The following is a 57,671-nucleotide window of genomic DNA, read 5'->3' as shown; positions in this document are numbered from 1 at the left end:
CGGTTGTTGGCCCAGTGAGTCGCCAAAAGTCCGTGTTTGTTGAAGATGCCAAATTTTTACGCAAGCAAACTACGCAACCAATTAAATGGGCTCTGCCTGGCCCAATGACCATGATAGATACGCTTTATGATGACCATTATAAAAGTCGCGAAAAGCTTGCTTGGGAATTTGCCAAAATTCTAAATGAGGAAGCCAAAGAATTAGAGGCGGCGGGGGTTGATATTATCCAATTTGATGAGCCTGCCTTTAATGTGTTTTTTGATGAGGTAAACGAGTGGGGCATTGCCTGTTTAGAGCGAGCCATTGAAGGGCTTAAATGCGAAACCGCGGTACACATATGTTATGGTTATGGCATCAAAGCCAATACAGATTGGAAAAAAACCTTGGGCTCAGAGTGGCGCCAATATGAGGAAGCGTTTCCTAAACTGCAAAAGTCTAATATCGATATTATCTCGCTAGAATGTCACAACTCCCATGTGCCGATGGAGCTGCTTGAACTCATTCGCGGTAAAAAAGTCATGGTCGGCGCGATTGATGTTGCCACCGACACGATTGAAACCGCAGAGGAAGTGGCTGACACCCTACGAAAAGCCCTTAAATTTGTCGATGCCGACAAGCTCTATCCTTGTACCAACTGCGGCATGACGCCTTTATCCCATCAAGTCGCAAGAGGCAAACTCAACGCCTTAAGTGCAGGCGCAGAGATCGTCAGAAAAGAACTCTTGGCATTAAGATAAGACGCGATAAGTGCTGCTATCTTTTTTACAGCAGCATGTTTTATAGCAGTATGAGTCTAGCTTTGTTGAAAGGGTATCGACGTCGGTATTAAAAAAACGGGATTGGCAAATTGATGCCAATCCCGTTTTCATTTCTAAGCTCATGCATTTAGTGCTTACAGTTAATGCTTACAGTTAGTGCTTAGGTTTATGCATTGTCTTAGCGCTTATTCACCAAGCTTTGGTGTGCGTGGCGGGATCATGCGCCTTTCATCTGTTGACTCAAATGCACCTGCAAATTTAAGCAGGTTATTATCGTCATAGGCACGGCCCGCGAAGGTCAAACCGACTGGCATGCCAATATCGGCCATCACGCCCATAGGTACAGTCACAGTCGGTACCCCTAAGTGACGAATCGCGAGGTTTCCGTTTGCCACCCAAACTCCGTTGCTCCAAGCGATATCGGCTGAAGCCGGATTCACATGGGCATCGGCAGGGCCGACATCTGCCACGGTTGGAAACAGCACGGCATCAAGCTTTAGCCCGTCCATCCAGTCTTCGAGATCTAGCTTACGCGTCTTCTCTAAGCCACGCAGACCATCGGGAATACTGTCGATCTGGTCATAGGATTTAAGACCACGCTTAGCCATGTTGACGTACTCTTCCATGCCTGCCGCTAAGTCACCTTCACGGTTTGGCAAGGTGCCTAAGTCGTGGGGGAAAATCAAATGCCCAACAACATCAGCAAGTTTGTTGAGTTTAGGGTCATTGTTAGCACGCAGGAATTCATCGAACGCCCAACCTGAGAGTTCCCATAATTCATCATGGAGGAACTGAGGCGTGACTATGCCACGGTTAAACACGGTCGGCGCGCCTGGGCGGTCGCCTTCACAATTTGATACCAGCGGAAAATCAACTTCAATCACTTCGGCGCCGGCAGCTTCTAAGGCTTTACGAGCCGCTTCCCACAAATCGATAACCGATTGGCGAGTGTGGATACGTTGGCCCGTTGGGCCACCAATGCCCGGATTTTCGCTGGTTCCCGCCAATTCATCCTTATTGATGTACATGCGCGGCACACCAAAACGCTTACCTTTAAGCGTGTCGGCTTGAGCGGCAAGCTCCAGATAAGACGCTGGACGGACACTTGATGCTTTAGGAATTTCGACCCAAGGCTGAAGACGCCAGAGATCGCCACGGGTGATAGGATCGTCAGCTACAATCACATCCAACACTTCGAGCATATCTGCCATAGTGCGAGTGTAAGGCACCACTACATCCATGGTCGGCGTTAACGGCCAGTTACCGCGCACGGAAATCACGCCCCGTGACGGAGTGTAGGCACACAAACCGTTATTAGATGCTGGACCACGACCGCTTGACCAAGTTTCTTCAGCAAGACCAAAAGCAGAGTAACTTGCTGCCGTGCCCGTGCCCGCCCCATTGGAAGAGCCCGAAGCGAATGGTGCAGTAAGGTAGTTCGCGTTGTATGGGCTTTCGGCACGGCCATAGTGACCACGCTGCATGCCGCCATTGGCCATTGGCGGCATATTGGTTTTGCCTAAACAAATGGCCCCCGCAGCGCGTAGGCGCTCAACGGCGAAGGCATCGTATTGCGCCACTAAATCCTTAAAGGCTGGGCTGCCAGACGCCGCCGTCAGTCCCTTCACCAAATAGCTATCCTTGGCGGTATACGTAATACCCTCAAGTGGGCTTAAGGTTTCACCACGGGCGCGGCGCGCATCTGACGCCTCGGCTTCTTTGAGCGCATCGGGATTGTGCACCACTAACGCATTGAGCTTGGTCTGCGTAGCTGGGCCGTCATACGCCTCAACCCGTGCCAGATAAGACTTCACCAGCTCAACTGCTGTGGTGCGACCAGATTCGAGGGCGGCACGCAGTTCGGCGATGGAAACTTCAGTGACTTCAAACATTTGACTGCCTCCCGCTGAAAGCCAATTGTGTTGCAACAACAGTGACATCAATGGTCATAGTGTTCTCCTTAAGTTGACTTACTTTCCAGAGGGGATCTGTTGGGTAATACAATGGATATTGCCACCACCTAATAGGATTTCGCGGGCAGGCACGCCGAGAATCTCATACTCGGGGAAAATTTCCTGCAGCTTTTGGGCGGCGATATCGTCGGTTGCAGGATCGAGTAGCGGGAAAACGATACGATTATTGGTGATTAAAAAGTTCACATAAGAACCCGCTAAGCGCTCACCCGCCGTGCGTGGCACGCCAGTTCCTTCTGTCACGCCCAGTGATTCCTCTTCGGTGCAATACAGCGGACCCGGTTGTGGCAATAGATGGATTTTTAACTTACGGCCTTGTGCATCCACGGTTTTTTGCAGCACATCTAGCGCAGCTTTTGAGCGAGGATACTGGGGATCAGTCTCATCACCAGTCCAGTGCAAAATCACTTCGCCTGGGCGAGCAAAACAGCACATGTTGTCGATATGACCATCGGTCTCATCCATATACACGCCATCTTGTAACCAGATAAACTGCTTAACATTCAAATAGTCACGCAGTAAGTATTCAATCTGTTCTTTCGTCAGTTCAGGATTACGGTTGGCGTTGAGTAAACATTCGGCACTCGTCATACAGGTGCCTTCACCGTCAACATGGATAGAACCCCCTTCGAGGATCAGCGGCGCGCTGTAACGGGCAAATCCATGTTGCTTGAGCATTTGTGCGGCAACCTGTTCGTCCTTATCCCATGGGAAGTACAAACCACCGTTATGGCCGCCCCAAGCATTAAAGCCCCAGTCAACACCGCGGCATTCACCCTCGGCATTAACGACCACAGTTGGCCCAGTGTCACGCGCCCAGCAATCGTTACTGTCCATTTCGACCAAGGTGACGTGGGATGGCATTACCGTTTTAGCTTCAGCTAAAAAGGCTTTAGGAACACCCATATACACGGGCGTCGCTCCACCAATGGCATCGGCCACTTTAGCAAAGGTCGCTTGAGCATAAGCGCCCGCAGAGCGCCAGTTGTCAGGACGATATGGCCAAATCATCCACACCGCTTGCTGCGCTGCCCATTCGGCGGGCATGTGGAAACCATCTTGAGATGGCTTAGTCGTTAACGGCGTGGTATCCACAGTCGCGTTTGTCATGAATTTTGTCTCCAGTAATGCTCAAATCTATAAGGGTGTACGCCCAATTTGGGGCGACAGAATAGAAATACACCTAACATAATCAAATAAATCGAATGACCGTATTCATCACGCTGCGCTCATCACGAGCATTTATTACATGCATTCATCACATATATAGTTAGGCCGAAATTGTTAGGTCTTCACTCAGTGAGTTTTAGCTTCATTGAAATATTGCTGCGTATCTTATCATTTAAGATGGCTTGCGCTAAATACTTGTATGCAGGACATAGATGAGAATTTGTAGGGTCGTTAAGTCGTCAGTTTATTGCTCATGGGGTGAATATCATCACTACATGGCGCGAATGCACTTTTAGTTAACATAAGACCTATTAAATAAGAACCCTAAGATCTGATTTCAGCATCAAAATAGCGCTTTTATGTGACCTCGCTTATCATCGCGTTATTATAGCCTTTCATTAATAAGCACTGCTGAGGCGTATTCTTTTTGTTCATCCTCAGCATTAGTCCGTTTAAGTATTTATCTTTTAAGGATATCAGCATGACTTCCCACACTGCGCCATTAACTTCATTTTCGACCTCGGGACTTTCTGCAACGAGCCTTTCTGCTACAGATGTTGAGCCGTTGCTTAAGATAATGGAAAAACTGCGCGACCCACAAACAGGTTGCCCGTGGGATAAAGCGCAAACGTTTCAAACCATAGTGCCTTTTACCTTAGAAGAAGCCTATGAGGTCGCCGATACCATAGAGCGCTTAGCCTGGGATGAGTTGCCCGATGAACTTGGGGATTTATTATTTCAAATCGTATTTTATTGTCAGCTTGGTAAAGAGCAGGGCAAGTTTGATTTTGCTACTGTGATTGAGAAAATCAGCGACAAGTTAACCCGCCGTCATCCCCATGTTTTTGGTGAGCAAAATCCGCAAATAGGCGATAGCGCCCAAGGGATGAAAGCCAATTGGGAGGCGATTAAAGCGACTGAACGTGAACAAAAGGCGCAGCAAGTGGCGGGTGAAACCCAAGCTGAAACTGTGGTTTCAGCGTTAGATAATATTCCGCGTACCCAACCTGCGCTGTCGCGCTCAATCAAAATTCAGCAGAGGGTGGCGCGAGTCGGTTTCGATTGGGCTGAACTTGAACCTGTGGTCGCTAAAATCCACGAAGAAATCGATGAAGTCTTGCATGAAGTGAATCAACCCGAGCAAGACCAAGCGAAAGTGCAGTCCGAAATGGGCGATTTGCTATTTGCCGTAGTGAATCTAGCCCGTCATCTTAAGGTCGACCCAGAGCAAGCGCTGCGCCAAGCCAACCTTAAATTTGAACGGCGTTTTCGCGGCGTAGAACAGTTGGCGAGCGAGAGCGGTAAAAGTATGCAAGAGCACACATTAATGGAGCTGGATGCCTATTGGGACCAAGTAAAAGCGACAGAGACAAGATAAACGGCAAATTATCCCGATTGGTGTTTGTCGAATCGCGCCGCCTTTGGTATACTACTGCCCCGTCCTAGTGCTTTCTTACAAGCACGTATTTTCAAACTCATTTTCTCAGGTTCAGCATGACTACAAGGTATATCTTCGTTACTGGTGGCGTGGTTTCATCACTAGGTAAAGGCATTGCAGCAGCATCATTAGCTGCAATTTTAGAGGCCCGCGGTCTCAATGTAACCATCATGAAGCTGGACCCTTACATTAACGTTGATCCGGGTACCATGAGCCCAACCCAACATGGCGAAGTATTTGTTACTGAAGACGGTGCAGAAACAGATCTCGACTTGGGTCACTACGAGCGTTTCATCCGTACTAAGATGAATCGTCGTAACAACTTCACTACCGGTCGTATTTACGAAGAAGTATTACGTAAAGAACGTCGTGGCGATTATTTGGGCGCAACCATTCAGGTTATCCCACACATCACTAATGCGATTAAAGAAAAAGTATTAGCAGGTGGCGAAGGTCATGATGTGGCTATCGTCGAAATCGGCGGTACTGTGGGTGATATCGAATCCTTGCCGTTCCTAGAGTCTATCCGTCAGCTCGGTGTTGAGCTGGGCCGTGATCGTACTCTGTTCATGCATTTAACCTTAGTGCCTTTCTTAGGTGCAGCAGGCGAAGTGAAAACTAAGCCAACTCAACACTCAGTGAAAGAGCTGCGTTCTATCGGTATTGCACCAGATGTGCTGGTTTGCCGTGGTGATCGTGCGATTCCTGCTAATGAAAAAGCCAAAATTTCGCTGTTCTGTAACGTTGAAGAGCGTGCGGTTATTTCATTAAAAGATGTTGATAGTATTTATAAAATCCCAGCTTTGTTACGTTCACAAGGTTTGGATGACTTAGTGGTTAAGCGTTTCGGTTTAGAATGCCGTGAAGCGGATCTGTCTGAGTGGGAAAATGTGATTTATCAAGAAGCTAATCCAAACGGCGAAGTCGTTATTGGTATGGTGGGTAAATACATTGAACTGCCAGATGCCTATAAGTCAGTCAACGAAGCATTAAAACACGCAGGCCTTAAAAACCGCGTATCTGTGACTATCAAGTATATTGATTCACAAACCGTAGAAGCTAAAGGCGAAGAAGTCTTACAGGGTTTAGACGGTATCTTAGTACCAGGCGGCTTCGGGGAGCGTGGTGTTGAAGGTAAGATACTGGCGGCAAAATTTGCCCGTGAAAACAATTTACCGTATTTCGGTATTTGTTTAGGTATGCAAGTTGCCCTGATTGAATTTGCGCGTAATGTTGCTGGCATGGCTGATGCACATTCAACTGAATTCAATAAAGAAACACCATTCCCAGTCGTGGGTTTGATCACTGAATGGATTGACGAAGAAGGTAATGTTGAGCAGCGCCATGAAGCGTCTGACTTAGGTGGCACTATGCGTTTAGGCGCTCAATTGTGTCATTTACTCGATGGTTCGAAAGCGGCCCAAGCCTACAAAGGGACTAGCTGTGTAGAACGTCACCGTCATCGTTACGAAGTGAACAACAAATACAGAGAGCGTTTAGAACAAGCTGGCATGATCTTCAGCGGTTTGTCTTCTGATCGTAAGCTGGTGGAAATGATCGAATTAAAAGATCACCCATGGTTTGTTGCAGGTCAATTCCATCCTGAGTTCACCTCAACTCCGCGCGATGGTCACCCATTGTTCGAAGGGTTTATTGCTGCGGCAAGTGCGCATCAAAAACGTGATCTGAAGTAAGAATATTTGAGGCCGGACCCGCGACAGTGGGGCCGGCCTTTTGCTACACTCGTCGCTACTTGAAACATAAGAATTTAATACCTCTGGGTATAAACAGCATGCGTATCAGTTGCATCTGTATGGACGCAAACCGTAAATGGAATTTTGTTATTTTCTGCGGTATGTGACTTCCATTTATTCCCATAGGTATTGGTTTTTTCTTTTATCTTTAAACTTAAATCGAGGGTGTTATGGCTAAGATTATTAACGTGATTGGTCGCGAGATTATGGATTCTCGTGGTAACCCAACTGTTGAAGCCGAAGTGCATTTAGAAGGTGGTTTTGTGGGTATGGCTGCGGCGCCTTCTGGCGCATCTACCGGTAGCCGCGAAGCGTTAGAATTACGTGATGGCGATAAAAGCCGTTATTTAGGCAAAGGCGTATTAACGGCTGTTGCCAACGTAAACGATTTAATCCGCACTGCGTTATTAGGCAAAGATGCCACTGCACAAGCTGAGCTTGATCAAATCATGATCGACTTAGACGGCACAGAAAACAAAGACAAGTTAGGCGCAAACGCGATTCTGGCTGTGTCTTTAGCGGCTGCCAAAGCGGCTGCAGCATTTAAAGGTATTCCTTTATACGCGCATATCGCTGAATTGAACGGCACGCCAGGCCAATATTCTATGCCTGTGCCTATGATGAACATCTTAAACGGTGGCGAGCACGCGGATAACAACGTTGATATCCAAGAATTCATGGTGCAACCAGTTGGCGCGAAAACCTTCCGTGAAGCACTGCGCATGGGCGCTGAAATCTTCCATACGCTGAAAAAAGTATTGCACGACAAAGGTCTAAGCACTTCTGTGGGTGACGAAGGTGGTTTTGCACCTAACTTAGCCTCAAACGCTGATGCGTTAGCTGTTATTAAAGAAGCGGTTGAATTGGCTGGTTATAAGTTAGGTACGGATGTGACCTTAGCGCTAGATTGCGCTGCATCTGAATTCTACAAAGACGGCAAATACGATTTAGCGGGCGAAGGCAAAGTATTCGACTCGAACGGTTTCTCTGATTTCTTAAAATCATTGGCTGATCAATACCCAATCGTGTCTATCGAAGACGGCTTAGACGAATCAGATTGGGATGGTTGGGCTTATCAAACTCAAATCATGGGTGACAAGATCCAATTAGTGGGCGACGATTTATTCGTTACTAACACTAAAATCTTAACCCGTGGTATCGAAAACGGTATTGCAAACTCAATCCTTATCAAGTTCAACCAAATCGGTTCATTGACTGAGACTTTAGCGGCCATTCGCATGGCGAAAGAAGCGGGTTACACAGCGGTGATTTCACACCGTAGTGGTGAAACTGAAGATTCAACCATTGCTGACTTAGCCGTAGGTACTGCAGCTGGCCAAATCAAAACCGGTTCACTGTGTCGTTCTGACCGTGTTGCTAAGTACAACCAATTGCTGCGCATCGAAGAGCAATTAGGTGAAAAAGCCCCATACCGTGGTTTGAAAGAGATCAAAGGCCAAGCGTAATTTAAACTTTGATGTAAAAAGGCCACCACTTGGTGGCCTTTTTTGTTGTACTATCTGCTGTATATTTTTTTAATCCAAGATACTGACGCTAATTCCTCCATGAAATTTTTTGTCATTGCACTCATAGTGCTACTCGGTTTACTGCAATTTCGTCTTTGGTCGGGAGATAATAGTCTTCCTGAATATTTCGTCCTGCAAAAACAAATTGCCGCGCAGCAAGAAGGTAACGCCAAACTCAATGAGCGTAACCAAGTGCTGAAGGAAGAAATCATCGATTTGAAAAGTGGTACCGAAGCCATAGAAGAACGTGCGCGTAACGAACTTGGCATGGTCAAAGAAGGTGAAACCTTCTATCGCGTCGTGGGTGGTGATCGCTCAGTATCGAGTCCATCCCAGTAATATGGAGTTAGGATGTCAGAGCTAGGACATTTAGATCTTGGATTAAGCGAAGAATCCAATCCAGGCAGTCAATCTGAGCCGGTAATGCAAACTGAATTGCAGCGCCAATCTGAGCATAGCACTCAAGCTGTGGTGGCTATCGTTCCCGCTGCGGGCATTGGTAGCCGCATGGGCGCCGACAGACCTAAACAATATCTTGAAGTGTGCGGCCAGAGTATTCTCGGCCATACTTTAGATAAGCTGTTGTCTCACACGCACATTTCCCACGTCATCGTTGCCTTACATCCGAATGATACTATCTTCAATACCCTGTCACAGGCCGCACATCCTAAATTGACCACAGTATTAGGTGGCGGTGAGCGCGCAGATTCTGTGTTGGCGGCGCTGCAAATTGCGCCCGAGCACAGTTGGGCCTTAGTGCATGATGCGGCAAGACCTTGTTTAACCGCGACGGATATCGACAAGCTACTCGCATCCAGAGTGCAATTTCCCCAAGGTGCTATTTTGGCTATGCCTGTGCGCGATACCATGAAGCGCGCCAATAAACAGGGTGAAATCAGTGCCACTGTCTGCCGCGATAATTTATGGCATGCATTGACGCCACAGTTATTTCAGGCCGCGCAACTCAAAGATTACCTCAATGCCGCTCTGGCGGCAGGTGCGGTCGTGACAGATGAGGCTTCGGCGATGGAATGGGCAGGCATTTCACCTGGACTCGTTTCGGGCCGTGCTGACAATATAAAAGTGACGCACCCCGATGATTTGGGATTGGCCGAACTGTTTTTAATGCGTGCCGCAAAATAGTCATAATCCAAGTAAAATAATACGTTAGGAATATTAAATGAAAATCCGTATCGGCCATGGTTTCGATGTGCATAAATTTGGTGCTGCACGACCCCTCATTCTTTGCGGCGTCGAAGTGCCGTATGAAACTGGCCTAGTCGCACATTCAGATGGTGATGTGGTGCTGCATGCGATTTCCGATGCGATCCTCGGCGCACTGGCGCTGGGTGACATAGGTAAACATTTCCCCGACACAGATACCGCCTATAAAGGTGCTGATAGCCGCGTATTGCTGCGTCATTGCTATGCTTTAGCGAGGGCGAAAGGCTTTGTGCTGGGTAATCTTGACGTCACTATCATAGCGCAAGTCCCTAAAATGGCGCCGCACATTGAGGCAATGCGCCAAATATTGGCCGCCGATTTAACCTCGGAACTTGACGACATTAACGTCAAAGCGACCACGACTGAACAGCTAGGATTTACCGGGCGTAAAGAAGGTATTGCGGTAGAAGCCGTGGTATTGATGACCCGTAAACACGATTAACTTAAGAGTAAAAAAGTCCCATGAGCGAATTACATTATCTGTATGGCAAGCCTTTAGGTACAGCAGATCTAAGAACCCAAAATAGCGATTTTATCGTGAAAGAGATTTTGCCTTTTAGCCCTACGGGTGAAGGTGAACATCACATGCTGCATGTACGCAAAGAAGGGCTAAATACAGTACAAGTCGCTGAAATGATCGCTAAGTTTGCTAAGGTGCATCCAAAGGAAGTGACCTACGCTGGGCAAAAAGATAAAAATGCCATCACAGAACAATGGTTCGGTGTGCGTATTCCGGGCAAAGAAACGCCTACTTGGAAAGATCTCAATAGCGAGCGTTTGACTATATTGTCGAGCAGTCGTCACAGCAAAAAACTGCGAATTGGTGCTTTAGTCGGTAACCGTTTTATTCTTACCCTTAGAAATGTCACCCAAGTCGAAGACATTATCAGCCGCATCGAAAAGGTCGCTCAAGTGGGCGTGCCCAATTACTTTGGTGAGCAACGCTTTGGTCACGATGGTAAAAACTTAGTATTTGGTCGCCAAATGATGGCGGGTAAAAAAGTCAAAGACAGAAATAAGCGCAGCATGTATCTGTCTGCGGTGCGCTCAAATCTGTTTAACACTGTGGTGTCATACCGTTTAGCCAACCATGGCACTAAGCCGCTAGCAGGTGATTGTGTGATGTTGGCGGGCAGTAAAAGCTTCTTTGTTACGCCTGAATGGGATCTCATCGTGTTGAAACGTCTGATTGAAAAAGACATTCAACTGTCAGCACCTTTATGGGGCCGTGGCATGATGCTACCCCAAGGTGAAGCTGCAGCAGTGGAAACCTTGGCCATGAGTGAATTGGCCGACGATTGCTATGGCCTTGAACATGCGGGATTAGAACAAGAGCGTCGTCCGTTACTGCTTGAGCCCCAAGGTCTGAAATACGAACAAACCGCCGATGGTCTTGTGCTGGAGTTTGTGCTGCCTGCGGGTAGTTTTGCAACATCTTTATTAAGAGAGTTAGTCAATTATCAAGATGTTAAAGAGCAGCAATGGCAAGCGACACTAGTGCAAGAGCCTGCGCCCGAGGTAACGAATACCCACGTCGCAGCAGAGACTAACCCTGAAGCTGCGCCTAACACTGAAGCAGAGTCATGATCCGCATCTTAGTGAGCAACGATGACGGGGTTAATGCGCCGGGGATCAAAGCCTTAACTGAGGCCTTGGCTGAAATTGCGACTGTGCTAACAGTGGGGCCAGATCGTAATTGTTCTGGTGCGAGCAATTCATTAACCTTGACTAATCCATTAAGAATTAATAGGTTAGATAACGGTTACATTTCTGTTCACGGTACACCGACTGATTGTGTGCATTTGGCTATCCGAGAATTGTACGATGGCGAACCCGATATGGTGGTGTCTGGTATCAATGCGGGCGCGAACATGGGCGATGATACCTTGTATTCGGGGACGGTTGCTGCCGCGATGGAAGGGCGCTTTTTAGGTTTTCCTGCGGTCGCGATTTCGCTCAATGGCCGAAAATTTGAACATTATCAATCGGCGGCGGTTTATGCTCGGCGAATAGTCCAAGGCTTGTTAGCCCAGCCTTTGGCAAAAGATCAGATTTTAAATGTGAATGTGCCAGACTTGCCGCTTGATCAAATCAAAGGCATTAAAGTGACCCGTCTCGGCGCTCGTCATAAGGCTGAAGGCATAGTACGAACGCAAGATCCCGCTGGACGTGAGATCTTCTGGCTCGGCCCACCAGGACAAGAGCAGGACGCCACAGAGGGCACTGATTTTCATGCTATCGCCAATGGCTATGTGTCAATTACGCCTTTGACGGTTGATTTAACTGCCTACGGACAACTAACGGCATTGCAAAATTGGGTAGATAAAATATGACTCGAGTTGCCTTAACATCGGCGGTGAACTTAGCTAAAAAGCTTCATGATGCGGGGATCCGCAATCAAGCCGTGTTAAAGGCGATATCGCATACGCCGCGGGAAATGTTTCTCGATAATGCGCTAGCCCATAAAGCCTATGAAAATACCGCTTTACCGATTGGCCAAGGGCAAACCATCTCGCAGCCTTATATCGTCGCCCGTATGACCGAACTCTTACTGCATAAGAGGCCCCAGCGCGTATTAGAAGTGGGTACAGGATCGGGTTATCAGGCGGCAATTTTGGCGCAATTAGTGCCGCAGCTTTGTACTATCGAGCGCATCAAAGGTTTGCAAATTCAAGCGAGACAGCGCTTAAAACGACTAGATTTACATAATGTGTCGTTTAAATATGGTGATGGCTGGTTAGGTTGGGCGAATCGTAGCCCGTTCGATGCCATTATGGTGACCGCTGCCGCTTCGACTATACCTGAGGCCTTACTGTCTCAATTAGCGGAGGGCGGAGTGTTAGTTCTGCCAGTCGGCGAAGATACCCAGCAATTGATGCGAATCACTCGTACTGCGGACCGCTTCAGTTCGGAAACAATTGAAACGGTTAAATTTGTCCCTTTGATTAATGGAGAGTTAGCTTAACCTTGTGTTGTGCTACTGTCCCCACTGAACAACTTGTCTTGCAACGAGGGCATTGTTTTCTCATCATAAACAGTAATACAGCCTCACCAAGGAGTTTTTATTGTTGAATGCGGGTTTAGTCTTAAACCTCTGCTTTATATTTCTGCTTGCAGGCTGTAGCTTTCAGGCCAGCCGACCCGCGCCCGTCGAAAATATTTCCCATAGCTACTCTAAAAACAACAAAGGCCACATTAAATCGAATTCATATAAAGTTAAGAAAGGCGACACGCTTTACTCTATTTCTTGGGGAGCAGGAAAGGATTTTTCTGAAATAGCTAAACTTAATCAATTAGATAACCCTTATACAATTTACCCCGGACAGATTTTATATTTAACGAATACTAAGTCGAGCAGTCAGTCCAAATCTACGACTTTAGATGGAAATAAAACGAGCTCATCGGGTAATAATTCTAGTAAAAACGATATAAAACAAAAAGATAATCAAGTTTCTCAAACCGGCGCTAAGTCAAGTAATGATCTGAAAAAAACACTTGATCAGAAAGCTAAGCCCGCGTACCTTGTAACAAGTTCCCAACAAAGCGTTAACTCAATCATGGTTCCACCGACTTCGACACTACCAACCAGTGTGAGTCAGTGGGAGTGGCCAGTAAGAGGGAAGTTAATCGGGACTTACTCTGCCAATGAGCAGGGAAATAAAGGCATTAAGATCGCGGGAAATCGGGGAGATATCATCAAAGCTGCTGCAGATGGGCGGGTGGTATATGCAGGAAGTGCTCTTAGGGGTTACGGTAATTTAGTGATTATTAAACATAGTGACGATTACCTTAGTGCTTATGCTCATACGGACAAGATCTTAGTCAAAGAAAAGCAACATGTCCTCGCAGGGCAGACAGTTGCGAAAATGGGCAGTACAGGTGCCAATCGGGTAATGTTACATTTTGAAATTCGTTACCATGGACAGTCTGTAAACCCACTTACTTATTTACCCAAACAATGATTGCTTGGGGCCTTGTTGGCAAATGGAGGATAGGAAATTGCACTAATTCAGCAGTTTAATCAGGTTTGGGAGATTTAATCATGAGCCGCATAAAAAGCACTGCCGCAGAAGCACTAGTAGATTTTTCCGTAGAAACCGTTGACTTCGATCTTGAAAAAGAAGAAGTTGCATCCGACTTAGTTCAAGAGCTAGGAATAGAGCAACAGGTTCAAGATGACCTGCAAAAAAATCTTGATGCCACTCAACTTTACCTTGGTGAGATTGGTTTTTCCCCACTGCTTAGCGCAGAAGAAGAAGTTTACTTTTCCCGTAAAGCCTTAAAAGGCTGCGCAAAATCCCGCAATCGCATGATTGAAAGTAATTTACGTCTGGTCGTAAAGATTGCCCGTCGTTACAACAATCGTGGTTTAGCACTGCTTGATCTTATCGAAGAAGGCAACTTAGGTTTAATTCGTGCCGTTGAAAAGTTTGATCCAGAAAGAGGTTTCCGTTTTTCAACCTATGCGACTTGGTGGATTAGACAAACCATTGAGCGCGCTATTATGAATCAGACTCGTACGATTCGTTTGCCTATTCATGTTGTTAAAGAACTCAACGTTTACTTGCGTACCGCTCGCGAGTTAGCACAAAAACTCGATCACGAACCAACGGCCGAAGAAATTGCCGAAAAACTACAAGTGTCGAGTGCAGATGTCAGCCGTATGCTGAAGTTGAATGAGAAAATCACCTCTGTCGATACGCCTTTGGGGGGCGATAATGACAAGGCGCTGCTGGATATTTTAGCCGATGACGATAACGTTGGCCCTGACTATAAAGTGCAAGATGAAGATATTTCTAATTCAGTGGTTAAATGGCTCAATGAATTAAACACTAAACAAAGAGAAGTGTTAGCCCGCCGTTTTGGTTTGTTAGGTTATGAACCTTCTACGCTTGAAGATGTGGGGGCTGAAATTGGTTTAACCCGTGAACGTGTTCGTCAAATCCAAGTGGAAGCATTAAAACGCTTACGTGATTTATTGGGTTCTCAAGGTTTATCTGTTGAAGCTTTATTTAGAAACTAATGTCTGTCTTCTGGTGCCTTTCAGAGAAGTTATCCAGAAAATGCACTTAGTGTGAGATCACGTCATAAAGTAAAACGCCCACTATAGAGTGGGCGTTGTTATTTTTAGGCTTTTATTTAGATCTAGCTCAAGCGTTTCAGCTCATAGAGCAAATCAAGCGCCTGTTTTGGCGTTAAGTTATCGGGATTAATGCTACTTAACTTCGTTAGCGCTGGATTCTCAACCGGTTCAGGTAACGCGAGTAAGCTTTGAATAGGCGTCCTCGTTCCTTCAGCTTGATGATCGCGACTCTCCAATTGCTGCAACTTATGTTTAGCGGCTTTAATCACTTTGTTTGGTACGCCGGCAAGCGCCGCAACTTGTAAGCCGTAGCTTTTACTGGCGGCGCCTTCTTGCACTGCATGCATAAAGGCGATGGTATCGTCGTGTTCAATGGCATCGAGGTGCACATTGTAAACACCAGCCATTAATTCAGGTAACTGAGTTAGTTCAAAATAATGGGTGGCGAATAGGGTCATAGCGCCGACTTGCTGGGCTAAATACTCTGCCGCCGACCAAGCAAGCGATAAACCATCATAGGTGGATGTGCCGCGGCCGATTTCATCCATTAACACTAAGCTACTGGCGGTGGCGTTGTGTAGAATGTTGGCGGTTTCTGTCATTTCGACCATAAAGGTTGAACGGCCAGAGGCCAGATCGTCAGAGGCGCCAATACGGGTAAAGATACGATCGATAGGGCCGATCAGTGCGCGATCTGCTGGCACAAAACAACCAACATGGGCCATCAGCGTGATCAAGGCGACTTGACGCATATAGGTCGATTTACCGCCCATGTTAGGTCCGGTGACAATCAACATACGCCTTTGATTGTGCAAGGTGACTGGGTTCGCGATAAACGGTGTTTGACTCACACGCTCCACCACTGGGTGACGACCAGCCTCTATCTGTACGCCGATATCTTGGCTCAGCTCTGGGCAAGTGTAGCCTAAGGTTTCGGCGCGTTCGGCAAAGTTACTCAACACATCAAGCTCAGCCGCCGCTCGAGCAGAAGCTTGTAATTCATGCAATTTTGGCAGAATAAGATCAAATAATTGTTCCCATAACTGCTTTTCGAGTGCCAGCGCTTTACCTTGGCTCGAGAGCACTTTTTCTTCGTACTCCTTAAGCTCGGGCGTGATATAACGCTCCATATTCTTAAGGGTTTGACGTCGTTGGTAATTGAGCGGCACTTGCGAGGATTGCAAGCGGCTCACTTCAATGTAATAGCCGTGTACACGGTTATAGCCGACTTTAAGGGTGTTGATACCAGTACGTTCTTTTTCTCTGGCTTCGAGTTGTACTAAGTAATCGCTCGCACCTTCGCTAAGACCGCGCCATTCATCTAATTCGCTGTTGTAGCCTTCACGGATCACCCCACCATCGCGGATAAGCATGGGAGGATTATCGACTATCGCGCGCTCAAGCAAGGCTTGTTCAGCGGGGAACTCACCTAAGTGTTGCCGTAATTGAGTCGTGTGCGGCGCGCTCAGTGTGCTTAAACTCTGTTGTAATTCAGGTAGTAAGCCCAACGCTTGACGTAAACGGGCAAAATCCCTTGGGCGAGCGGTACGCAGCGCGAGTCTTGCCATGATACGTTCGATATCGCCAAGTGCCTTTAACTGCTCATGCAGACCTTCGTGGGCGGTGGTATCGAGTAATTCAGTCACCGCCTGTTGGCGTGCTTTGATGTGTTTTGGATCTCGCAGCGGCTGATGGATCCAGCGTTGCAACATACGACTACCCATAGGCGTTGCCGTGTTATCCAATACTGCAGCTAAGGTATTATCGCGACCACCAGCAAGGTTTTGAGTGAGTTCTAGATTTCGGCGCGTTGCCGCATCGAGCACTATGCTATCGGTTTGATTAAAGCGGGTAATGGCATTGATATGGGGCAGGGCTGTGCGCTGTGTGTCTTTGACATATTGCATCAAGCAACCTGCAGCCTGCAGTGATAAACGTGCATCTGCAATACCAAAACCATGCAAGTCTTTCGTGCCAAACTGAGCCAGTAGTAACTTGATGCTAGTGTCGTAATCAAATTCCCATTCAGGGCGACGACGTTTACCTTTAAAACCGTTTAGTAGACCTAGTTCGCCAAAGTCTTCACTGTAGAGAATTTCAACGGGATTAGTGCGTTGTAATTCAGCTTCTAATGACTCTCGCGTGTCGAGTTCGGCAATCACAAAACGTCCGGATGAAACATCCAGAGTGGCATAACCAAAACCAATTTTACCTTGATAAACCGCTGCCAATAGATTGTCTTGGCGCTCCTGCAGCAGGGCTTCGTCGGTCAAGGTGCCAGGCGTGACGATACGCACCACTTTACGCTCAACTGGCCCTTTAGAGGTTGCTGGGTCGCCAATTTGTTCACATATCGCAACCGATTGACCAATTTGAACTAATTTTGCAAGATAGCCTTCCACAGCATGGTAAGGCAGTCCCGCCATAGGGATAGGATCGCCACCACTTTTACCGCGTGCTGTGAGTGAAATGCCTAACAGCTCAGAAGCACGTTTAGCATCGTCATAAAACAACTCGTAGAAGTCACCCATGCGATAAAACAGCAACATGTCGTGATGTTCTGCTTTCATGGTCAAGTACTGACGCATCATAGGAGTATGTTTTTCTAAATCATCGGTATCAATTACATTCATTAAATCGTTATCGTCCGTTGTGACTGCCGTGGTTATGTGGGATTAAGCGCTATGGAAGCAGAAGACTGCTGTACAATTTTCAGCTAAAAAGACCACGCAAAATTTGCTGCGCCAATCTTAGCAATAATTTACCGAAAATTGAGCCCTTGATGACGGATATTCGTCAAAGGGATGCAATATCGGATTTGATATTCGCTAAAACCTTAGCCATATTAAAAAATCCCATTAGTTAAAAATAATTCAGCCATAGGTCTTGATACTGTATGATTGTACAGTATACTAGTCCGCAGAATTAAGACAAAAAGCGCGGCTTTTTGAATTACCCGTTTGTAAATTGAATATTACTTTTGACAGCTTAAGGCTTGTCTTGATGAGGGAACTGGAATGAAGGTCGATCCAAATAAAGAGAAAGCACTTGCTGCGGTATTGATCCAAATTGAGAAACAATTTGGTAAAGGCTCCATCATGAAGCTGGGTGAAGATCGCTCTATGGATGTTGAGACCATTTCTACCGGTTCTCTATCTCTGGACGTTGCTTTAGGCGCTGGCGGTTTGCCAATGGGTCGTATCGTTGAGATCTATGGTCCTGAATCATCAGGTAAAACGACACTGACTTTAGAAGTGATTGCCGCAGCGCAACGTGAAGGTAAAACCTGTGCCTTTATCGATGCTGAGCATGCACTAGACCCTATCTATGCTAAAAAATTAGGTGTAGATATTGATAACCTGCTGTGTTCACAACCGGATACCGGCGAGCAAGCGCTTGAGATTTGTGATGCATTAACTCGCTCTGGCGCTGTTGACGTTATCGTTGTCGACTCAGTGGCGGCATTAACGCCTAAAGCTGAAATCGAAGGTGAAATTGGTGATTCTCACATGGGCCTAGCGGCACGTATGATGAGCCAAGCCATGCGTAAACTTGCGGGTAACTTAAAGCAATCTAACACCTTACTTATCTTCATCAACCAAATCCGGATGAAGATTGGTGTGATGTTTGGTAACCCAGAAACGACAACCGGTGGTAACGCGCTGAAGTTCTATGCTTCTGTTCGTTTAGACATTCGTCGTACTGGTGCCATTAAAGACGGCGATGAAGTTGTCGGTAACGAAACACGCGTTAAAGTGGTGAAAAATAAGGTTGCAGCACCGTTCAAGCAAGCCGAATTTCAAATCCTTTATGGCCAAGGTATCAACCGTACTGGTGAGTTAGTTGACTTAGGCGTAGCCCATAAGTTGATTGAAAAAGCGGGTGCTTGGTACAGTTATAAAGGCGATAAAATTGGTCAGGGCCGTGCTAATGCGGGTAAATATTTGACTGAAAACCCAGCCATTGCTACTGAAATTGACAAGACATTACGTGAGTTGCTATTGAGCAATCCTAGTGCACTGGCTGCCAAAGCTGATGCTAGCACGGAAGATAATGTTGATTTAGAAACAGGCGAAGTATTCTGAGTCAGTCAGCCCGTCAAATCGCGGTCGCGCTGTTAGCGCGCCGCGATTATTCCCGCTTACAAATCCGCGATAAATTGCTCGAAAAAGGCTTCGAATTTAACGATATCGAACCTGTACTCGATGCGTGTGAATCCTCCGGTTTTATCAATGACAATCGTTATGCCGAATTGTTGGTCCGTAGCCACATTAGTCGAGGCCACGGCGCCATCCGCATTCGTCAAGCGATAGCGCAAAAAGGCTTGGCTAAAGATTGCATTGAAGCGGCGATAACCAATAGTAATTGTGACTGGTTTGAGCTAGCAAAAGATAAAGCCACTAAAAAATATGGAATTCCTCGCGTAACAGAAGTGAAGGGCTCTACAGCCCGGGATCTCATCGCGAAGGAAAAGGCTAAACGAGTGCGGTTTTTAATGGGCCAAGGCTTTAGCTACGATCAAATCACTTATGCGTTAGATTCAGATCCCAATGATCTCGACGACGATTATTAATCGCCTCAACTCATCGATTGCGATGTAACCTTAAGACTGCAAAGCTCCTTTAAATATCACTCAATAGGCTTAGTACAATTAGGTTTGATATCGAGTTAAATTCACTCGACACTGGCCTTAATCGCGCAAAATTCATATCGTCATCAATTACTCTTTACCTTGCCATTTTGACTCTAGCCACTCTTACGTGGGCTTTAACGCACTTTATGCAGTGTTGGTTATTCTTAACTTAGCCCACTAGGTCTATAAATAACCGTCTTGCCTAAAGTGCGTTAAATCTCCGCTGAATTCTGTATCTTGAGGTTGTTTGGGTATATATCACCAATCAAGGCTGGTCGTCCTTCCTCAGTCTGCTTATAATGCTGGGCAAATAGAAATACGGCTAGCCTAAGGCGTAGCTGGTAATGCTTACCCAATTCAGGATGATTTCATGTATCAAACTACAGCAGAGCTTAGAAGCGCTTTCCTCGAATTTTTCCGCAGCAATGGTCATCAAGTTGTGGACAGTAGTTCATTAGTGCCAGGCAACGATCCCACACTTTTATTTACCAATGCAGGCATGAACCAGTTCAAGGACGTGTTTCTTGGCATGGACAAACGCAATTATACGCGTGCGACCACTGCTCAACGTTGTGTGCGCGCCGGTGGTAAGCATAACGATTTAGATAATGTCGGTTATACAGCACGTCATCACACCTTTTTCGAAATGTTGGGTAACTTCAGTTTTGGTGATTATTTCAAGGAAGAAGCGATTCGTTTTGGCTGGACATTCTTAACTGAAACGTTAAAGCTGCCGAAAGAACGTCTGTGCGTCACTATTTATCAAACAGACGATGAAGCCTTTGAAATTTGGAATAAAAAGATTGGTGTTGCCGCCGAGAATATTATCCGTATCGGCGATAATAAAGGTGCTGCTTATGCGTCAGATAACTTCTGGCAAATGGGTGATACTGGTCCTTGTGGCCCTTGTACTGAAATTTTCTATGACCATGGCGATCACATTTGGGGTGGCCGTCCTGGTAGCCCAGAAGAAGATGGCGACCGTTTCATCGAAATCTGGAACATCGTTTTCATGCAGTACAACCGTCAAGCATCAGGTGAAATGCTGCCTTTGCCTAAGCCATCGGTGGATACTGGCATGGGGATTGAGCGTATCGCCGCGATTATGCAAGGCGTACATTCTAACTACGAAATCGATATATTCCGTACTTTGATCGCTAAAGCGGCAGAAATCATCGGCGTAAGCGATTTAACCGAGAAGTCACTGCGCGTCATTGCCGACCATATCCGTTCATGTGCATTCCTTATTGCCGATGGCGTTATGCCGTCGAACGAAGGCCGCGGTTATGTGCTGCGCCGCATTATCCGCCGCGCAGTTCGCCATGGTAACAAGTTGGGCGCGACCGAAGCTTTCTTCTATAAGTTGGTTCCATCTTTGATTGCGGTTATGGGCGATGCGGCTAAAGGGTTAGCTGAGACTCAAGCGATTGTTGAAAAAGCACTGAAAGCGGAAGAGGAGCAATTTGCCCGTACGCTTGAACGTGGTTTAGGTATTTTAGATACGGCCTTAAACGAGTTGAAAGGTGACACTTTAGACGGCGAAACCGTATTTAAGCTGTATGACACCTATGGCTTCCCAATGGATTTGACCGCTGACGTATGTCGCGAGCGCAACATCATTGTCGATGAAGCAGGTTTTGAAGTCGCCATGGCTGAACAACGTAGCCGCGCACAAGCTGCCGGTAACTTTGGTGCAGATTATAACGCTGCGCTGAAAATTGATGCTGAAACTGCATTCAGTGGTTACACCGAATTAGCGGGTCAAGCTAAGGTCACCGCGATTTATCAAAATGGTGAGTCAGTGACGGCGATCAAAGCGGGTGATGAAGCCGTTGTCGTGCTCGATGTAACACCTTTCTACGCTGAATCTGGCGGTCAAGTGGGCGATAAAGGCCAACTGGTTGCGAGCGGTGTTGAGTTTACGGTAAACGATACGCAAAAGTATGGTCAAGCAACGGGCCATCAAGGTGTGTTGGCTACAGGTAGCTTGAGTGTTGGCCAAGTTGTTGAAGCAAAAGTCGACAAAAAACTGCGTCACCGTACTCAGTTAAACCATTCTGTTACACATTTATTGCATGCTGCACTGCGTCAAGTGCTCGGTACTCACGTTTCGCAAAAAGGTTCATTGGTTGATCCTGAGCGTTTACGTTTTGACTTCTCCCATTTCGAAGGCGTAAAAGCCGCTGAATTAAAAGAAGTTGAAGAATTAGTTAACACTCAAATTCGTCGTAACCATGAACTTAAAACCGCTGAAATGGGCATAGATGAAGCTAAAGAGAAAGGCGCTATGGCACTCTTTGGTGAGAAATATGACTCACAAGTGCGTGTTGTGACTATGGGCGATTTCTCTATCGAATTGTGTGGTGGTACCCACGTGGGCCGCACAGGCGATATCGGTTTATTCAAAATTACCTCAGAAGCGGGTATTGCAGCAGGTGTTCGTCGTATCGAAGCCGTGACTGGTGCCGCTGCTATGGCTTATGTGGCGCAGCAACAAGCTGAACTGGAAGAAGCTGCGGCCTTATTGAAAGGCGATGCCAACTCAGTTGTCGCTAAATTAAAAGCCCATCTCGACAAAATGAAGCAACTTGAAAAAGAAATGGCGCAGCTGAAAGACAAGCTAGCTGCCGCAGCGAGTGCAGATTTAGTGGGCGATGCCGTTGTAGTTAATGGCGTTAACGTGCTGATCAAAAAATTAGACGGCGTTGAGGCAAGTTCATTACGCGGCTTGCAAGATGAATTAAAACAGAAATTGAAATCGGCCATTATCGTGCTTGGCACCGCGCATGAAGGGAAAGTTAACCTGATCGCCGGTGTGAGTAACGATCTGATCGGTAAAGTCAAAGCGGGTGAGCTCGTCGCTATGGTCGCTGCACAAGTGGGCGGTAAAGGCGGTGGTCGTCCTGATATGGCTCAAGCGGGCGGTAGCCAGCCAGAAAATCTGGATGCGGCATTGGCTCAAGTATTACCTTGGATTACTGAGCGTCTAGCTTAAGAGGTTGCTGTGCCCCAAAAACGAAAGCTTAGTGGTAGCAAGCTTTTTGTGAAAAAGTTCGGCGGCACTTCGGTGGGTTCTATTGAACGTATCGAAGCAGTCGCTGAGCAGATTACAAAGTCAGCTCACAATGGTGAGCAGCAAGTCTTAGTTTTATCAGCGATGGCGGGTGAGACTAATCGCTTGTTTGCACTGGCAGCACAAATTAATCCGCGGGCCTCGGCGCGCGAATTAGACATGTTAGTGTCAACGGGTGAGCAAGTGAGCATTGCCTTGATGTCGATGGCGCTACAACGTCGCGGCATAAAAGCGAAATCCCTTACGGGCGATCAAGTACAAATTCATACTAATAGTCAATTCGGCCGTGCCAGCATCGAGCGAGTGGATACTGAGTATTTGCAATCCCTGTTAGCCGACGGTGTTGTGCCTATCGTTGCAGGGTTTCAAGGCATCGATCCTCAAGGCGAAGTCACAACCTTAGGACGCGGTGGTTCAGATACCACAGCTGTAGCCTTAGCTGCGGCGTTAGAAGCCGATGAATGCCAGATTTTTACCGATGTGGCGGGCGTATTTACCACAGATCCGAATATCGATAGCAGTGCCCGTCGTCTCGATGTGATTGGGTTTGATGTGATGCTCGAAATGGCAAAGCTCGGTGCTAAAGTATTGCATCCCGATTCAGTCGAATACGCCGAGCGTTTTCGTGTGCCATTGCGAGTCTTGTCGAGTTTTGAAGCTGGGCAGGGGACGTTAATCCAATTTGGCGACGAGTCTGAACTCACTATTGCCTCGTTAGTTCAAGGTATTGCGATTAATAAGGCGCTGGCAACGCTGACGATTGAAGGGCTGTTTACTACCAGTGAACGCTATCAAGCGTTATTAGGCTGTTTAACGCGATTGGAAATCGATGTGGAATTTATTTCCCCATTGAGGATCCACGAGGATGATCCTTCGGGTCGAGTCAGTTTTATGCTCGCTGAAGCTAAGGTTGATACTCTGCTTAATGAGCTCGAAGGCTTAAGCGAAAGCCTTGCTCTCGGACCATTGATTATCGAACGGCAACGTGCAAAAGTATCTTTAGTTGGCAAAGGTTTACAGGCAAAAATGGGATTATTGACTAAGATGTTAGAAGTCTTGGGTAATGAAACTATTCATGCTAAGTTACTCACGACGTCAGAGAGTAAATTGTCAACCGTTATCGATGAAAGGGACTTACACAAGGCGGTTCGGGCGTTACATCACGCTTTCGAGCTAAATAAGGTGTAATTAAATAACCGTTTGAGTATTGAATACTATTAATTTGTACTAAGCTGACCTTATAATAAGCCCATCTACCGGATGAGTGCCGTGTGTAAGCTGAATTAAGAAATAAAGGAGCTATCGAATGCTGATTTTGACTCGTCGTGTTGGCGAAACACTGATGATTGGTGATGAAGTCACAGTTACAGTGCTAGGGGTAAAAGGCAATCAAGTGCGTATTGGTGTGAATGCACCAAAAGAGGTTTCTGTTCACCGTGAAGAAATCTACCAACGCATTCAATCTGAAAAATCAGGTACACCATCGGAAGGTGGTAACTTTTAGTACCTTGTCTTGGCAAGAGTATTACGGTAACAGAAGAGTCAGTTTTTTAACTGGCTTTTTTATTTTTTAGACCGAAAGATTGGCGTAAATCAATACATTGGCTTGATATAACAGCAATGTGATTAAAAACAGTTCAAATGGAATCTGTTTCGGAAAAAGGGTTTGACTTATTTTCGTCAAACAGTAATATGTGCGCCAAGAAAACGGAGAGGTGGCCGAGTGGCCGAAGGCGCTCCCCTGCTAAGGGAGTATGGGCTTTAACTCCCATCGAGGGTTCGAATCCCTCCTTCTCCGCCATTTCTTACCGATAGAAAACAGTGCGCGTGTAGCTCAGCTGGATAGAGTACCTGGCTACGAACCAGGCGGTCGGAGGTTCGACTCCTTCCACGCGCACCATTTTTATTAGTGTTTGATGTAAGAGTAAATTTAGATACAAGTCGCGCGTGTAGCTCAGCTGGATAGAGTACCTGGCTACGAACCAGGCGGTCGGAGGTTCGACTCCTTCCACGCGCACCATCTCTGCATTAGTTAATCTTTAACTCATCAGTTTTGAATTTCAGTTAGAAATTTTGTAGATAATTGCTTATAGCAAAATGTTAAAATGCGCGTGTAGCTCAGCTGGATAGAGTACCTGGCTACGAACCAGGCGGTCGGAGGTTCGACTCCTTCCACGCGCACCAATTTAAATTAATATGATTTCGGTCGTATTAATGTTTACCGTTTAACATGCGCGTGTAGCTCAGCTGGATAGAGTACCTGGCTACGAACCAGGCGGTCGGAGGTTCGACTCCTTCCACGCGCACCAATTTAAATTAATATGATTTAGCTCGTATTAGTGTTTTACCGTTTAACATGCGCGTGTAGCTCAGCTGGATAGAGTACCTGGCTACGAACCAGGCGGTCGGAGGTTCGACTCCTTCCACGCGCACCAATATAGTTAACGAGATTCGTCTTGTTGATTTAAAGCGTTAAATGCGGAGAGGTGGCCGAGTGGCCGAAGGCGCTCCCCTGCTAAGGGAGTATGGGCTTTAACTCCCATCGAGGGTTCGAATCCCTCCTTCTCCGCCATTCTATTCTCTTAGTCGAGGGGAATAGAATAAATTTGCGAGATAAAAGTGCTTATCCTAGACTCAATCATGATTGGATCTATTAGAAGTACAAAAACGAGTTTGCGCGTGTAGCTCAGCTGGATAGAGTACCTGGCTACGAACCAGGCGGTCGGAGGTTCGACTCCTTCCACGCGCACCATATAGATAAGCCCTGCAAGAAATTGCAGGGCTTTTTTATTTTTAAATCTGTGGCGGTTTAACCCGTTTTGGCTTTCTCCGCTTCTGCCTAATTCTCTTGGTATCACCATCTTTTGCCTTATACCAATCACATGAAGTATTTAATCAGTTCAGAGCCTCACAGCCATCTCAATCCAAGGCGCATTGGCGTAGAAGAAGTCAATGCAACACGGGAGTGGGATGTTTATGAGGCCTCCTAAGGGCGGCAGATGTTAACGGCATGGAAACGCGCTTCATGCTGCGTTCAAGGCTTTTGACAGAGACCACTATGCTTTCAAGCCTTCGCCTTGTCTAAAGCGCGTTGAACTCCCACTGAATGAATAGATATTTAATATTATTGGTGTTAGATATGCGTGTAGGTGTCACAGTGTCAGTATTGAGCGTCTTAGCTGTGGTTTAGTATCCGTTTGAGGAGAGCAATCAAGTAGACCGTGCTGGAGTTAAATCTGTTAGACTGCCAATGTAATGCTTGAACAGTACTTATGAGGGTTATTATGCGAGCAAACTGGGATCTAGTATTAGAAAAGATTTTGAGCCACAGCAATTATGAAGATCTTTCTGTGTTGTTTCATTTACTGTTAACCGAAGAAGAGCGTAGTGCCGTTGCCGGACGCTTAAAGGTATTTCAGTTGTTATTGGATGGGGATATGAGCCAAAGGCACATAGCTGCAGAATATGAAGTGAGTATTGCGACGATCACCCGTTGCTCTAATTACTTGAAAAATATGTCTCCCGACCATAGAGCGAAAGTTCAAAAATTGATTGGTTAGTACTCTTATGAAAACAAGCCCTGTGGACATCATTTGTGCTTGTTTTGGTAACAGCCTTAAGGCGTGATGGGCAGCTTATGGCGACGATAGAGTGAACGACGCACCAGAATATATAAGCCATAACTAAGTAAGCAGATGGCCAGAATTGGGTAAAGGTCTTTGGGAAGGAATTTAAAGATAGCCAATGCCGCTATGAGATAGATAAAAGGTAAGAAGTTATAAATCATCTCGGGAAGATAGCCCGACTTACGACGTCTTACCGAGTCTGTTCGACGGTTTTGAGAACGCATAACGTAGATCCTTGCGCCTAAGACGAACACTACCGTTGCCGCAGCTAGGGCATAGTTGATGTCGAGTGCAATGAAACTCGAACTGCCGAGCGCCATGTAGCCAAAAGGCAAAATCTCGTAAAGGGGTTTGGTTAACATAAGCACTCCGTCGCTTAACTCAGGTTGATATCAATATCTAATTGAAAATATTCATATAAAATTTGAATACTTCAATTTACCAGTCAGTTATTTATCTATTACGAATAGTATAAACGCTTGCGTATAAAAAATGCACGACCTTAAATTAAGGGCGCGCATCTTCAAAGGTTAAACTATGGCAGTTCAATCGCTTAGGGATAAGCTATTTCTAGCTCACCTTGGGCAAGAATCTGTATTTAACCGCGGCAACCACAGCCGCCATTGCCGTCACAACCTGTTTTAGGTGTGTCACAGGCTTCGTGATCTTCATGGTGATGTCCATGATCGTGGTCTGACCCACCACAACAGCCGCCAGCTTCTTCTTTGCCTGAACCGCCACAGCATCCACCGCCGTGATCGTGATCATGTCCATGGCTTCCACAACCGCCTTGGGCATGAATGTGGCCATGGGCGATTTCTTCGGCAGAGGCTTCGCGAACGTCAACGATTTCGACGCTGAAATTGAGCGATTGGCCCGCTAAAGGATGGTTGCCATCGACGATAACCACATCGTCTTTCACTTCCATGACTTGAACTGGGCGTTGACCCATTTCAGTTTCGGCGATAAAGCGCATACCTGGAACGATATCTTCGATATCACCAAAGGCTTCTAATGGCACGGCTTGACGTAGGCCATCGTGGTAAGGGCCATAGGCTTCTTCGGCACTAATAGTGACATCGAGTTTTTCGCCTTTGGTTTTACCATCTAATGCGGCTTCTAAACCTGGGATCAGGTTTTCAGTGCCGTGCAGATATAGCATAGGTTCAGAGTCGAAAGAGTCTTCTAATAGTCTGCCTTCTTGATCTGATAAACGGTAATGAATGGTTACCGCGCTGTGTTGAGTGATCTTCATATCGCCTCCAATTCGGAATGTGCGCGCATAATAACGTGCTTTTTTAGTGCTGGCGATAATTTGAAGTGGCTTATGTTAGATATCGCACAGCTTTTTTTTCGGCAGATTAAAGCCTGTTTTACGCATTGCAGCATGTGTAATGTGATTTTTGCTCATTAGCCTGTCAATTTGGCCTGAGTGATGAGATAGAACAAATAACGCATTAGTTAAAAGTGAACTATAAATAATTATCTGAAAAATAAGTGATTATCCAATAGTTTTCTCGCTTTATTACGTTAACGTCAACAGTTATCTGTTGCATAAATCGCATTTTTACCCCTAGAAAACTTTATATTAACTAATCTTGATACAGTATTTTATCGAGTGTGAAGATTTGCGGATAAATAATCCATTTTAGGGGTTGACAAGCGCGGGTAAAAAAAGCAATTCTGTTTATCAAGAAATTAACATGGATTAGCCCAAACACATGCATAGCCTAGGTTTCGTAGTAACTACCATTATTACAACCACCACTACAACAACAGTGGGGGCGGGCTGATACACCCTAAAGAATTTTAACAATGAGCCCGCTTCCCACAAAGAAGCGGGCTTTTTTGTTTATAGCTCTTATTTCTAAGTCGGGCGCGGTACAGGAGAACAAGATGAAAGTAATGAAATTTGGTGGTACCTCGCTTGCAAATTGGCAGCGATTCTCGATGGCTGCGGATATCGTTGCCAAGTCATCTAAGCTAGAACCCGTAGCCACAGTGCTATCGGCCCCTGCAACTGTGACCAATGCGTTATTAGAAATGGTCGACGTAGCCGTTAAAGGTGAAGAATATTTACCTGTGCTGCAGCACGTTGAGCGGGTATTTACTTCGCTGTACCAAGACGCCGTTAACTCAGTGTTGTCGAGTGAGCAAAGCGAACAGCTTTTTTCTGGACTCAATGCCCAGCTAGTGATCTGGCAGGATAGATTACGTGGTATCGGATTACTGCAAGAGTGTCCCGATGGTATTCGCGCCGAAATTGTGGTCGCAGGTGAGCGTTTATCTGCAGCCTTGATGGAACAAGTGATGATATCAAAGGGGATCACGTCGGCTCAGCTTGACCCACGCGCCTTATTTTTAGGTCGTGGTCGTCCGTTAGAATCTGTCGTTGATATCGCTGTGAGTAAGCCAAGGTTTCGCGCGTTGGCATTAGGTGAAAAACGCGTATGGGTGATGCCGGGATTCACCGCCGCTGATGAACAGGGCAAAGTGGTGACGTTAGGCCGTAATGGTTCTGACTATTCTGCTGCCGTGCTCGCCGCCTGTTTGGATGCTTCGAGCTGCGAAATCTGGACCGATGTTGACGGTGTTTATAATACCGATCCTAGGGTAGTTGCCGATGCCAAGTTGTTGTCACAATTGAGCTATCAAGAGGCAATGGAGCTTTCCTATTTTGGTGCTAAGGTATTACATCCTAAGACGATTGCACCCATCGCCCAGTTCCATATTCCCTGTTATATCAAAAACAGTTTTAATCCTGATGCGCCCGGCACTTTGGTTTCCAATCAAGCCGATGAAACCGGCTTGCAGGTTAAAGCTATCTCCAATTTAGATAACCAGACCATGTTCGATATATCAGGCCCTGGTATGAAAGGCATGGTTGGCATGGCGAGCCGTACTTTAGCGGCGATTTCCCGCAGCGGCGTGTCAGTGTCTTTAATCACCCAAAGTTCTTCTGAATACAGCATTAGTTTCTGTGTGGCCACGTCTGATTCGGCCAAAGTGAAGTGGGCTTTAGAGCAAGAGTTTGAATTAGAAATAAAAAGTGATTTGCTTGAGCCTATCGCTATGCGTCATGAGCTGGCAATTGTTTCATTGATTGGTGATGGCATGCGCACCCACAAAGGGGTAGCGGCGCGTTTCTTCCAAGCGTTAGCGCAGGCAAGCGTGAACATTATCGCCATCGCCCAAGGATCGTCCGAGCGCTCGATTTCGACTGTGATCGAGCAGCGTAAGACTAAGCATGCGGTGGCGGCTTGTCATCAAGGCTTTTTCGATGTGCAGCAATATTTAGATGTGTTTTTAGTGGGATGCGGCAACGTGGGCGCGGGCCTGCTCGAGCAGATAAAACAACAGTCCGCCATGCTCAAAGAGCAGCACATCAGTATCCGTGTTTGTGGCATAGTAAATTCGAACAAGATGTTACTCGACAGCGCGGGTATCGATTTAAGCAACTGGTCTAGTTTGCTTGCCGATAGTCAGCAAGCCTGCGATATCCCAGCGTTACTGGCATGGGTGAAAGAGCAACAATTGCTTAATCCAGTGCTGGTGGATTGTACTTCGAGCGAGCAAGTATCGGATCTGTATTTGGATGTGATGAACTCAGGTTTGCATGTGGTCACGCCGAACAAAAAGTCGAACACTCGCGATTATGCCTATTATCAAGCACTGCGCCAAACGGCCTTAAAACAGCGCCGCCAATTTTTATACGAAACCACAGTCGGCGCGGGTTTGCCTGTGATCGATAATCTGAAAAAACTGTTATTTGCGGGTGACAAACTGCATAAGTTTAACGGTATTTTATCGGGCTCTTTATCCTTTATTTTCGGCATGCTCGATGAAGGTATGACGCTTTCCGAGGCGACAGGTCTTGCGCGGGAAAAATGTTTTACTGAGCCCGATCCCCGTGATGATTTGAGCGGTATGGATGTGGCACGTAAGGTGCTCATTCTTGCCCGTGAAGTGGGACTAAAGCTAGAACTCAGTGACGTGCAGGTTGAATCTGTATTGCCCGACGAGTTTGATGATTCAGGTGATGTTGAGAGTTTTATGGTGCGTTTGCCGCAGGTTGATGCTGCTATTGCCGCTAAAGTGGCGCAGGCCAAAGACCAAGGTAAAGTGTTGCGTTATGTGGGGCAAATTGAAGATGGCGTCTGCCGTGTGCGTATCGCCGAAGTCGATGCAAATGATCCGCTTTACAGCGTTAAAGGCGGTGAAAATGCCTTGGCATTCTACAGCCGTTATTATCAACCTATTCCCTTTGTGCTGCGCGGTTATGGCGCGGGAACGGAAGTGACTGCTGCTGGTGCCTTTGCCGATGTATTAAGAACTTTGAATTGGACTCGTGAGGTGAGTGTATGAGTTTGACGGTTTACGCTCCAGCCTCTATGGGTAACGTGGGAGTCGGATTTGATTTATTGGGCGCCGCTTTGGCGCCGATAGACGGCAGTTTACTCGGCGATAGAGTGACTATCGCGGCGGCAGAATCGGGTGTGAGCCTGACACAAACCGGCGCTTGGGCCCATAAACTGCCTGATAATCCAAAAGACAATATAGTGTACCAATGTGCCGAATTCTTCTTAACCGCCCTGAGTAAGGAGTATTTAGAAGCACAGGGTAAAGCAGGTGAAGGCGTGGCACTGACACTGGAAAAGAACCTGCCCGTCGGCAGTGGTTTAGGATCTAGTGCCAGTTCAGTCGTGGCGGCGTTATATGCCTTGAATGAACATTTTAATCGACCCTATAACGAGCAAGCTTTGTTGGAGTTGATGGGCGAGTTTGAAGGGAAGATCAGCGGCAGTGTGCACTATGACAACGTCGCCCCCTGTTATTTGGGCGGCATGCAATTGATGCTCAATGTGCCGGGCACTGTTTGTGAAGCAATACCGAGTTTTAAAGAATGGTATTGGGTTGTAGCCTATCCAGGGATTTCACTCTCGACGGCGATGATGCGTAAACTCATGCCTGATCAATACGATAAAAGTGTCACTATCGATTTTGGTCGTTATTTAAGTGCCTTTGTACATGCCTCTTACCAGCAGAATGCCAAGCTTGCGATCAGCGTATTAAAAGATGTGTTAGCCGAGCCTTACCGCGCAGCTGCGATTCCGGGTTACGACAATGCCAGAGTTGCTTTAGCCGATTTAGGCATGTTGACTACGGGGATTTCGGGCAGTGGCCCAACCTTGTTTTCGATAACCGATGATTTAGCCGCGGCCAACGCCGCTAAAGTCTGGTTAGAGCAGCATTATCTCACCGAGGCGGGTGGCTTTGCCCATGTATGTCGCCTCGATGAGCAAGGCACGCGCAGGGTCGATTAATCGTTAATTTAGTTAAGACTAAGCACCAGAATTCGCATTTAAGCTTTAGCATCAAAAGGTTGAGTTAACATGGAACTATATAATTTAAAACACCCTTCGCAGAAAGTGAGCTTTAAAGAAGCGGTACAATTGGGGTTAGGTAAAGACAGAGGTTTATTCTTCCCCACCCAAATACCCGTATTAGACGATATTGAAGGGTTACTGGCGCTGCCATTCGTTGAGCGCAGTAAAAAAGTGCTCGGTGCATGGCTTGCCTCTGAATTAGGCCAAGATGCGGTCGATGAACTGGTTGAGCGTGCCTTTAACTTCGATTTACCTTTGGTTGCCGTCGATGAGCAGCGCGCTTGCCTCGAACTGTTTCACGGTCCTACTCTGGCATTTAAAGATTTTGGTGCGCGTTTTATGGCGCAATGCGTCAATGCCTTTGTCGGCGACACACGTTTAACCATTCTGACTGCGACTTCCGGTGACACTGGCGCCGCGGTGGCTGATGCCTTTTATGGGCTTGAGAAAGTCAATGTGGTGGTGCTCTATCCTAAGGGCAAGATCAGTGAGCTACAGGAGAAGATGTTCACGACTCTAGGCAAAAATATCCACACAGTCGCTATCGAGTCTGACTTTGATGCCTGCCAAGATCTGGTTAAACGCGCCTTTGATGATCCAGAAGTCCGCGATGGGCTGAGCTTAAACTCGGCAAATTCTATCAACATCAGCCGCTTACTCGCGCAAATTTGCTATTACTTTGAAGCGGTTGCCCAGTCTAAGCTGCGCCACAGTGCCGATCCTGTGATTTCAGTGCCAAGCGGTAACTTTGGTAACCTGACGGCGGGTTTATTCGCCAAAGCCATGGGGTTACCGGTTAAACGCTTTATCGCCGCCACCAATGTTAACGATACTGTGCCGCGTTACTTAGACAATGGTCAATGGCAGCCCAATCCGACTCAAGCGACCATGTCCAATGCGATGGATGTGAGTGAGCCCAGTAACTGGCCGCGAGTAGAAGCGATTTGTGAGAAGTTAGGCTGGCCACTGAGTAACTTAGTGGGGATCCGTTTATCCGAGGAGCAAACCTCACAGGCATTAGCCGAGTTATATGCTCAAGGTTATGTGTCTGAGCCCCATGCGGCGATTGCAGCTAAGGCATTATCTTTAACCTTAGTGCCCGACGAAGTGGGCATATTTCTAGGGACGGCGCATCCCGCTAAATTTAAGGATGTCGTAGATAGGGAGCTAAAGCTTGACTTACCCCTACCGGCCGAGCTTGAGACGGTGGCGACTAAGACAATTTTATCTGCAGAGTTACCCGCAGACTTTGCCGGACTGAAAGCGCACTTGTTCAAAATCTTAACCTAAGCTGCTTGTACTTAAAGTATTGGCCTAGCGGTGAGATAACATAGCGTTACAGAAGAGAAGGGAGCTTAGCTCCCTTTTTTATCAGCACAATTTTGATAAATACGTTTTTATAAATACATTGCCAATAAGTACACATTTTTACAAATGCATTTTTTATAAGTGCACTCTTTACAGGTGTAAGCAAGATAACGATAAATTGATGAAACTGTGTTGCAGGCAAGCATAAAAAAACTTTTGTTTAACTACATGATATTAAATTAATATTTGTAACTTATTGTATTGCATTCGGTTATGTAAGTGTGATCTGGTTCACAATTTTATCGGTTTTAATTGTTTATGTTCACCCGCGTGTTTAATCAGTGGGTTGAGTGATTTGTCTAGATTTTTTTTATTAAGTGTCTGTGTTTGCGTTTTAGCCTCAGGGTGCGCAGCCGAGCAACGGGAGTTATATCGGCGCATAAATGTGGCCTACGATTTTGAAGTGACCCACTGCGACAGTTTTGCCATCGTCACTGGAGTGAGCCGGCGCGAGAATAATCTAGATGAAGCCAAAGATTCTGCCATAGCTCAGGGAGAGCAATTGGGCGGCACGCACATCGTTTGGTTACAGACTGATATGGGCGATCCCACTAAGGTTGTTGCTGTTATTTATAAGTGTCAGATTTAGCGAGCTTAAATTTTAACTTTAACTTGAGCTTATTTATTCAGTCTGAGTTTTTAGGCTAAGTGAATTAAATCGATGACATTGAACGCCCTAGCCACAGTCCTTATTTGTTGCTATTCTCCACGCCCTATTTAGGTTAATTACTATGATCTGACTGGTGTTTATGGCGCGCTGTCTAAGTGCCAACTACGCTTATTTAGGTATTAAAACACTGTGGAAGCCTGACGTTGAACTGTTTTGCTTCATCTTCATCAGGAGAGGATCGCCAACTTAAGGGGCAAGTAACTTAGCCTATGTCACTGTTTAAATACGTTCCTGTCTTATTTTTGCTTTCTTTAGCCTTGCCTGCTCAAAGTACATTGCAGGTTAATAGCCCTTTACCTTGTCAAAAAACCATTAAAGTCGGTTATAACGACTGGCCTCCCTATGCTTGGCAAGATCCCCAAGGAGAAGCACAAGGTTTAGATGTGGATCTGATGCGGGCATTTGCCGTGTATCTTGGTTGCAAAATCAATTTTATTAATGTGCCAGCTAAGCGATCGCACCAGATGTTGAAAGCTGGGCAATTAGATGTGCTGATGGGGGCGACAATGACGGATGAACGTCAGGCTTATGCGCATTTTTCCAGTTATTATCGAGACGAAGAGCTGCGCTTATTCGTGCTCGATGAGCAAAAAGATCAGATTAATGTCGATAAGTGGGAGGACATTTTTACCAAAAAGTTACGCCTGCTTGTGCCTTCAAGCGGTTGGTATGGCGCCGATTATCAAGAGTCTCAATATCGATTAGAGCAGGAGCATTTATTGGTGTTAAGCCCTGACTCAGATAAGTCGGTACAAATGCTCACCTATGGTCGCGGGGATATGATCGTCGGCGATACTATGGCCATGCCTTATATTGCTAGTCAGCATCAACATATTAAGCTAGTGCCGCTCAAGTTAGTGTTAGATCAAAACCATATCCATTTAATGCTAAGCAAAGCGAGTATGACTCCAAGCCAGTTAGAGCAGTTTAATCATGCGATTAAGGCCTTGATGGATAACGGTGAAATTGCACGCGTGATCAATAAATGGCAACAAATGTCACTGGCGAAACAATCCAATATGAGCCGCCTAAACAGTCCACTAAAGACGCTGTACGTCAGCCCGTAATCAGGCCTTAACGTTAGCCCTTAACATTAGTTCTTAATATTAGTCCTAAACACTAGCCCTTCACACTAGCCCTTCACGTTAGCTAATCCTGTCTTACTCCTGATGATTTTTATCGTTATGCAACAGGGTAACGCTATGATCTTTGGTGTTTTCCGCTAAAGAGTATTGTTTTTTACTCAGTTGTTTTCCCGCGATTTAAGATGTGACACATTTGCTAAAACTTCTTCGACTCGAAGTTACTGAACTCTCTATTAAATTCTGCTAGCTTGGTGGGCTAAATTGTCATGCTTTGGGCTTGATTGCGGTATTTTGCAAAAGTCCATGGTAAGAATATCTTCGCTAAATCTGCTAGCAAAATCTCGTAGTCAAAGAGTCCATTGCTAAAAATAACAATAGGATAGAGGTCACACATGAAACTTCGCCATTCTGTCGCCTGCTGCATGCTTGCCCTAGGCACGTTCACTGCGGCCCAAGCCATCGCTGCCGATGCGGTGAGCAATCAAGGATATTACCGCGCGCCAGCCCTGCACGATCAAACCTTAGTCTTTACCGCTGAAGGGGATTTATGGACTCAGACCTTAGGTCAAAAAGCGGCGACTCGCTTAACGAGTTTACCTGCAGAAGAGCTAGGTGCGACCATTTCCGCCGATGGCAAGTGGGTTGCTTATGTGGCCAATTATGAAGGCGCGAGCGAAGTGTATGTGATCCCGGTTGCCGGCGGTGTGGCCAAGCGGGTGAGTTTTGAGAATAGCCGTGTGCGGGTTCAAGGTTGGACCCCAAAAGGCGAGATTTTATATTCCACCGACAGTGGTTTTGGCCCCGCGAATAATTGGATGCTACGCAGTGTCGATCCTAAAACCCTCACGACCACAGATTTACCCTTAGCTGATGCGGTTGAAGGTGTGATTGATGACCGCAACGAATATGTGTACTTCACACGCTTTGGCCTGCAAGTCACTGGCGATAATGCCAAAGTGTACCGTGGCGGCGCAAAGGGCGAATTATGGCGCTTTAAACTTGGCAGCAAAACTGAAGCCCAGTTGCTCAGCGGCCAGCACGACGGCTCAGTGCGTCAACCTATGCTATGGCAAGACAGACTCTATTTTATCAGCGACAGTGATGGTAACGACAACCTCTGGTCGATGGCGGTCGATGGTTCAGACGCAAAACAGTTGACCCAATTTAAAGACTGGCAAGTCCGCGGCGCGCAGATGGATCAAGGCAAAGTGGTCTTCCAGCAGGGCGCTGATATCCATGTATTTGATATCGCGGCCGCGAAAGACGCATTACTCAATATCGAACTCACGTCCGATTTTGCCCAGCGCCGTGAGCACTGGGTGAAAGATCCTATGGATTACGCATCCTCTACCGATTTGGCACTTGCTGGCGATAAAGTGGTGATCACCGCCCGCAGCCATGTGGCAATCGCGGGTGTTGATGGCTCGCGCTTAGTGCAAGTTGCGCTGCCAGGGACTTATCGCGTGAGAGAAGCGATATTGAGTCAAGATGGCAAGTCTGTTTATGCGATTAGCGACATGACAGGTCAGCAAGAAATTTGGCAATTCCCCGCCGATGGCAGCAGTGGCGCTAAGCAGCTGACGAAAGATGGCCATACCTTAAGAATGAGCCTGAGTCTGTCCAGTGACGGTCGATTTATCGCCCACGACGATAACGATGGCAATGTTTGGCTGCTCGACTTAAAGAAAAATATCAATCAAAAAATCATCACTAATGGTGAGGGACTTGGGCCTTATGCCGATATTCGCTGGTCCGGAGACAGCCGTTTTATCGCATTAACTAAGTCAGAAATTGGTAAACAAAGACCGCAAATTGTCCTTTACTCTGTGGATGAAAATAAGGCCGAGACGCTCACCAGCGATAAGTACGAATCCTATTCGCCAACCTTTAGCAGTGACGGCCAGTGGTTATATTTCCTGTCAAATCGCCAATTCAGCGCCACGCCAAGTTCACCTTGGGGCGATAGAAACATGGGCCCAGTGTTTGATAAACGCAGCCAAATTTTTGCCATCGCCTTAGTTAATAATGCCAAATTCCCCTTTAGTAAACCCAATGAACTCAGCGTTAACCAAGCTGACAAAACGGATGCTAAGGATAAACCGAATCCGGTGAAAATCGATTGGTCTGGTATTTCGCAGCGTCTATGGCAAGTGCCTGTTGATTCAGGTAATTACAGTGAACTGCGCGCCGTAGATGGCAGGCTTTATCTGCTCGACCAAGCGATGGGTGATGATGCTGAACCGAGTCTGATGACCATCAAGTTTGATCCATTAAGCCCTAAAGCTGAGGTTTTTGCCGAGGATATTGGCCATTATGCGGTTTCTGCCGATGGCAAAAAGCTGATGCTGCGTAAGTTCAGCAATGACAAGGCGCTAATGATTGTCGACGGTGGCGATAAGCTAGGCGATACCGACAATGCCAAAGTGCAAACGGATCAATGGCAATTAGCGATTTCTCCCCAGCTTGAATGGCAACAAATGTTTGAAGATGCTTGGTTGATGCACAGAGAATCTTTCTTCGATAAGAAGATGCGGGGCCTCGATTGGCAAGCGACCAAAGCTAAGTATCAACCTTTGCTTGACCGCCTGACTGACCGTAACGAACTGAACGATATCTTCATGCAAATGATGGGCGAATTAGATTCATTACACTCACAGGTGCGCGGCGGTGATTTCCCCAAAGATCCCGATGCGGCTAAAGCAGCTAGCCTAGGTGCGCGCCTACAGCAAACTGTAGATGGCGTTAAAATTGCGCATATTTACAGTAACGATCCTGAGTTGCCAGCTAACGCTTCACCGTTAAATCGTATCGAAGTCGATGCCAAAGAAGGCGATGTGCTGCTGGCCATCAATGGCACGCCAGTGGCGAACGTGGCTGATGTCACGCGTTTATTGCGCAATCAACAGGACAAGCAAGTATTGCTGCAACTTAAGCGTGGCAGCCAAACCCATAAAACCATCGTCATGCCCGTCAGCGCTATGGTGGACAGCCAATTACGTTATTTAGATTGGGTGAGCCATAACGCGGCAGTGGTCGAGGATGCGAGTAAGGGCAAGATTGGTTATTTGCACTTATATGCCATGGGCGGCGGAGATATTGAAAATTTCGCCCGTGAGTTTTATACCAATTACGATAAAGACGGTTTGATTATCGACGTTCGCCGTAACCGCGGCGGCAATATCGACAGTTGGATTATTGAGAAGTTATTGCGCCGCGCTTGGGCGTTTTGGCAACCGACTCACGGCACGCCAAACACCAATATGCAGCAAACCTTCCGTGGCCATTTAGTCGTGTTAACCGATGAGTTGACTTATTCCGACGGTGAAACCTTCTCAGCGGGAATTAAAGCGCTGGGTATTGCACCGCTAATTGGTAAACAAACGGCAGGGGCTGGCGTGTGGTTATCTGGGCGAAATTCGCTGACCGATAAAGGTATGGCGCGAGTGGCCGAGTATCCACAGTATGCAATGGATGGTCGCTGGGTGCTGGAAGGGCATGGTGTAACGCCGGATATCGAAGTCGATAACTTACCTTTTGCCACCTTTAACGGTAAAGATGCCCAGCTTGAGACTGCGATAAGTTATTTGAAGGATGAGTTGGTTAAGCAGCCTGTTCCAGCCTTAAAAGCGCAACCTCTGCCGGCAAAAGGCATGGCACAGGATATTAAAGCTAAGTAATTGATATTTAAATTCAGTATTTAACTAAAATTTAAGGTATCTCAGTTAGCATAGTCGCGTACAAAGTTAGGGTGTTGTCTCTTAGTTCCCGAGACAACACCCATTTTTATGCCCATTCATTAATATTCTTACTCGTTTCTGCGTAAATCTGCATAGTGTTCACTTGCTGTTGTTGGGCAATGTGATTAACTGTCATCGCTCTTGCGTCTTCGTTATGGCTTAGGTAATAGGCCGTTGGCGCCGAAATCCCTTGGCTTGTTCCTGTTGCTATATTGGTCATATCGGCGATCACTTGGTATTTCATCTTCGCGTGTTTCAATTCGACTAAGGTTTCTATGTTATCCCTCAGTGCTGGCATTTCAGCTGGTTTTTTCGCATTCGCCGCCAATTGTTTTGCATCGCGAGAAAGCGTTACTGTATCCGTTGAGACTGGTGTGCTGGTTTGAGTGGCATTGTTAACCTGTGCAAATTCAGCGTTGGAGACATTTTTTTGTGGGCTGACAGACGGGGAATGTCGCAGTGGTTGAATGTGCATCGTTTAACTCCAACAGTTGGCACTAAGTTAGCCATCGTACGGTTTAAAAGCTGGACATGAGCTGAACCATGGAAAAGGTTTCGGGGATGCGGATGGTAAGACTCTGTGTGGGGGCGGCGACGGTGATTCGGTGATGACAATGAGTCAGACTGGTAATAATCTGCGGTGCGGCAATAAAAAAGCCCGCTTAGGAAACCATTAGCGGGCCGTAGATATCAGCAAAAATCTTAGAACTTGATGTGAATATCTGTCGCTAAACTATTGGCGATAAAGCAATTTACATGTGCTTTTTCGTGAATTTTCTCAAGGGTTTCTTGGCTGACTTCAATCCCTTCGGCAAACATGACCTTAGGATTCAGCACCATCTTAGTGACGGCCAACTTGCCCGTTTCGTTTTTACCCAGCTCTGCAGTGGCATTGTCCACATAGGACGTCACCGGTAAGCGCTTAAGATGTGCAATCGCGAGAAAGGTCAACATATGACATGAGGATAACGCCGCCAGCAGGCTTTCCTCTGGGTTCACATTCTGCCCATTGCCTTTATATTCCGGTGCCGACGAGGCTTGAATCGTCTGGCCGCTGCCAAAGGTAATACTGTGGTCTCGACAAAATTCGCCTTCTTCGGCGGGCGAGGTTTGCCAGTTAACCGTTAAGTTAAAGCCCATTATTTTCTCCTATCTGAAGGACATCAGGGCACTATAGCCTAGCGGTGCGCACTTAGCCATGACCTGTGGCTCAGTGCGGCAGGAAGTTATAGCTTAGTGCAACAGAAGTTATAGCCCGGCGCTCAGTAATAGGCTGCTTGTGAGTACGCTGCCAGCCACGATACCAATCGGTAAATGGCGTGGACTGTAGCTTAACGTCAGTATGACCAGCATGGCCGCGAGGGAAATAATCCCCATAAACAAAATGCTACCGTAGGCCCAGCCTTGATCGCTCGCGCAGGCACTTAAGCTAAATGCCAGTAATAACCAAGCAAACAAGGTTAGCAAATGGCTTTGCCATTGTGCTGGTGGACGGTTAAACACATCCTTAAAATGCCCAAACTTAGCTAAGGCGAACAGGGCAAGTGAGAGATAACTTAAGCCTAAGATCCCAAGTACAGGGATAAATTCTGGCATCATGATTTGGCTTCCTCCAATGAAGACGGCGAGGTAAGTTCGTTGGCTAGGGATGTTTGTGACTCGTTGCGGCGCGCCTTATTCGCCTTGGTATTCTTCGCATTGAATGCGGGTCTTGTTGGGCGCTTGGCAGGGGCTTTAGCAATTAAAGTTAGTCTTTTGCTGGCAATTAGCATAGCGCCGCCAAGTAGAATGGCGAGCACGTCAAATCCGACTAAAGGCCATTGATGGGATTGGATATTATCGATGAGATTACTCGGCGAAGTGAAGGCATTGAGCACAGGCAGTGCACAGCACAAACTGCCTGTGAGTATCAATGCCGTTTGCCAATGACGACGTGAACGGCCAAAGAAAGCCCACACTCCCATTGCCGCTAACGCGATAAAGAAGCTGTGAACTTCCCATTCAGAGCGGCCTGCAAAACTTGTCGATAGCAGACGGTTTGCGTAAAAGAAGCTCACCGCGCCTAAAGGTAATCCTAAGATAAACATGAAGTTTAACCCTTCGACGAGACGTAATCCTAAGCTTGGTTTCTCGCCTTTATCTATGGTTTTCTGTTGTTTTTGACGTAGGCGAATGGCCCACATCAAGGTGCCTGTAGCAACCATAGCGCAACCCAATAGGCCGCAGAAAAAGAACAATATGCGTAATAGCGGGGCGGCAAAACGCGCCGTGTGTAGCGACATCATAGTGTCGTAGGTAGCGGATGCTCCCGAGGCTTCATGCGGGCTGGCATACTTAAGCTCACCATTTACCCCGTTAAATATCAAGATGTTGGCCTCATCGGTCACGTCTTTACCTGTATTTTGGTAAAAGGTCACTTGGCTATTTTGATCGTTAGGGTATGACACTATCACTTGCTTAATTGGCGCATCGCCCCAAGCGGCTTGCACCTGCGGCAGTAATTGACTCAGTTGCACCTGTGGCGCGCTAATCCCCGTGGCTTTCTCGGTTTGTCTGGCGGGGTTCAGCTCTTTTAAAAAGGCTTGGTTGTCACCCGAATAGGCGGTATCCACCGTCCAGGGAATATAGATCAACATCAGGGTGATAAGCCCGGTATAAGTGATCATCAGATGGTAGGGCAGGGCGATGACAGAGCTCACATTGTGCGCATCCAACCAAGATCGGGCGCCCTTGTCGCGTCTAAAACTGAACATATCCTTGAAGATCCGCTTGTGGATCACTATGCCGCTGATAAGGGCAATTAGCATAAACATAGTGCAAACACCGACGATATATCGGGCTGTAATTGCGGACATATAATGCAAGTCAAAATGCAGACGATAGAAGAAATCGCCGCCACGACTTGCGCGCACTTCTGAGATCATGCCGCTGCCATCGGCGAGGGCGACATGTTCTTCAGTCTTGCCGCGACGTTGACCTTTTTCTGGTGGCAATTGCCAACTCACACTTTGAAAGGGCTTACGTTCGGTCGGAAAACCTATCATCCAACGCTGCGCCGATTCGGGCGAATGCGCTGCGATATAATCTTGGCCTTTATCCAGCTGATTTGCGAGCGTATCGGCTTGATAGTCTTGATAAACCCCTTGGTGTAATTCGGGTTCGTTCCACAGGCTGATTTCATGGCGGAAATAGCTCAAGCTACCCGCAAAAAAGATCAACAATAACACCCAACACACGAGCAAACCTGCCCAAGTATGTAGCCAAGATAAGGTTCTAAAAAATGTCTCTTTCATCTTACTGTCCACACACCTGAAGCAAACCAAAACATAACAAACTCACTAGGCCTAAATCTCGCCATGCATGCCAGGTTTTACGTACACAAAAGGCGTAAATAATGGCGATGGCATAAAACAGAAAAGCCAACATATTGGCCGTTATTGTGCTTTCGAAGCGGGGCATAGGTAGCACGACTGTGAGCAGACAAGCCAAGGTGGCCGCCGCAATATAACCCGCCAGTAGGGCGGCGCTCGCGCGGGCAAAGACTTTGAAGGCAAACTGCGATTGCTCTTGCTTAAACCATCGCGCAATTTGCACAATCCCCCGTGAAATCAGTGAGAAAGAGCGCGTTTGCACTGCAGATGATTGCGTTGACGTTTCAAACGCGGGTGTATTAGACATAAGTGCCACTTCTCATTTCGAGCCAATATGGGTCCGTTATGGCTATCCGTTACGGTTAATTCTGCAACGTGCGCTTAAGCTTTCTGGTTTAACGGCAGAAGACTCGGCTTAACGGTGAATGCATTTCTATTAACAGGGGATAGCTAACCGCGAGAAGTATAACTTAGTTAATTCAAATGATAAACGATATCATTTAGATTCGAATATAAATATGTGATCTTGGACTAACGGAGGTGCAGATTGTTACTAGGTTGTGTTTTTGTATTTTTTTAGCTTTGAATATAAATCTTTTAAATCAAAGGCTAAAAATTTATGGTTAATATATTGTGAATGATAGGTTATGAATACGTATGCATCCCATTGAGGCGAAAAACGCTACACCGTTAGTATGACACTTTGATTGCCCTATGTTTCTTGGATTGATGTGGTGAATAGAACATCGGGTTAAAACAAGTCGTTATGACATAGGGGAATGCCAAATGCGTCATTGTAAACTCAGCGTCTTGACCATGGCTCTCGCTACAGCAGGCTTTAGTGTGGTGTATACACCGCAGTTAGCCTTTGCAGCAGAGACTACGCCAACTCAACAGGAGGCCAAACAAGCTCAAGACGACAATATAAAAAACGATACCAACACGAATACCAAGAGTGTCGAAACCAACAAAAAAGCCAGCGATGAAGCGGCAAATATCGAACGTATTGAGGTTAAAGGTTACAGCAAAAGTCTGATTGATTCCCTCGATGCTAAGCGTTACGGCGACACAGTTTCAGAGCAATTATCGGCAGATGATCTTGGCGCCTTACCCGATGTATCAATGGCGGATGCGCTGACCCGCTTACCCGGTATTTCAGCGGTACGTACCGGTGGACAAGCGGCGGAAATTAACATTCGCGGTATGTCTGGCGGTTTTGTTTTTTCAACCTTAAATGGCCGTGAACAGGTATCGACGAGTGGTACTCGCAGTATCGAGTTCGATCAATACCCGTCTGAACTGATTTCATCCGCCGCTGTGTACAAATCCCCTAAAGCCTCACTCATTGAAGGGGGCGTTGCAGGCACAGTTGAACTGCAAACAGTCAGCCCACTGCAATCCGATAAAGACCATAGTTTTCTGGTCAATGCCCGTGGTATGTACAACGACAGAGCTAGTGAAGTGTATGGTGCTGACGAGTATGGCCACAGATTGAGTATGTCTTATCAGGGTAAGTTCTTCGACGATAACTTAGGCGTGGCGTTAGGTTATGCCCGTCTAAAACAACCCAGTGTTGCGACCCAATTTATCGGTTTGGCTTATAACGACAGCAAAGAAGTTGATGGACTGGCTAATGATACCAACGGTCCTATTGATGCCCCTGCGAATGAGTACATCAGCGAGGGTTTTGAGCTACAGCACCTTGGTGGCGTTGAAATTCGCAACGGTTATATGGGCGCGATTGAGTGGGCACCTAGGGATAATTTTAAGCTCAAGGCCGATGCATTTTTATCGCGTTTCGATAGCGAATCGTTTGCCCGAGGATTCAGGGTTAAGTTTGGTGGCTCAGGCGCTGCGATTGCCAATCCTGTACTCGATGGCAATTCTGTTATTGGCGGAACCTTTAATCGCACCTCAAAAAGCTATACCCGAGTTGAGACTGTAAACGACGATAACCAAGATTTTGATGAGGTGAATAGCTTTGGCTTAAATGCTGACTGGCAAGTGACAGACAGACTGAATATCGCCGCCGATATTTCCTACTCCTCAGCCAAAAGCAACTTCAGGAATGGCCTGCTATGGGCGAACGTTGCTGTCGATGCTAATGCCGACACCCCAGTTTTCGATGATAATGTCTCGATTAGTTATCAACTTAACGGGCTTAATTTGCCCGATGTGGGCTTTAATCAAGCCGATGCTTTCACCGATCTGGATCGGGTGATGGTGAGTAAGTACGGTATCTATCCCTATGAGAATGAAGATGCAGTAAAGGCTTATCGCCTTGATTTTAAATACGACCTTGAGAATGATTACATTAGCTCAGTGGAGTTTGGTGTACGTTACTCGGACCGCAATTACTCCAATCGCCGCTCGGTATTTGAATATGGCAATGATGGCGCTTTCTCTAGCGCTGAGCCACCACTCAAGCTGACGTCTGATATGGCCTCGGTCGTCGATTGGCAGGGTGAGTTCAGTTATTTTCCCTCTTATCTCGCCATTGATCTCGACGCTGCGCTAGCGGCTTGGTTTCCTGAGGGTATCCCACAGCCAGTCCAAACTTGGGGAAATGCCGATGGTGTTCTCGATGCTAAGGGCTATACCACTAACTATTCTTGGACTGTATTGCAAAGTGGTGAGGTGTTCGAAAAGGTGTTTGCGGCTTATGCCATGGTTAATTTCGATACCGAGATTGGCGGTATTCCAGTCACGGGGAATCTTGGTTTACGCCGTGTTGAAACAGACCAATCTGCAACTGTCTTAGAGAATGTCGGTGCACATCCAGAGCTTGGCGCTCAGTATATTGTCGATGATTTAGGCATAGTGAATAACTACTACGCACCTAAAATCAAAGGGATAGATTATGTTGATTATCTACCGTCCATTAACCTCAGTTTTAAGATCACTGAAGATTCTCAAATCCGTTTAGCGGCCGCTAAAGTGATGTCGCGTCCGCCCATTAACCGCTTGGCGGGAGATGCGAGCGCCACGGCTAATAGCGATGGGGTCATCAATGGTTCCAGTACTAATAACCCCTATTTAAAGCCTTTCTATGCGGATCAATATGATATTTCCTACGAGAAATACTTTGATGAAGGCGCCTTTGTCGCGGCGCTATTCTACAAAAATATCGATTCTTTTATTGATACTGTGGCTATCACCAATTTCGATTTTAAGGGGAATGGCTTCAACGTGCCGGATTACATCGTCGATCCTGTTACTGGAGTGCAAACCTCAACAAGTAATGGCACTTACACTACTGCAATGAACAATGCCGAGGGCGGATACATTCGCGGTTTAGAGCTGGCTTACACCCAAGTGTTTGCCTCCTTGCCCGATTTGTTTTCTGGTTTAGGTTTTAACGCCAGTTATTCCTATACCGAGAGTGAGGTGCAGTCCATTACCAGCCTAGGCGGTGATAGTGCGACTCAATCTTTACCAGGTTTATCGAATAATGTGCTCAGTGCCACCTTGTTTTATGGCTATGAGGGCTTTGAAACCCGTATCAGCGCTCGTTACCGTGATGCTTTTGTCTCTGAACAGGTGGCGATTAACGATCAAGTGGTGAACTTCGATTCCGAAACCGTGATGGACTATCAAGCCTCCTATCAAGTAATGGACGGTTTAAACGTACTGTTCCAAGTGAATAACCTCACAGATGAACCGACTAAGAGTTACTTCGGTACCGAGCAGAAAACCGGCACCTTGCAATACTTTGGCCGCGAATTTTTCTTGGGGTTCACCTATGCCCTGTAATCCATTAAGTCAGTTGGTGTGCTTAAACGCACCGAGCCTAAATCCATTACATGTTGCGCCATTTTGCTTCACGGCGTCTTATTCGCAAATTGGGAGAAACCACTCATGTTGAGTATCTCTAATCTTATTAAACTGTCGGCCTTAGCCCTGAGTATGAGCTTACTCTCGGCCTGTGGCGGTAGCGATTCATCTGAACCAGGTAAAGTGCTATTAACCTGCGATGTGCCTATGGTGCCCGATGCCACGGGCACAAACTGCGTTGCACCAACGCCTATCAGTTGTAAGGCGCCTAAATTCCCTGATCCTAAAAACGAGAGTTGTATAAACGGCTTAGATCCCTCATTACCCGCGCCAAGCGTATTCCCGCAAGCCAATCAAGCAGTGCTTTACTACAATCGCATTAAAGATAAAAACAATACTGCGAGTAACGCTGAATATCCTAAGTACAAATTACATACTTGGAACGATGAAAAGTGTGATGCCTATGCCGCTCCTTTTGATACCAGCGACTGGAGCAACGGCCATTCCTTCGATGGTATTGACCCTAATTATGGCGCCTATTGGATCCTTAATCTGAAGGAAGGTTATGGTGCCTGCGGCAACTTTATTGTGCATGCCGGTACGGATGATGCGGGTAAAGCCTTAGGTAAAAACAACTTAACCATGTCCCTGGTGCAGGACGATGCGACCTATGTACGCGTCAATTTCACCATCCACGGCGAGTCGGATGTGTATGAGTATCCGATCCTTGAGACAGGTTTCTCTATTTCAGGTATGAGTGCCCACTGGTTAGATCGCAATACCTTTGTGTGGAACCAAGATCCGCAGGGGGTGACAAGTGTGAAATTGCATTATTCAGCTAAGGCCGATATCGCCGCCGATGATAATAATGTGATCAGTGGCACCCAAGTGACCTTAACGCCAGCGACCTTAAGTGATGCACAAAAAGCGTTATCGCCAGTGCTGGCAGATTGGCCTGCTTATACTGCTAATTTTACTGCGGATGAAGCCAAAGACATTGCAAAAGATCAATTAGTATTAGTCGCTTACGATGCCGATAACAAACCTGTTGGCGCAACTTATGTGCAAGCGGCCAAGGTGCTTGATGATCTTTACACCCAGGGTGACCAAGATGCCGATGAAGCTGCGCTCGGTGTGGTTTACGATGGGGCGAACATTATTGCTTCAGTGTGGGCACCAACTGCCCAAGATGTAAAATTGAAAGTCTACGATGCCAATAAAACACTGAAAAGCACTGAGAACATGACCTTAGATAGTCTCACTGGTATCTGGTCCTATCGCGGTGATGCTAGCCTTAATCGTCTCTATTATCGTTATGCGCTCAGTGTGTACCATCCAACGACCAAAAAACTGGAGTCGTTAGAAAGCACTGACCCTTATTCTTTAAATGTGTCGAGTAACGGCCGTTTTAGCCAGTTTATTAATTTGGACGATGCGGATCTTAAACCAGATGGCTGGGATAACCAAACCGTTGCCGCTATTGCGCACCCAGAAGATGCGGTGATCTACGAGGGGCATATTCGAGACTTTAGTATTCGAGATCAGAGTACAAGTGCCGCCCATCGTGGTAAATATTTGGCCTTTACCGAGCAAGGCTCTGCGCCAGTCGAACATCTTAAAAAGCTGGTTGATAATGGCTTAACTCATTTCCATGTGTTGCCCGCCACCGATATGGCAACAGTCAATGAAAATGCCAGTGAACGCATCGAAATGACCGACACATTGGCCAAGTTATGCAGCAAAATCAATGATGCGGCCGATGCTTGTAAAACCCAAAACAAGTCAGCAACGATAGAGAGTATTCTGGCGAATAGCTTACCCGGCTCAAGTGATGCGCAGGCATTAGTGGATGCTATGCGTGGTTTAGATGGCTTTAACTGGGGTTACGATCCGCAGCATTTTTTTGCACCTGAAGGCAGTTATGCCACAGTGGCTGATGGTACGGCGCGAGTGCTTGAACTGCGGGAAATGAACCAAGCCTTGCATAATATTGGCCTCAGAGTCGTATTGGATGTTGTGTATAACCACACGAGCGCTTCTGGCGTGAATGCTAACGCTGTGCTTGATAAGGTCGTTCCTGGTTATTACCACAGATATGACCCTGTATCTGGCGCGATGGAACAGTCAACCTGTTGTGAAAATACCGCCACTGAACATCGAATGATGGGCAAACTCGTCACTGATTCTTTAGTTTTGCTTGCCAAAGAATATGGCTATGACGGCTTCCGTTTTGATGTGATGGGGCACATGCCTAAGCAAGGTATTCTCGATGCGAGAACCGCTGTTCAGGCCGTCGATCCAGACACTTACTTCTACGGTGAAGGATGGAACTTTGGTGAAGTTGCCGATAATCGTTTATTCGAACAGGCAACCCAAGCCAATATGGCAGGCTCCGAAGTGGGCACCTTTAATGACAGAATACGCGAGGCGGTGCGTGGTGGCGCATTGTTTGCGACTGAGTCAAAGGATGACTACCTGCGGGATCAAGATACCTTACGCTTATCATTGGCGGGTAACTTACAAAACTATGTACTAAAAGACTTTAATGGCAATTCGGCTAAGGGCAGTAGCTTTAGCTGGAACTCACAACCGAGTGCTTACGCTCTCGATCCTGCCGACAGTATTAACTATGTTTCTAAGCACGATAACGAAACCCTGTGGGATATCCTGCAATATAAACATGCCATTGGTTTGAGTATTGAAAATCGTGTGCGAGTCCAAAACATGGCCGCCAGTATTCCACTCTTGAGCCAAGGGGTGCCGTTCCTGCAAATGGGCGGTGATTTATTGCGCTCAAAATCGATGGACAGAAACAGCTATGACTCGGGGGACTGGTTTAACTATGTCGACTTTACCTATAACACCAATAACTGGAATGTAGGTTTACCACTCGCGCAGGATAACAGCAGCAAATGGACACAGATTGCGGGTATTTCTGCTAACCCAAATGCGGCGGCTTCCATGTCGGATATCGAATTGGCCTCGGGGGTATTTAACGAGTTTTTACGTATACGCCATCAGAGCCCATTATTCCGCCTGACCGATGAGCAGACCATTATTGATCGTGTGGGATTCCATAACGTCGGTAAGCGTCAGCAACAGGGTGTCATCGTCATGAGTCTGGACGACGGCGTTGGTCTTAGCGATCTCGACCCGGCAGTCGATGCCATCGTCGTGATGATCAACGGCAGCGCAACGGAGCTGTCTCACACAGTGCCGACTGCTGCAGGCTTTAGCTTACACGAAGTACAAGCAAACTCGGTTGATGCCAAAATCCGCGGTGCAAGTTTTAGTGAAGGTGTGGATGAAGGCACATTTACGGTTCCTGCCTACAGCACGGCTGTATTTGTAAAAAAACAAAGCGGTGCGCAGGGCGTGGGTCTCTCGGCAAATGCCACCGTTGGTGCGCCCGAAGTTGTGCCCTATGGCAGTACCGATGTATTTGTCCGTGGCGGCATGAATGGTTGGGGTGAGGTCGATAAATTCGCCTACGTCGGCGCTAGCGAATACCGTATTGCCATCAAACTGAATGCCGGTGACTATGATTTCAAAATTGCCTCGGCAGACTGGAATACCGTTGATTTTGGTGCCATAAGTGCTGATGTCGCGCAAGTTGATGAAGGCGTGGCCGAAGCGCTAGCAGCGAAGGGCGGAAATCTGCATTTTTCCGCGGGGATAACGGCAACCTATGTGTTCTCCCTTGATGCATCGGATAAGGACCATCCCGTATTAAGCGTTTATAACGAAGAGCCATTTGTAGGAACGCCAGTGTATCTGCGTGGTGATATGAATGGTTGGGGGACTGATAACGAAGTCAAGTATATGGGCGGTGGGATATATCGCGTTGATCTCGCCATCACGGCTGGTACTAAGGGCTTTAAACTCGCGTCCAGTGATTGGTCTACCGTAGATTATGGTACCGGTGAGGCCGATGGTGTCGTCGTGCTCAATCAAGAGAAATTGCTGGCGGTCAAAGGCGGCAATATGAGCATCACCTTCGACAGCGATGATACTTACAGCTTTGTGTTTGATGCGTCAAATCGTAATGAACCTAAACTCAGCGTGTATAAAACGGCGATGTTTGGTGCGAACACGGTTTACATTCGTGGCGGCATGAATGGCTGGGGCACAGTGGACACGTTAGCCTATCAAGGCGCTTCGGTTTACAGTGTCGATATCGCGTTAATCGCAGGTGATAACGAGTTCAAAATTGCTTCATCAGATTGGTCTAGTGTCGATTTTGGTGCTGTGGTGGGGGATGAGGCTGTGACGCTTGATGGGTTAAAAGTCTTGGCTTCAAAGGGGGCAAATATGCATTTTAATGCGCCAGTGGATGCAACTTATCGCTTTACTGTGACAGGTCCCGATCCTAAATCGCCAACCTTAACTGTGACTCAAGTTAATTAGGCTAACGCAGCGAGCCGCGGTTAACTCACCATGGATTCGCTGTGAATTTAAAACCACCTTAAGTGCGAACTTAAGGTGGTTTTTTTATTCCCCTGAGCGGGAGGGTTACAAATATTTAACCGATACGGAGGCAAGGCTTAAAACTGTGAGCGAAACAAGATATGGATTTTCTGACTTGCTGGCTTTGTCACAATTGTTTGTTTTTATTTGCTTAGGTGTGTCTAGTGGTTACTGCTTGTTTAGCGTTAGGTTAATTTTTATGCTGCCAATGTGAGCTTTATCAATTTTGATGTACTGAGGTTTTGGCAGAATGCTCGTTATCTTTTTTACCGAGACCTAGCCTGATAACCCTATGCATAAAAATTCTAAGAATGGTGAAACACACCTGTCAGATAATGCGATTCTACTATCCACGACGGATTTGAAGGGAAACATTAAATATGTGAATCAGACTTTTTCGCAGATCAGCGAGTTTAGCGCCGCTGAGTTGCAAGGGAACCCCCATAACATAGTGCGTCATCAAGATATGCCAGCGGCAGCGTTTAAGATCCTTTGGGAGCGAATTAAGCAGGGTAAACCTTGGATGGGTATCGTTAAAAATCGCACTAAAAATGGCGGTTATTACTGGGTAAATGCCTATGTCGCCCCTGTGTATGAAGACGGTAAAATTCACGAATATCAATCTGTTCGCCGCCAAGCCACTCCAGAGCAGATCAAAGCCGCCGAGAGTATTTACAGCGATATTAATCAGGGTAAGCAACCTAAGGTATTGCGCAAAGACAGGTTAGGTTTCAGTGGCAAGATACTGCTGGCGATGCTGATGTCGATTATGACTACGGCAATGATTGCCAGTTATTCTCCCATTGTTGCCGCGATTGCGGGGATGACGGTAGCGTGCCTAGCATGGTATTACCTGATGCAGCCGCTGCAAAAGCTCGTGTCGATGGCGACCAACATTATTGATGATCCTGTGGCGACGGGTGTGTACACCGGCCGCCAGGATGAGATTGGAAAATTGGATCTCGCCCTGCGCTTTTTGATCACCGAAATCGGTGGCGTTGTCGGCCGTATGGCGGATTCAGCCAGTGAAATTCAATCTCAGAGTGTGAGCCTTAAACAAACCATTACCAACACTTGGGAACATGCCGATAGTCAGAGCGAACAAACGACGCAGGCTGCGACGGCGATGGAGCAGATGAGCGCCAGTTTTGCCGAAGTGACGGGCAACATTCATCGTACTGCCTCTGAAATGGTGTCGAGCCATGAGGCGGCGCAACGAGGGCATTCACGTTTAGAAACAGTGATAGAGGCGATACATCAGTTGAGTGTGCAAGTGAGCCACTTTTCCGATGTGGTTCAAACGATTGAAGAAGATAGCCGTGCAATTCACCAAGTGCTTGAGGTGATACGTGCCATTGCCGATCAAACTAATCTGTTAGCTTTAAATGCGGCAATTGAAGCGGCGCGGGCAGGGGACAGTGGCCGCGGTTTTGCCGTGGTGGCCGATGAAGTCAGACAATTATCGAGTCGTACTAGCCAATCCACCTCGCAAATCGAATTAATTGTTAGCCGCTTTAGGGAAAGTACTCAAAGGGCGACTTCGACTATGATGGCGGGACAAGAGCAGGTTAAACGTTCGGTCGGCTTAGCGCAGGAAGCCAGTGTTGCTTTTGGCGAGTTGCTTTCATCTATATCAAGGATTAACTCCTTAAGTGATGATAATGCCGCCGCTATGACCCAGCAGACCTCAGTGGCCGCTGAAATCAGTCGTGCTATTCATGTGATCAGCGATTTGGCTCAGCAGAGTTTAGAGCAGACGCTCGATGCGGCGGCGCGGGGCGACCAAGTGTCGCGTCTATCGACTAAGACGCATCATCTGTCACAACAGTTTTGGCAGCAGAGTGTGCAACGTAAATATTAAGTGTATTTACTTTAGGTCGCATTGAATTTTGTGATTGATTTACTATCAACGCCTGTTTATAAATCAATCACTTAATCGCATTTTTCTGGCGGTTTTATTTTCAACTTCTTGATGGCGGTCACATTTAGGAGATGCTAATACCTGAGTTGATCGAAATATTTGCCAATTCCCCTTGTGTTTTATCCTGCATGCCCCAAGCTCTATTAGTGAAGCAAAAATAAAAGTAATGACATTAAAAGGGACAACCTATGAAAATAAATATTTCTGGTCACCACGTCGATGTTACTGATTCTATTAGAGAAGATGTTAACGAGAAATTTGCTAAGATCGCCACTCATTTTCCCTCTCTGATCGCACTGGATATCATTATTGCGAAAGAGCATGGCGAGTATCAGGTTGAAATTCGAACCAATTATGAAGGCAGCCGCATTTCCGCTTCGGGTACCGATGAGGTGATGTACCCAGCTATCAAGGCCGCATCGAAAAAATTAGATGCAGCACTTAAGCACCGTAAAGGTCAATTAAAAGCAGATTTACATGAAACCCCGAGCTGCACAACGCCAGCCATTGCCCATGAAATTATCCAAGAGATGGAGCTTCGTTAGGTTTTAATCATTACTCACCGCCTTAGGTGAGCACAAAAAGGGCCTTAACTGGCCCTTTTTGTTGGCTATGATTTTTTCCAGAATGCTAATGGGTTAAATCAACGCCAGTTGTAAGCCCTTGAGTACAGCTTGGGTGCGGTCTCGGCAATCGAGTTTAGTGAGTAAGTTAGAGACATGATTCTTTACTGTGCCCTCCGCTAAAAATACCGCATTGGCGATTTCTTTGTTGGAGAAGCCGCCCGCCATAAAACTGAGAATTTCCCGCTCCCGTTCCGACAATAATTCATTTCTAGTTACCCCAACGCTAGGTGCAGGTTTAGGCTCACTCATCTGTTTGAGTACCGAAGGCTCAATCAAGTAGCCGCCTTTGGCGACGGTTTCGATGGCGTGCAGTAACTTATCGAGTGACACGTCCTTGAGTAAAAAGCCGTTGGCTCCCGCCTGCAAACTATTGAGGAATAACTCACTGTCGTCGAAGGTGGTTAACATGATGACAGGTAAGCGATTGGCACTTTGACGTATCTGTTTGAGCATGGCGATGCCATCAAGATTTGGCATGCGAATATCACTGAGCAGCACATCGACAGGATTATTGGCGAGTTGGCTGAGTGCATTTTGGCCGTCTTCGGCCTGCCACACCACGCGAATGTTGTCGGAAATGGCGAGCAGGCTAGCGATGCCTTGGCGAACCAATTGTTGATCTTCTACTAAGCCGACACTGATGATGTTGTTTTGCGTATCCATAGCGATTCCAAAGAGTTTTCAATAAAAAGTTAAGCGAGTGCTGGGAGGGTGAGGGTGAGTTGGCAGCCGGGCGCCGAGTCATTCGCCCTTAGCTGCACCTTGCCATTAAAGGGCTGTAGTCTTTCCTGCATGCCGCTAAGCCCTGTGCCATAAAGTCCTGTACCGCTTTTAGCTGATGCGTTTCGCGTGGCTACCCGTGTTAGCCCCACGCCGTTGTCGCTCAGTTGCAATACCAGTGCGCAGTGGGAGTCTTCCATGCTCAGTTGCAGTTGATTCGCCTTGCCGTGGCGCACGGCGTTGCTGATGCCTTCTTGCAGGACTAACAGCAGGGCTTGAGTCAGTTCGGCTGATTGCAGTGGTTTCATCGTCTTGCAGGTAAGAGTGACGCTGGGTAAGCGGGTCATCAGCGCCTCTAAAGGTGGGACTAAATCCAATCCCACTTGCACTCTTTGCGCCCTGACGACGGCGCGAATACTTTCAAGTAGCTCTTTGGCTAAGGATTTACTTTGGTTAACTTGAGGTTTGAGTTCTTCGGGCGCTTTATGGCTCAGTACTTCTAATTGCAGAGAGAGTGCTGTGAGCTGGTGGCCGAGAATGTCGTGCAAATCACGGGAAATCCGCAATCTTTCTTGCTGTTCGCTGGCTTGGCTAAGTAGGGCGCGAGTGGCGATAAGCTGTTGGTTTAGCTGTTCTTGTATCAAACGTGATTTACGCTCGGAAAGCCTTGCTTGGCTGCTGCTGTAGGCAAAGAATTGAAAGCCAAGATAGATCAAAATATTGAATACATTGCTTTGTTCATGCACATGCCATTGCAGCAGCGCGTAATAAACAAGGTTGGCTAACAGTAACTGCGAAATGGCTTGGCGGCGATTAAAGAACTCAGGCAATAGTGACGCCCAAATAACGAAGAGGATCGGCAGCAATGCATGGTTTGCCGTGAGTAATAAGCTCAACACAATCAACGGCATTGCTATTGTGGCAAGGCGGCGAAACAGAATATTGTTATGCGCAACTTTATCGGTAGCTATCAGTATAAATTGCACTAAATACAGCCCATAAAGCGCGGCATTGAGCATGCCTTGCCATGTAAGTAATGCGGCTTGATTTATCCCAACCCAAGCCACTAATGCCCAAGTGAGCACTCCTGCGGCAATTAACATGCTCTCTTCTTTTGCTAATCGATTTTCTAGCACGAATGACGATTCCTTAATCCAATTCTGCCGACCATTCTAAGGTATCAGCGTCAGATGTCACTATGCCAAAAGTCATCTTGTTAAATTCTTGTTTCATGACTTTTGGCACCTGTTTTTAGTCCTGTGATTTTTTAAGCTAACTCCATCGCAGTTACTTATCAGCGCAAATAACAGGAGTAAGACATGAAACACGTGAACTTAACGATGACAACAACTCAGATTCGCCGAGCCAATATGACCAAAAGGACGTTATCAGCGATTTGGGGCGCAGGCTTAGCTTGCTTGCTCTTGTCGGCAGGAAGTGTATCGGCAGGCACCATGTCCACAGGCAGCCAGACACATACCCTGACTGTGGATATCGATAATATTCAAGTACAAACCGGCGCCTTAATGGTTGAGCTTTATGCCAATGCCGAGGATTACGCCGCAGGCCACAATCCTAGCGCTTCTATGATAAAGCCCGTCACTAAGACAGAGCATAGGCTGGTATTTAGCGATCTCGCCGATGGTCAATATGCGGTCAAGGTCTTTCATGATGAAAACGGCAACCACAGCTTAGATACCAATATGTTAGGAGTGCCGAGTGAAGGCTATGGTTTTAGCAATAACGCCGGCAGTTTTGGACCTGCGAGCTTTAAAGACTCCAGCTTTAGTTTGCAGGCCGATGCGCAAATCACGATACATATTCGCTAAGGGAGGGCTGCACCATGGATAGACGTCAATTTCTAGCAGGCTCAGCCGCCCTAATGACGACCGCTGTTTGGGCGAGTTCAGTGGATAAATTACTGGCGCTGGATAACGCACAAGCGGTCGCCCGTGAGCCATGGGCCATAGGTTTTAACGGGGCGGAAGGCGACTATCAGCCACTCACTATGCAGGTTTCGGGCGAGTGGCCAGCGCAATTGAGCGGCAATCTATATCGTAATGGGCCAGCGAAAATGTCTCGGGCAGGTAAGTCATATCAACATTGGTTCGATGGCGATGGCATGGTGCAGCAGTTTAGTGTGGCTAATGGGCAAATTCAGCATCAGGCTAAGTTTATCCAAACAAAGAAGTTTAAAGTGGAAGAAGCCGCTGGCGCATTTAAGTACACCACCGCAGGCACAGTGATCCCCAATGCTTTACCCATTCGAAATAACGATGACTTGAATGTGGCCAATACCAGTTTATTGCCGCGCCACGGCGAGTTGCTCGCGTTATGGGAAGCGGGTTCACCCTATCGACTCGATGCGCAGACCTTAACCACGCTCGGCGTTAAAAGCTTTGGCGACAAGTTTAAGGGTTTACCCTTTTCCGCCCATCCACTCGATGATGGACAAGGTGGATTGTGGAATTTTGGCGTCTGGTATGTCGGCGGCGAGAAGCTATTATTTGTGTATCAAGTGGCAGCCGATGACAGCATTGCCAGAATGGAAGTGATTGAATTACCACAGGCGAGTTATTTACATGCCTTTGCGCAGAGTGATAATAAGCTAGTGTTTTATATTTCATCTTGCGTGTATGAAGAGGGCGAAACTTATATCGATGCTTTTAAATGGCGACCCGAATTGCCATCGCAATTACTGGTTATCGACAAAGCTGACTTTAAAGCGCGCCAGTTACACCCGCTGCCTGCTGGATTTGTGTTTCACTTTGGTCAAGCCATTGAGAAGAATGACGAACTGTCAGTGCAACTTTGCCTCTATCCCAATTCGGCGATTTTAACTCAAGGGATGAAAGGGTTACTGACGGGCGCCCGAAAAACAAAAACACCCCATGCCGAGTTAGTGACGATCACAGTACCGCTCACAGCACCACTTACAGCAGCTAGCAAAACGCAGTTTGCGGGGACGTTATCTCGCTCTGCACGTATTAACCGCAGCGGCGTGATAATGGAGTTTCCCCAGTTTGCGCAGCACACTATGAGTAACAAAGAGTCTGCACAGCAAACGAGCAATGCTGAAAATCTTACAGAGAAAATGGGTGAGGCATCAGAGTTTGTCCCGTTATTTGGCGTCGGAGCAAGATCAGATTCTGCTGCTAATTCTGGTTCTAATTCTACCTTTAAATATGAAGCCGAATCTGAGTCAGGACTGAGTAATACTCTGTATTGTATTCATAATGCAAAAGACAGCAGCAAGCACGGTGCTAATACACTTGGAGACGCGAGTTATAGTGCGTTTTATCTTGGCAAAGGCAAGATTGCCGAAGAGCCGCTCTATATCCCCGCCACTGAGCAGCATGAAGCCTATTTGTTGATGACTTGGCTCGATTACCACAATGCACAATCTGGCTTGTCTTTGTTTCGTGCCAGTGACATCAGTGCGGGACCCATTGCTTCGGCTCATATGAACAGGGTATTGCCGTTAGGATTTCACGGTTGTTTCATTAACGCTTAATATGTTGACCTATAAACAAAAAACGCAGCCTAGGGCTGCGTTTTATTTCAGGCGAAAGCAGTGTTTAGTCTTCAATTTCCGCATTGTGATAGACGTTTTGTACGTCGTCACAATCTTCTAAAGCGGCGATAAACTTTTCAAACATAGCCACATCTTCACCTTCAACCTTAGTCATGTCCTGCGGTACGAAGGTGATGTTGTCGAATTCGAAGTTAACCTCTGGCATCGCTTCGGTCAGTGCAGTTTTGACTTTAAAGTACTCAGTGTGCGGCGCGTATACTGTGATTAAGCCATCTTCCAGCTCAACATCGCTCACATCAACGTCAGCCATCATCAGTAGTTCTAAAATCGCATCTTCGTCATCACCGGCAAACACGAACACGGCTTGATGATCAAACATGTGGCCAACTGTACCTGGACCGCCGAGTTTGGCATCGTTTTTCACGAAGGCTTGACGCACTTCGGTGAAGGTACGTTTTACGTTATCGGTTAGGCAGTCAACAATGACCATGCAGTTGCCAGGACCAAAACCTTCGTAACGGGCGGTATCGTAATCTTCACCACCGCCGCCTTTGGCTTTTTCAATTGCGCGTTCAATAACATGCGCAGGCACTTGGTCTTTCTTAGCGCGTTCAATCAAGCGACGCAGTGATAAGTTTCCATCGGGCTCAACGCCGCCTTGTTTAGCGACAACGTAAATCTCTTTACCGTAGCGTGAATAAATGCGGGTTTTTTGACCGGCTGTTTTCGCCATGGATTCTTTCTTGTTTTGA

General features: G+C 46.8%; 43 protein-coding genes and 8 tRNA genes (2 of these 51 running past the window's edge). 38 read left to right on the top strand and 13 right to left on the bottom strand.

The window, feature by feature from the left end:
* On the top strand, positions 1-737 hold the 3' portion of the coding sequence (locus Q4Q50_RS01190; protein ID WP_259582897.1) for a methionine synthase. 343 nt of this gene lie to the left of the window's left edge; only the last 737 of its 1,080 coding nucleotides appear in the window; the start codon falls outside the window, past its left edge; its stop codon occupies positions 735-737.
* A 206-nt stretch (positions 738-943) separates the two neighbouring features.
* Here the strand turns inward: Q4Q50_RS01190 and Q4Q50_RS01185 are convergent, their stop codons facing one another.
* Together Q4Q50_RS01185 and aguA are read right to left on the bottom strand one after the other, a co-directional pair.
* Positions 944-2,650 (bottom strand): amidase, encoded by a 1,707-nt coding sequence (locus Q4Q50_RS01185; RefSeq protein WP_311891858.1) that lies wholly within the window; start codon positions 2,648-2,650, stop codon positions 944-946.
* 78 nt (positions 2,651-2,728) lie between these two features.
* Positions 2,729-3,841 (bottom strand): agmatine deiminase, encoded by a 1,113-nt coding sequence (gene aguA, locus Q4Q50_RS01180; protein WP_311897972.1) that lies wholly within the window; start codon positions 3,839-3,841, stop codon positions 2,729-2,731.
* 541 nt (positions 3,842-4,382) lie between these two features.
* On the opposite strand from aguA, the gene mazG reads away from it, so the two are divergent.
* The 11 genes from mazG to rpoS all read left to right on the top strand — a co-directional run bounded on the left by mazG (position 4,383) and on the right by rpoS (position 14,866).
* A complete protein-coding gene (gene mazG / locus Q4Q50_RS01175) occupies positions 4,383-5,279 on the top strand; it encodes a nucleoside triphosphate pyrophosphohydrolase (protein ID WP_311897970.1) in 897 nt (298 codons plus the stop codon).
* 116 nt (positions 5,280-5,395) lie between these two features.
* The gene (gene pyrG / locus Q4Q50_RS01170) at positions 5,396-7,033 is read left to right on the top strand and encodes a CTP synthase (RefSeq protein ID WP_106651225.1); all 1,638 of its coding nucleotides are present in this window, start codon (positions 5,396-5,398) and stop codon (positions 7,031-7,033) included.
* Positions 7,034-7,263: 230 nt separating this feature from the next.
* Positions 7,264-8,559 carry a phosphopyruvate hydratase gene (gene eno / locus Q4Q50_RS01165; RefSeq protein WP_300479510.1) on the top strand — a complete coding sequence of 432 codons (1,296 nt, stop codon included), beginning with the start codon at positions 7,264-7,266 and terminating at the stop codon, positions 8,557-8,559.
* 99 nt (positions 8,560-8,658) lie between these two features.
* Positions 8,659-8,958 carry a cell division protein FtsB gene (gene ftsB, locus Q4Q50_RS01160; RefSeq protein ID WP_086010657.1) on the top strand — a complete coding sequence of 100 codons (300 nt, stop codon included), beginning with the start codon at positions 8,659-8,661 and terminating at the stop codon, positions 8,956-8,958.
* Between the two features lie 12 nt (positions 8,959-8,970).
* Positions 8,971-9,762, top strand: coding sequence for a 2-C-methyl-D-erythritol 4-phosphate cytidylyltransferase (gene ispD / locus Q4Q50_RS01155; RefSeq protein ID WP_311897969.1), 792 nt, complete (start codon positions 8,971-8,973; stop codon positions 9,760-9,762).
* Positions 9,763-9,799: 37 nt separating this feature from the next.
* A complete protein-coding gene (ispF, locus tag Q4Q50_RS01150; protein ID WP_268649619.1) occupies positions 9,800-10,285 on the top strand; it encodes a 2-C-methyl-D-erythritol 2,4-cyclodiphosphate synthase in 486 nt (161 codons plus the stop codon).
* A gap of 20 nt (positions 10,286-10,305) precedes the next feature.
* Positions 10,306-11,430, top strand: a complete 1,125-nt coding sequence (gene truD, locus Q4Q50_RS01145) for a tRNA pseudouridine(13) synthase TruD (RefSeq protein ID WP_311891861.1) — start codon at positions 10,306-10,308, stop codon at positions 11,428-11,430.
* On the top strand, positions 11,427-12,176 hold the full coding sequence (gene surE, locus Q4Q50_RS01140; protein WP_107402385.1) for a 5'/3'-nucleotidase SurE: 750 nt from the start codon (positions 11,427-11,429) through the stop codon (positions 12,174-12,176). The genes truD and surE overlap by 4 nt, the downstream gene beginning before the upstream one ends.
* Entirely contained in the window at positions 12,173-12,808 is a 636-nt protein-coding gene (locus Q4Q50_RS01135) for a protein-L-isoaspartate(D-aspartate) O-methyltransferase (RefSeq protein WP_311897968.1), read from the top strand. The genes surE and Q4Q50_RS01135 overlap by 4 nt, the downstream gene beginning before the upstream one ends.
* Positions 12,809-12,908: 100 nt before the next feature.
* Positions 12,909-13,805, top strand: coding sequence for a peptidoglycan DD-metalloendopeptidase family protein (locus tag Q4Q50_RS01130; protein WP_311897966.1), 897 nt, complete (start codon positions 12,909-12,911; stop codon positions 13,803-13,805).
* Between the two features lie 80 nt (positions 13,806-13,885).
* Positions 13,886-14,866, top strand: a complete 981-nt coding sequence (gene rpoS, locus Q4Q50_RS01125) for an RNA polymerase sigma factor RpoS (protein WP_106651218.1) — start codon at positions 13,886-13,888, stop codon at positions 14,864-14,866.
* A gap of 122 nt (positions 14,867-14,988) precedes the next feature.
* On the opposite strand, the gene mutS is transcribed toward rpoS, so the two are convergent.
* Positions 14,989-17,559, bottom strand: a complete 2,571-nt coding sequence (mutS, locus tag Q4Q50_RS01120; protein WP_311897964.1) for a DNA mismatch repair protein MutS — start codon at positions 17,557-17,559, stop codon at positions 14,989-14,991.
* A 384-nt stretch (positions 17,560-17,943) separates the two neighbouring features.
* Here mutS and recA point away from each other — a divergent pair, with 384 nt between their 5' ends.
* The 14 genes from recA to trpR all read left to right on the top strand — a co-directional run bounded on the left by recA (position 17,944) and on the right by trpR (position 26,192).
* Entirely contained in the window at positions 17,944-19,011 is a 1,068-nt protein-coding gene (recA, locus tag Q4Q50_RS01115; protein ID WP_011847432.1) for a recombinase RecA, read from the top strand.
* 17 nt (positions 19,012-19,028) lie between these two features.
* Entirely contained in the window at positions 19,029-19,499 is a 471-nt protein-coding gene (locus Q4Q50_RS01110) for a regulatory protein RecX (protein ID WP_371830293.1), read from the top strand.
* Between the two features lie 430 nt (positions 19,500-19,929).
* Entirely contained in the window at positions 19,930-22,554 is a 2,625-nt protein-coding gene (alaS, locus tag Q4Q50_RS01105; protein ID WP_311897960.1) for an alanine--tRNA ligase, read from the top strand.
* Between the two features lie 9 nt (positions 22,555-22,563).
* A complete protein-coding gene (locus Q4Q50_RS01100) occupies positions 22,564-23,820 on the top strand; it encodes an aspartate kinase (RefSeq protein ID WP_006082603.1) in 1,257 nt (418 codons plus the stop codon).
* Between the two features lie 118 nt (positions 23,821-23,938).
* Positions 23,939-24,136 (top strand): carbon storage regulator CsrA, encoded by a 198-nt coding sequence (gene csrA, locus Q4Q50_RS01095; protein WP_006082602.1) that lies wholly within the window; start codon positions 23,939-23,941, stop codon positions 24,134-24,136.
* Positions 24,137-24,341: 205 nt separating this feature from the next.
* Positions 24,342-24,433 (top strand) — tRNA-Ser (locus Q4Q50_RS01090).
* Between the two features lie 22 nt (positions 24,434-24,455).
* Positions 24,456-24,532: transfer RNA gene (locus Q4Q50_RS01085), tRNA-Arg, on the top strand.
* Positions 24,533-24,575: 43 nt separating this feature from the next.
* Positions 24,576-24,652 (top strand) — tRNA-Arg (locus Q4Q50_RS01080).
* Between the two features lie 87 nt (positions 24,653-24,739).
* A tRNA-Arg gene (locus Q4Q50_RS01075) sits at positions 24,740-24,816 on the top strand.
* A gap of 48 nt (positions 24,817-24,864) precedes the next feature.
* Positions 24,865-24,941: transfer RNA gene (locus tag Q4Q50_RS01070), tRNA-Arg, on the top strand.
* A 49-nt stretch (positions 24,942-24,990) separates the two neighbouring features.
* Positions 24,991-25,067: transfer RNA gene (locus Q4Q50_RS01065), tRNA-Arg, on the top strand.
* Positions 25,068-25,112: 45 nt separating this feature from the next.
* Positions 25,113-25,204 (top strand) — tRNA-Ser (locus Q4Q50_RS01060).
* 103 nt (positions 25,205-25,307) lie between these two features.
* A tRNA-Arg gene (locus Q4Q50_RS01055) sits at positions 25,308-25,384 on the top strand.
* 532 nt (positions 25,385-25,916) lie between these two features.
* Entirely contained in the window at positions 25,917-26,192 is a 276-nt protein-coding gene (trpR, locus tag Q4Q50_RS01050) for a trp operon repressor (RefSeq protein ID WP_063882757.1), read from the top strand.
* Between the two features lie 56 nt (positions 26,193-26,248).
* On the opposite strand, the gene Q4Q50_RS01045 is transcribed toward trpR, so the two are convergent.
* Entirely contained in the window at positions 26,249-26,620 is a 372-nt protein-coding gene (locus tag Q4Q50_RS01045) for a hypothetical protein (protein WP_311897958.1), read from the bottom strand.
* 236 nt (positions 26,621-26,856) lie between these two features.
* Positions 26,857-27,513, bottom strand: a complete 657-nt coding sequence (gene slyD, locus Q4Q50_RS01040) for a peptidylprolyl isomerase (protein WP_063882753.1) — start codon at positions 27,511-27,513, stop codon at positions 26,857-26,859.
* A 641-nt stretch (positions 27,514-28,154) separates the two neighbouring features.
* On the opposite strand from slyD, the gene thrA reads away from it, so the two are divergent.
* From thrA to Q4Q50_RS01010, 6 genes are all read left to right on the top strand, one after another.
* Positions 28,155-30,623 carry a bifunctional aspartate kinase/homoserine dehydrogenase I gene (gene thrA, locus Q4Q50_RS01035; RefSeq protein ID WP_311897957.1) on the top strand — a complete coding sequence of 823 codons (2,469 nt, stop codon included), beginning with the start codon at positions 28,155-28,157 and terminating at the stop codon, positions 30,621-30,623.
* Positions 30,620-31,582 (top strand): homoserine kinase, encoded by a 963-nt coding sequence (gene thrB / locus Q4Q50_RS01030; RefSeq protein ID WP_311897956.1) that lies wholly within the window; start codon positions 30,620-30,622, stop codon positions 31,580-31,582. The genes thrA and thrB overlap by 4 nt, the downstream gene beginning before the upstream one ends.
* Before the next feature lie 69 nt (positions 31,583-31,651).
* Positions 31,652-32,935 carry a threonine synthase gene (gene thrC, locus Q4Q50_RS01025; protein WP_311897954.1) on the top strand — a complete coding sequence of 428 codons (1,284 nt, stop codon included), beginning with the start codon at positions 31,652-31,654 and terminating at the stop codon, positions 32,933-32,935.
* A 364-nt stretch (positions 32,936-33,299) separates the two neighbouring features.
* A complete protein-coding gene (locus Q4Q50_RS01020) occupies positions 33,300-33,602 on the top strand; it encodes a hypothetical protein (protein WP_311897952.1) in 303 nt (100 codons plus the stop codon).
* A 290-nt stretch (positions 33,603-33,892) separates the two neighbouring features.
* Positions 33,893-34,750, top strand: a complete 858-nt coding sequence (locus tag Q4Q50_RS01015; RefSeq protein ID WP_311897951.1) for a substrate-binding periplasmic protein — start codon at positions 33,893-33,895, stop codon at positions 34,748-34,750.
* A gap of 410 nt (positions 34,751-35,160) precedes the next feature.
* A complete protein-coding gene (locus tag Q4Q50_RS01010) occupies positions 35,161-38,445 on the top strand; it encodes a S41 family peptidase (RefSeq protein ID WP_311897949.1) in 3,285 nt (1,094 codons plus the stop codon).
* A 106-nt stretch (positions 38,446-38,551) separates the two neighbouring features.
* On the opposite strand, the gene Q4Q50_RS01005 is transcribed toward Q4Q50_RS01010, so the two are convergent.
* The 5 genes from Q4Q50_RS01005 to Q4Q50_RS00985 all read right to left on the bottom strand — a co-directional run bounded on the left by Q4Q50_RS01005 (position 38,552) and on the right by Q4Q50_RS00985 (position 42,183).
* The gene (locus Q4Q50_RS01005) at positions 38,552-38,980 is read right to left on the bottom strand and encodes a flagellar biosynthesis anti-sigma factor FlgM (RefSeq protein WP_311897948.1); all 429 of its coding nucleotides are present in this window, start codon (positions 38,978-38,980) and stop codon (positions 38,552-38,554) included.
* A gap of 227 nt (positions 38,981-39,207) precedes the next feature.
* The gene (locus Q4Q50_RS01000; RefSeq protein WP_012588247.1) at positions 39,208-39,645 is read right to left on the bottom strand and encodes an OsmC family protein; all 438 of its coding nucleotides are present in this window, start codon (positions 39,643-39,645) and stop codon (positions 39,208-39,210) included.
* A gap of 108 nt (positions 39,646-39,753) precedes the next feature.
* Positions 39,754-40,104: a DUF3325 domain-containing protein gene (locus tag Q4Q50_RS00995; RefSeq protein ID WP_006080813.1), complete on the bottom strand. Its 351-nt coding sequence runs from the start codon at positions 40,102-40,104 to the stop codon at positions 39,754-39,756.
* Complete coding sequence (locus Q4Q50_RS00990; protein ID WP_311897946.1) at positions 40,101-41,798, bottom strand: PepSY-associated TM helix domain-containing protein; 1,698 nt, start codon at positions 41,796-41,798, stop codon at positions 40,101-40,103. The genes Q4Q50_RS00995 and Q4Q50_RS00990 overlap by 4 nt, the downstream gene beginning before the upstream one ends.
* 1 nt (position 41,799) lies before the next feature.
* Positions 41,800-42,183, bottom strand: coding sequence for a DUF3649 domain-containing protein (locus Q4Q50_RS00985; protein ID WP_006085094.1), 384 nt, complete (start codon positions 42,181-42,183; stop codon positions 41,800-41,802).
* Between the two features lie 479 nt (positions 42,184-42,662).
* Between Q4Q50_RS00985 and Q4Q50_RS00980 the strand changes: the two genes are divergently transcribed.
* The 4 genes from Q4Q50_RS00980 (at position 42,663) to hpf (ending at position 52,583) form a co-directional block, all read left to right on the top strand.
* The gene (locus Q4Q50_RS00980) at positions 42,663-45,629 is read left to right on the top strand and encodes a TonB-dependent receptor (RefSeq protein WP_311897945.1); all 2,967 of its coding nucleotides are present in this window, start codon (positions 42,663-42,665) and stop codon (positions 45,627-45,629) included.
* Between the two features lie 105 nt (positions 45,630-45,734).
* Positions 45,735-50,057, top strand: coding sequence for an alpha-1,6-glucosidase domain-containing protein (locus Q4Q50_RS00975; RefSeq protein ID WP_311897944.1), 4,323 nt, complete (start codon positions 45,735-45,737; stop codon positions 50,055-50,057).
* Positions 50,058-50,409: 352 nt separating this feature from the next.
* The gene (locus Q4Q50_RS00970; RefSeq protein ID WP_311897943.1) at positions 50,410-51,978 is read left to right on the top strand and encodes a methyl-accepting chemotaxis protein; all 1,569 of its coding nucleotides are present in this window, start codon (positions 50,410-50,412) and stop codon (positions 51,976-51,978) included.
* A 248-nt stretch (positions 51,979-52,226) separates the two neighbouring features.
* Positions 52,227-52,583, top strand: coding sequence for a ribosome hibernation-promoting factor, HPF/YfiA family (hpf, locus tag Q4Q50_RS00965; protein WP_006080817.1), 357 nt, complete (start codon positions 52,227-52,229; stop codon positions 52,581-52,583).
* 93 nt (positions 52,584-52,676) lie between these two features.
* On the opposite strand, the gene Q4Q50_RS00960 is transcribed toward hpf, so the two are convergent.
* Both Q4Q50_RS00960 and Q4Q50_RS00955 read right to left on the bottom strand, forming a co-directional pair.
* Entirely contained in the window at positions 52,677-53,327 is a 651-nt protein-coding gene (locus Q4Q50_RS00960) for a response regulator transcription factor (RefSeq protein WP_311897942.1), read from the bottom strand.
* Positions 53,328-53,356: 29 nt separating this feature from the next.
* On the bottom strand, positions 53,357-54,520 hold the full coding sequence (locus Q4Q50_RS00955; protein WP_311897941.1) for a sensor histidine kinase: 1,164 nt from the start codon (positions 54,518-54,520) through the stop codon (positions 53,357-53,359).
* 183 nt (positions 54,521-54,703) lie between these two features.
* Here Q4Q50_RS00955 and Q4Q50_RS00950 point away from each other — a divergent pair, with 183 nt between their 5' ends.
* Entirely contained in the window at positions 54,704-55,213 is a 510-nt protein-coding gene (locus tag Q4Q50_RS00950) for a DUF2141 domain-containing protein (RefSeq protein WP_311897940.1), read from the top strand.
* A gap of 14 nt (positions 55,214-55,227) precedes the next feature.
* Positions 55,228-56,898: a carotenoid oxygenase family protein gene (locus tag Q4Q50_RS00945; RefSeq protein ID WP_311897939.1), complete on the top strand. Its 1,671-nt coding sequence runs from the start codon at positions 55,228-55,230 to the stop codon at positions 56,896-56,898.
* Positions 56,899-56,962: 64 nt separating this feature from the next.
* On the opposite strand, the gene Q4Q50_RS00940 is transcribed toward Q4Q50_RS00945, so the two are convergent.
* Positions 56,963-57,671: the 3' portion of a YebC/PmpR family DNA-binding transcriptional regulator gene (locus tag Q4Q50_RS00940; protein ID WP_006085103.1), read on the bottom strand. The gene runs 14 nt beyond the window's last position; 709 of the gene's 723 nt are visible here — the last part of the coding sequence; the start codon falls outside the window, past its right edge; the stop codon is at positions 56,963-56,965.

Origin of the sequence: Shewanella scandinavica (assembly GCF_031932065.1) — a bacterium.
GTDB classification, from domain to species: domain Bacteria; phylum Pseudomonadota; class Gammaproteobacteria; order Enterobacterales; family Shewanellaceae; genus Shewanella; species Shewanella baltica.
Note: the sequence above shows the minus strand (reverse complement) of the source record. Positions and strands in the feature narration are given on the sequence as shown.

Excerpts from the sequence above, each read along its gene's own strand:
- Q4Q50_RS01185 (WP_311891858.1), bottom strand. The coding sequence starts at position 2,650 with ATGTTTGAAGTCACTGAAGTTTCCATCGCCGAACTGCGTGCCGCCCTC.
- aguA (WP_311897972.1), bottom strand. The coding sequence starts at position 3,841 with ATGACAAACGCGACTGTGGATACCACGCCGTTAACGACTAAGCCATCT.
- mazG (WP_311897970.1), top strand. The coding sequence starts at position 4,383 with ATGACTTCCCACACTGCGCCATTAACTTCATTTTCGACCTCGGGACTT.
- pyrG (WP_106651225.1), top strand. The coding sequence starts at position 5,396 with ATGACTACAAGGTATATCTTCGTTACTGGTGGCGTGGTTTCATCACTA.
- eno (WP_300479510.1), top strand. The coding sequence starts at position 7,264 with ATGGCTAAGATTATTAACGTGATTGGTCGCGAGATTATGGATTCTCGT.
- ftsB (WP_086010657.1), top strand. The coding sequence starts at position 8,659 with ATGAAATTTTTTGTCATTGCACTCATAGTGCTACTCGGTTTACTGCAA.
- ispD (WP_311897969.1), top strand. The coding sequence starts at position 8,971 with ATGTCAGAGCTAGGACATTTAGATCTTGGATTAAGCGAAGAATCCAAT.
- ispF (WP_268649619.1), top strand. The coding sequence starts at position 9,800 with ATGAAAATCCGTATCGGCCATGGTTTCGATGTGCATAAATTTGGTGCT.
- truD (WP_311891861.1), top strand. The coding sequence starts at position 10,306 with ATGAGCGAATTACATTATCTGTATGGCAAGCCTTTAGGTACAGCAGAT.
- surE (WP_107402385.1), top strand. The coding sequence starts at position 11,427 with ATGATCCGCATCTTAGTGAGCAACGATGACGGGGTTAATGCGCCGGGG.
- Q4Q50_RS01135 (WP_311897968.1), top strand. The coding sequence starts at position 12,173 with ATGACTCGAGTTGCCTTAACATCGGCGGTGAACTTAGCTAAAAAGCTT.
- rpoS (WP_106651218.1), top strand. The coding sequence starts at position 13,886 with ATGAGCCGCATAAAAAGCACTGCCGCAGAAGCACTAGTAGATTTTTCC.
- mutS (WP_311897964.1), bottom strand. The coding sequence starts at position 17,559 with ATGAATGTAATTGATACCGATGATTTAGAAAAACATACTCCTATGATG.
- recA (WP_011847432.1), top strand. The coding sequence starts at position 17,944 with ATGAAGGTCGATCCAAATAAAGAGAAAGCACTTGCTGCGGTATTGATC.
- alaS (WP_311897960.1), top strand. The coding sequence starts at position 19,930 with ATGTATCAAACTACAGCAGAGCTTAGAAGCGCTTTCCTCGAATTTTTC.
- csrA (WP_006082602.1), top strand. The coding sequence starts at position 23,939 with ATGCTGATTTTGACTCGTCGTGTTGGCGAAACACTGATGATTGGTGAT.
- trpR (WP_063882757.1), top strand. The coding sequence starts at position 25,917 with ATGCGAGCAAACTGGGATCTAGTATTAGAAAAGATTTTGAGCCACAGC.
- Q4Q50_RS01045 (WP_311897958.1), bottom strand. The coding sequence starts at position 26,620 with ATGTTAACCAAACCCCTTTACGAGATTTTGCCTTTTGGCTACATGGCG.
- slyD (WP_063882753.1), bottom strand. The coding sequence starts at position 27,513 with ATGAAGATCACTCAACACAGCGCGGTAACCATTCATTACCGTTTATCA.
- thrA (WP_311897957.1), top strand. The coding sequence starts at position 28,155 with ATGAAAGTAATGAAATTTGGTGGTACCTCGCTTGCAAATTGGCAGCGA.
- thrB (WP_311897956.1), top strand. The coding sequence starts at position 30,620 with ATGAGTTTGACGGTTTACGCTCCAGCCTCTATGGGTAACGTGGGAGTC.
- thrC (WP_311897954.1), top strand. The coding sequence starts at position 31,652 with ATGGAACTATATAATTTAAAACACCCTTCGCAGAAAGTGAGCTTTAAA.
- Q4Q50_RS01015 (WP_311897951.1), top strand. The coding sequence starts at position 33,893 with ATGTCACTGTTTAAATACGTTCCTGTCTTATTTTTGCTTTCTTTAGCC.
- Q4Q50_RS01010 (WP_311897949.1), top strand. The coding sequence starts at position 35,161 with ATGAAACTTCGCCATTCTGTCGCCTGCTGCATGCTTGCCCTAGGCACG.
- Q4Q50_RS01005 (WP_311897948.1), bottom strand. The coding sequence starts at position 38,980 with ATGCACATTCAACCACTGCGACATTCCCCGTCTGTCAGCCCACAAAAA.
- Q4Q50_RS01000 (WP_012588247.1), bottom strand. The coding sequence starts at position 39,645 with ATGGGCTTTAACTTAACGGTTAACTGGCAAACCTCGCCCGCCGAAGAA.
- Q4Q50_RS00995 (WP_006080813.1), bottom strand. The coding sequence starts at position 40,104 with ATGATGCCAGAATTTATCCCTGTACTTGGGATCTTAGGCTTAAGTTAT.
- Q4Q50_RS00990 (WP_311897946.1), bottom strand. The coding sequence starts at position 41,798 with ATGAAAGAGACATTTTTTAGAACCTTATCTTGGCTACATACTTGGGCA.
- Q4Q50_RS00985 (WP_006085094.1), bottom strand. The coding sequence starts at position 42,183 with ATGTCTAATACACCCGCGTTTGAAACGTCAACGCAATCATCTGCAGTG.
- Q4Q50_RS00980 (WP_311897945.1), top strand. The coding sequence starts at position 42,663 with ATGCGTCATTGTAAACTCAGCGTCTTGACCATGGCTCTCGCTACAGCA.
- Q4Q50_RS00975 (WP_311897944.1), top strand. The coding sequence starts at position 45,735 with ATGTTGAGTATCTCTAATCTTATTAAACTGTCGGCCTTAGCCCTGAGT.
- Q4Q50_RS00970 (WP_311897943.1), top strand. The coding sequence starts at position 50,410 with ATGCATAAAAATTCTAAGAATGGTGAAACACACCTGTCAGATAATGCG.
- hpf (WP_006080817.1), top strand. The coding sequence starts at position 52,227 with ATGAAAATAAATATTTCTGGTCACCACGTCGATGTTACTGATTCTATT.
- Q4Q50_RS00960 (WP_311897942.1), bottom strand. The coding sequence starts at position 53,327 with ATGGATACGCAAAACAACATCATCAGTGTCGGCTTAGTAGAAGATCAA.
- Q4Q50_RS00950 (WP_311897940.1), top strand. The coding sequence starts at position 54,704 with ATGAAACACGTGAACTTAACGATGACAACAACTCAGATTCGCCGAGCC.
- Q4Q50_RS00945 (WP_311897939.1), top strand. The coding sequence starts at position 55,228 with ATGGATAGACGTCAATTTCTAGCAGGCTCAGCCGCCCTAATGACGACC.